At 61.0% G+C, this 44,544-nt stretch carries 38 protein-coding genes and 1 riboswitch (1 of these 39 cut by a window edge); of the genes, 28 read left to right on the forward strand and 10 right to left on the reverse strand.

Annotated elements, in window-relative coordinates; all coding sequences use genetic code 11:
• Both aceF and aceE read right to left on the reverse strand, forming a co-directional pair.
• Positions 1–238, reverse strand: the beginning of a protein-coding gene (gene aceF / locus FHK92_RS27215; RefSeq protein WP_181290924.1) for a dihydrolipoyllysine-residue acetyltransferase. The gene continues 1,406 nt to the left of window position 1, outside the view; the window shows 238 of its 1,644 coding nt (coding positions 1–238); its start codon is at positions 236–238; its stop codon lies off the left edge, out of view.
• 11 nt (positions 239–249) lie between these two features.
• Positions 250–2,895, reverse strand: a complete 2,646-nt coding sequence (gene aceE, locus FHK92_RS27220) for a pyruvate dehydrogenase (acetyl-transferring), homodimeric type (protein ID WP_181290926.1) — start codon at positions 2,893–2,895, stop codon at positions 250–252.
• Between the two features lie 382 nt (positions 2,896–3,277).
• Between aceE and glnE the strand changes: the two genes are divergently transcribed.
• From glnE to FHK92_RS27285, 13 genes are all read left to right on the forward strand, one after another.
• Entirely contained in the window at positions 3,278–6,217 is a 2,940-nt protein-coding gene (gene glnE / locus FHK92_RS27225) for a bifunctional [glutamate--ammonia ligase]-adenylyl-L-tyrosine phosphorylase/[glutamate--ammonia-ligase] adenylyltransferase (RefSeq protein ID WP_181290928.1), read from the forward strand.
• A 650-nt stretch (positions 6,218–6,867) separates the two neighbouring features.
• The gene (gene waaF / locus FHK92_RS27230; RefSeq protein ID WP_181290930.1) at positions 6,868–7,902 is read left to right on the forward strand and encodes a lipopolysaccharide heptosyltransferase II; all 1,035 of its coding nucleotides are present in this window, start codon (positions 6,868–6,870) and stop codon (positions 7,900–7,902) included.
• A 1-nt stretch (position 7,903) separates the two neighbouring features.
• On the forward strand, positions 7,904–8,962 hold the full coding sequence (waaC, locus tag FHK92_RS27235; RefSeq protein ID WP_181290932.1) for a lipopolysaccharide heptosyltransferase I: 1,059 nt from the start codon (positions 7,904–7,906) through the stop codon (positions 8,960–8,962).
• Complete coding sequence (locus tag FHK92_RS27240; protein WP_181290934.1) at positions 8,962–10,083, forward strand: glycosyltransferase family 4 protein; 1,122 nt, start codon at positions 8,962–8,964, stop codon at positions 10,081–10,083. Before waaC ends, FHK92_RS27240 begins: the two co-directional genes overlap by 1 nt.
• Complete coding sequence (gene rfaP, locus FHK92_RS27245; RefSeq protein ID WP_181290936.1) at positions 10,083–10,889, forward strand: lipopolysaccharide core heptose(I) kinase RfaP; 807 nt, start codon at positions 10,083–10,085, stop codon at positions 10,887–10,889. Before FHK92_RS27240 ends, rfaP begins: the two co-directional genes overlap by 1 nt.
• Positions 10,889–11,623, forward strand: coding sequence for a lipopolysaccharide kinase InaA family protein (locus tag FHK92_RS27250; RefSeq protein WP_181290938.1), 735 nt, complete (start codon positions 10,889–10,891; stop codon positions 11,621–11,623). The genes rfaP and FHK92_RS27250 overlap by 1 nt, the downstream gene beginning before the upstream one ends.
• Entirely contained in the window at positions 11,620–12,372 is a 753-nt protein-coding gene (locus FHK92_RS27255; RefSeq protein ID WP_181290940.1) for a lipopolysaccharide kinase InaA family protein, read from the forward strand. The genes FHK92_RS27250 and FHK92_RS27255 overlap by 4 nt, the downstream gene beginning before the upstream one ends.
• Positions 12,372–13,832: a lipopolysaccharide kinase InaA family protein gene (locus FHK92_RS27260; protein ID WP_181290942.1), complete on the forward strand. Its 1,461-nt coding sequence runs from the start codon at positions 12,372–12,374 to the stop codon at positions 13,830–13,832. Before FHK92_RS27255 ends, FHK92_RS27260 begins: the two co-directional genes overlap by 1 nt.
• Before the next feature lie 325 nt (positions 13,833–14,157).
• Positions 14,158–15,915, forward strand: a complete 1,758-nt coding sequence (locus tag FHK92_RS27265; protein ID WP_181290944.1) for a carbamoyltransferase family protein — start codon at positions 14,158–14,160, stop codon at positions 15,913–15,915.
• Complete coding sequence (locus FHK92_RS27270; RefSeq protein WP_181290946.1) at positions 15,899–17,029, forward strand: glycosyltransferase; 1,131 nt, start codon at positions 15,899–15,901, stop codon at positions 17,027–17,029. The genes FHK92_RS27265 and FHK92_RS27270 overlap by 17 nt, the downstream gene beginning before the upstream one ends.
• Positions 17,029–17,925, forward strand: a complete 897-nt coding sequence (locus FHK92_RS27275; protein WP_181290948.1) for an antimicrobial resistance protein Mig-14 — start codon at positions 17,029–17,031, stop codon at positions 17,923–17,925. Before FHK92_RS27270 ends, FHK92_RS27275 begins: the two co-directional genes overlap by 1 nt.
• 8 nt (positions 17,926–17,933) lie before the next feature.
• Entirely contained in the window at positions 17,934–19,337 is a 1,404-nt protein-coding gene (locus tag FHK92_RS27280; RefSeq protein WP_181291041.1) for a PIG-L deacetylase family protein, read from the forward strand.
• Between the two features lie 63 nt (positions 19,338–19,400).
• The gene (locus tag FHK92_RS27285; RefSeq protein WP_181290950.1) at positions 19,401–20,357 is read left to right on the forward strand and encodes a glycosyltransferase family protein; all 957 of its coding nucleotides are present in this window, start codon (positions 19,401–19,403) and stop codon (positions 20,355–20,357) included.
• Between the two features lie 38 nt (positions 20,358–20,395).
• Here FHK92_RS27285 and FHK92_RS27290 read toward each other — a convergent pair whose 3' ends face one another.
• Positions 20,396–20,656, reverse strand: coding sequence for a hypothetical protein (locus FHK92_RS27290; RefSeq protein ID WP_181291045.1), 261 nt, complete (start codon positions 20,654–20,656; stop codon positions 20,396–20,398).
• On the opposite strand from FHK92_RS27290, the gene FHK92_RS27295 reads away from it, so the two are divergent.
• Positions 20,594–21,697, forward strand: coding sequence for a glycosyltransferase (locus FHK92_RS27295; protein WP_181290952.1), 1,104 nt, complete (start codon positions 20,594–20,596; stop codon positions 21,695–21,697). The two genes, FHK92_RS27290 and FHK92_RS27295, sit on opposite strands and share 63 nt — an antisense overlap.
• Here the strand turns inward: FHK92_RS27295 and FHK92_RS27300 are convergent.
• Entirely contained in the window at positions 21,683–22,288 is a 606-nt protein-coding gene (locus tag FHK92_RS27300) for a toluene tolerance protein (protein ID WP_181290953.1), read from the reverse strand. The genes FHK92_RS27295 and FHK92_RS27300 overlap by 15 nt on opposite strands.
• Before the next feature lie 107 nt (positions 22,289–22,395).
• Between FHK92_RS27300 and FHK92_RS27305 the strand changes: the two genes are divergently transcribed.
• From FHK92_RS27305 to FHK92_RS27335, 7 genes are all read left to right on the forward strand, one after another.
• Positions 22,396–23,568 carry an O-antigen ligase family protein gene (locus tag FHK92_RS27305; protein ID WP_181290954.1) on the forward strand — a complete coding sequence of 391 codons (1,173 nt, stop codon included), beginning with the start codon at positions 22,396–22,398 and terminating at the stop codon, positions 23,566–23,568.
• Positions 23,569–23,583: 15 nt separating this feature from the next.
• On the forward strand, positions 23,584–25,389 hold the full coding sequence (gene msbA / locus FHK92_RS27310; protein WP_181290957.1) for a lipid A export permease/ATP-binding protein MsbA: 1,806 nt from the start codon (positions 23,584–23,586) through the stop codon (positions 25,387–25,389).
• A gap of 46 nt (positions 25,390–25,435) precedes the next feature.
• Entirely contained in the window at positions 25,436–26,044 is a 609-nt protein-coding gene (cysC, locus tag FHK92_RS27315) for an adenylyl-sulfate kinase (protein WP_181290959.1), read from the forward strand.
• 100 nt (positions 26,045–26,144) lie between these two features.
• A complete protein-coding gene (gene hldE, locus FHK92_RS27320; RefSeq protein WP_181290960.1) occupies positions 26,145–27,566 on the forward strand; it encodes a bifunctional D-glycero-beta-D-manno-heptose-7-phosphate kinase/D-glycero-beta-D-manno-heptose 1-phosphate adenylyltransferase HldE in 1,422 nt (473 codons plus the stop codon).
• Positions 27,567–27,669: 103 nt separating this feature from the next.
• Positions 27,670–28,644 (forward strand): glycosyltransferase, encoded by a 975-nt coding sequence (locus FHK92_RS27325; RefSeq protein ID WP_181290962.1) that lies wholly within the window; start codon positions 27,670–27,672, stop codon positions 28,642–28,644.
• Positions 28,645–28,649: 5 nt separating this feature from the next.
• A complete protein-coding gene (locus FHK92_RS27330; RefSeq protein ID WP_181290964.1) occupies positions 28,650–29,354 on the forward strand; it encodes a hypothetical protein in 705 nt (234 codons plus the stop codon).
• A gap of 69 nt (positions 29,355–29,423) precedes the next feature.
• Positions 29,424–30,227, forward strand: a complete 804-nt coding sequence (locus FHK92_RS27335; RefSeq protein WP_181290966.1) for a hypothetical protein — start codon at positions 29,424–29,426, stop codon at positions 30,225–30,227.
• A 2-nt stretch (positions 30,228–30,229) separates the two neighbouring features.
• Here the strand turns inward: FHK92_RS27335 and FHK92_RS27340 are convergent, their stop codons facing one another.
• From FHK92_RS27340 to FHK92_RS27355, 4 genes are all read right to left on the reverse strand, one after another.
• Positions 30,230–31,195, reverse strand: a complete 966-nt coding sequence (locus FHK92_RS27340; protein ID WP_181290968.1) for a metal ABC transporter ATPase — start codon at positions 31,193–31,195, stop codon at positions 30,230–30,232.
• Between the two features lie 33 nt (positions 31,196–31,228).
• The gene (locus tag FHK92_RS27345) at positions 31,229–32,041 is read right to left on the reverse strand and encodes an aldo/keto reductase (RefSeq protein WP_181290970.1); all 813 of its coding nucleotides are present in this window, start codon (positions 32,039–32,041) and stop codon (positions 31,229–31,231) included.
• Complete coding sequence (locus FHK92_RS27350) at positions 32,038–33,213, reverse strand: NAD(P)/FAD-dependent oxidoreductase (protein ID WP_181290972.1); 1,176 nt, start codon at positions 33,211–33,213, stop codon at positions 32,038–32,040. Before FHK92_RS27350 ends, FHK92_RS27345 begins: the two co-directional genes overlap by 4 nt.
• A 244-nt stretch (positions 33,214–33,457) precedes the next feature.
• Entirely contained in the window at positions 33,458–33,790 is a 333-nt protein-coding gene (locus FHK92_RS27355) for a DMT family transporter (protein ID WP_181290974.1), read from the reverse strand.
• Positions 33,791–33,894: 104 nt separating this feature from the next.
• Here FHK92_RS27355 and FHK92_RS27360 point away from each other — a divergent pair, with 104 nt between their 5' ends.
• Both FHK92_RS27360 and waaA read left to right on the forward strand, forming a co-directional pair.
• On the forward strand, positions 33,895–34,785 hold the full coding sequence (locus tag FHK92_RS27360) for a LysR family transcriptional regulator (RefSeq protein WP_181290976.1): 891 nt from the start codon (positions 33,895–33,897) through the stop codon (positions 34,783–34,785).
• A gap of 22 nt (positions 34,786–34,807) precedes the next feature.
• A complete protein-coding gene (waaA, locus tag FHK92_RS27365) occupies positions 34,808–36,088 on the forward strand; it encodes a lipid IV(A) 3-deoxy-D-manno-octulosonic acid transferase (RefSeq protein WP_181290978.1) in 1,281 nt (426 codons plus the stop codon).
• 178 nt (positions 36,089–36,266) lie between these two features.
• Here waaA and FHK92_RS27370 read toward each other — a convergent pair whose 3' ends face one another.
• On the reverse strand, positions 36,267–37,706 hold the full coding sequence (locus FHK92_RS27370; protein WP_181290980.1) for a TolC family outer membrane protein: 1,440 nt from the start codon (positions 37,704–37,706) through the stop codon (positions 36,267–36,269).
• Positions 37,707–37,862: 156 nt separating this feature from the next.
• Positions 37,863–37,968, forward strand: a riboswitch (TPP riboswitch).
• A gap of 162 nt (positions 37,969–38,130) precedes the next feature.
• Between FHK92_RS27370 and thiC the strand changes: the two genes are divergently transcribed.
• Together thiC and cytX are read left to right on the forward strand one after the other, a co-directional pair.
• The gene (gene thiC, locus FHK92_RS27375; RefSeq protein ID WP_181290982.1) at positions 38,131–40,020 is read left to right on the forward strand and encodes a phosphomethylpyrimidine synthase ThiC; all 1,890 of its coding nucleotides are present in this window, start codon (positions 38,131–38,133) and stop codon (positions 40,018–40,020) included.
• A 171-nt stretch (positions 40,021–40,191) separates the two neighbouring features.
• Positions 40,192–41,484 carry a putative hydroxymethylpyrimidine transporter CytX gene (gene cytX, locus FHK92_RS27380; RefSeq protein ID WP_181290983.1) on the forward strand — a complete coding sequence of 431 codons (1,293 nt, stop codon included), beginning with the start codon at positions 40,192–40,194 and terminating at the stop codon, positions 41,482–41,484.
• Here the strand turns inward: cytX and FHK92_RS27385 are convergent.
• Positions 41,453–42,196 carry a DUF3298 domain-containing protein gene (locus FHK92_RS27385; protein ID WP_181290985.1) on the reverse strand — a complete coding sequence of 248 codons (744 nt, stop codon included), beginning with the start codon at positions 42,194–42,196 and terminating at the stop codon, positions 41,453–41,455. The two genes, cytX and FHK92_RS27385, sit on opposite strands and share 32 nt — an antisense overlap.
• Before the next feature lie 214 nt (positions 42,197–42,410).
• Here FHK92_RS27385 and FHK92_RS27390 point away from each other — a divergent pair, with 214 nt between their 5' ends.
• From FHK92_RS27390 to cpdA, 3 genes are all read left to right on the forward strand, one after another.
• Complete coding sequence (locus FHK92_RS27390) at positions 42,411–43,028, forward strand: NUDIX domain-containing protein (protein WP_181290987.1); 618 nt, start codon at positions 42,411–42,413, stop codon at positions 43,026–43,028.
• The gene (locus tag FHK92_RS27395) at positions 43,019–43,471 is read left to right on the forward strand and encodes a DUF1249 domain-containing protein (RefSeq protein WP_024618006.1); all 453 of its coding nucleotides are present in this window, start codon (positions 43,019–43,021) and stop codon (positions 43,469–43,471) included. Before FHK92_RS27390 ends, FHK92_RS27395 begins: the two co-directional genes overlap by 10 nt.
• Positions 43,472–43,582: 111 nt before the next feature.
• A complete protein-coding gene (gene cpdA / locus FHK92_RS27400; protein WP_181290989.1) occupies positions 43,583–44,398 on the forward strand; it encodes a 3',5'-cyclic-AMP phosphodiesterase in 816 nt (271 codons plus the stop codon).
• The last annotated feature ends 146 nt before the right edge of the window (positions 44,399–44,544 follow it).

Below are 44,544 nucleotides of genomic sequence, written 5' to 3' on the forward strand. Positions count from 1 at the left end.
CGGCGCCCTCGACTTCCAGCTCCAGCAGTTCGTCGCCTTCTTTCAGGCGATCGCCCAGCTTCACTTTCAGGCTCTTGATCACACCGGCCTTCGGCGCAGGCACTTCCATGCTGGCCTTGTCCGATTCAAGCGTCAGGATGCTCTGGTCGGCTTCGATACGGTCGCCGACCTTCACAAACAGTTCAATTACTTCACCTTCACCGCTGCCGATGTCAGGTACGCGAATGAGTTCGCTCACGAAAATTCTCCTCAGCAGTCCAGTGGGTTGCGTTTTTCCGGATCGATGCCGAACTTGGCGATGGCTTCGGCCACCACTTTAGGTTCGATATCGCCACGGTCAGCCAGGGCTTCCAGGGCTGCCAACACAACGAACTTACGGTCGACTTCGAAGAAGTGACGCAGCTTCTTGCGGCTGTCGCTACGGCCGAAACCGTCGGTGCCCAGCACTTTGAATTCCTTGGACGGAACCCACTGGCGGATCTGCTCGGCGAACAGCTTCATGTAGTCGGTGGAGGCGATGACCGGACCTTTACGGCCGTTCAGGCACTCTTCGACGTAGCTCAGCTTTGGCTTCTGGCCAGGATGCAGGCGGTTGCTGCGCTCTACGGCCAGGCCGTCGCGACGCAATTCGTTGAAGCTGGTCACGCTCCAGACGTCAGCGCCAATGTTGAACTCTTCACGCAGGATCTTCGCTGCTTCACGCACTTCGCGCAGGATGGTGCCGGAGCCCATCAGTTGCACGTGGTGCGCCGCTTCGCGGGTGTCTTCTTCGAGCAGGTACATACCCTTGACGATGCCTGCTTCCACGCCGGCCGGCATGGCTGGCTGCTGGTAGGACTCGTTCATCACGGTGATGTAGTAGAAGACGTCCTGTTGCTCTTCGGTCATCTTCTTCATGCCGTCCTGGATGATCACCGCCAGCTCGTAGCCGTAGGTCGGATCATAGGTGCGGCAGTTCGGGATGGTCCCGGCCAGCATGTGGCTGTGGCCGTCTTCGTGCTGCAGGCCTTCACCGTTGAGGGTGGTGCGGCCGGCGGTGCCGCCGATCAGGAAGCCACGGGTACGGCTGTCGCCAGCGGCCCAGGCCAGGTCGCCGATACGCTGGAAGCCGAACATCGAGTAGAAGATGTAGAACGGCAGCATCGGCTGGTTGTGGCTGGAGTATGAGGTACCGGCGGCAATGAAGGAGCTCATGGCGCCCGCTTCGTTGATGCCTTCCTCGAGAATCTGACCCTTCTTGTCTTCCTTGTAGAACATCACCTGGTCTTTATCGACTGGCTCGTAGAGCTGACCGACGGACGAGTAGATGCCCAACTGGCGGAACATGCCTTCCATACCGAAGGTACGGGCTTCGTCCGGGATGATCGGGACGATGCGCGAGCCGATTTCCTTGTCCTTGACCAGTTGCGCGAGGATCCGCACGAAAGCCATGGTGGTGGAGATTTCACGGTCGCCCGAGCCGTCCAGGATGGCCTTGAGGGTATCGAGTGGCGGCGTCGGGATGCTGAAGCTCTTGGCGCGGCGCTGTGGCACGAAACCGCCCAGGGCTGCACGGCGCTCGGCCAGGTAACGGGCTTCGGCGCTGCCTTCTTCGGGCTTGAAGAACGGCAGGTTTTCCAACTCGCTGTCCTTGACCGGAATGTCGAAGCGGTCGCGGAACAGCTTCAGGCTCTCGACATCGACCTTCTTGGTGTTGTGCGCGGTGTTCTTCGCTTCACCGGCACCGGTGCCATAACCCTTGATGGTCTTGGCCAGGATAACGGTTGGCTGCTCTTTGTGATTGACCGCCTGGTGGTACGCCGCGTAGACCTTGTACGGGTCGTGGCCGCCACGGTTGAGTTTCCAGATCTCGTCGTCGGACAGATCGGCAACCATCGCCTTGAGTTCAGGCGAGTTGAAGAAGTGCTCACGGACGAACGCGCCGTCCTTGGCCTTGTAATTCTGGTATTCGCCGTCGATGACTTCGTCCATGCGACGCTGCAGGATGCCGTCGACGTCCTTGGCCAGCAGTGGGTCCCAGAAACGGCCCCAGATGACTTTGTTGACGTTCCACTGGGCACCACGGAACACGCCTTCGAGTTCCTGGATGATCTTGGCGTTGCCGCGAACCGGGCCGTCGAGGCGCTGCAGGTTGCAGTTGATGACGAAGATCAGGTTGTCCAGCTTCTCGCGGCCGGCCAGGGAGATTGCGCCCAGGGATTCCGGCTCGTCGCACTCGCCGTCGCCCATGAAGCACCAGACTTTCTGCTTGCCTGGCTGGATGAAGCCACGGGCTTCCAGGTACTTCATGAAGCGTGCCTGGTAGATCGCCTGGATCGGGCCAAGGCCCATGGAAACAGTCGGGAACTGCCAGAAATCAGGCATCAGCCAAGGGTGCGGGTACGAGGACAGGCCGTTGCCGTCCACTTCCTGGCGGAAGTTGTTCATCTGGTCTTCGGAAATACGGCCTTCCATGAACGCACGGGCGTAGACGCCTGGCGATGCGTGACCCTGGAAGTAGATCAGGTCGCCGCCGTGTTCGTCGGTCGGGGCCTGGAAGAAGTAGTTGAAGCCGATGTCATACAGCGTCGCGCTGGAGGCGAAGCTGGAGATGTGACCGCCCAGGTCAGAATCTTTCAGGTTGGTACGCATGACCATGGCCAACGCGTTCCAGCGCACCAGCGAGCGAATGCGGCGTTCCATGAACAGGTCGCCAGGCATGCGTGCTTCGTGGGTAACGGGGATCGTGTTGCGGTACGGCGTGGTGATGGCGTAGGGCAGTTGCGAACCGCTGCGGGTTGCGAGTTCACCCATGCGGGTCATCAGGTAATGAGCACGGTCTTCGCCTTCTTTGTCGAGAACCGATTCCAGGGCGTCCAGCCATTCCTGGGTTTCGACGGGATCGAGGTCTTGCATGGCTTGCTCCAGGGCGGAAAGGCTACCAGAATCGGTTGCCTGAGTTTGCGACTGGCCTTGTGGGCAGACGATATAAATTCTTGGATTGCCGAAGGTTGTTTCGGCGGCGTGTAGTTTTACTACAAATCGTCGGCCGTTTCAGCCTTTCGAATGTATAGACGAGTAGTAAAACTACACATGAGCGGCTGATGGCCCCTCGTTTCGTTGTGAGAATAATCGTTACTGTTGGTCATTTGCCAACTCGAACAGGTAAAAACTTGATGCCGGCTGCCAATAAAATCAGAAAATCAGCTATTTATCATCTTTGTTCGACAGTCGATCAGGTAGTGTCTTCTGTAAAAACACTACATCCAGCCCTTCCTGCGCCGATCAAGGATAGACCATGAGCCTGCCCTCGCTTGCCGAAATACCGGCAATTCTCCAGTCATTGGTCAGTCGCGCCGAGCAGTCGTTCCGCGCGGCGGTCGCGCTCCTGGATGACGATCATGGATTGTCAGCCTGGACGCCGCAGCGTTGGGCCGAGTTCAATCGTATTGCCGCTGCCAGTGACTTCGTCGTCGAGCAAAGTGTACGAGACCCTTTGATGCTGTTGGAGCTTGTGCGCAGCGGCGAACTGGACCGCAGCCTGGCGCCCGGTGAAATGTGCACGCAGATCGGCGCCGCGGTTCAAGCCGCCGAAACCGAAGACGAACTGGGCCGCGTCCTGCGCCGCCAGCGTACCCGCCAGCAAGTGCGGATCATCTGGCGTGACCTGACCCGCCAGGCCGATCTGGTCCAGACCTGTCGGGACCTCTCGGACATGGCCGACACCTGCATCGACCAAGCCTATCAATGGTTGTATCAGCGTCTCAGCCAACAGTTCGGCACGCCCACCGGTCGACGCAGCGGCGAGCCGCAGCAGATGGTCATCCTGGGCATGGGCAAGCTGGGCGCGGTGGAGCTGAACCTGTCGTCGGACATCGACCTGATCTTCGCCTACCCCGAAGGCGGCGAAACCGTTGGCGCCAAGCGACCATTGGATAACCAGGAGTTTTTCATCCGCGTCGGCCAGCGCCTGATCAAGGCCCTTGACCCGATGACCGTCGATGGCTTTGTGTTCCGCGTCGACATGCGCCTGCGCCCCTACGGCTCGGCCGGTGCGCTGGTGCTGAGCTTCAACGCCCTGGAGCAGTATTACCAGGACCAGGGGCGCGACTGGGAACGCTACGCGATGATCAAGGCTCGGGTGGTGGCGGGCGACCAGGTGGCCGGCGCGCAACTGCTCGACATGCTGCGCCCGTTCGTTTATCGCCGTTACCTGGATTTTTCCGCCATCGAAGCGCTGCGGACGATGAAGCAGTTGATCCAGCAGGAAGTGCGGCGCAAGGGCATGGCCGACAACATCAAGCTGGGTTCGGGTGGCATTCGCGAGGTGGAGTTCATTGCCCAGGCGTTCCAGCTGATCCATGGCGGGCGTGACTTGAGCTTGCAGCAGCGGCCGTTGTTGAAGGTGCTCGGCACGTTGGAAGGCCAAGGCTATCTGCCCTCCAAAGTGATCGACGAGTTGCGCCAGGGCTATGAGTTCCTGCGCTATACCGAGCATGCGATCCAGGCCATTGCCGACCGCCAGACCCAGATGCTGCCGGACAGTGCCCAGGATCAGGCGCGTATTGCGTTCATGCTGGGCTTCGCTGATTGGACAGCGTTCCACGAACAACTGATGTACTGGCGCGGGCGCGTGGCGTGGCATTTTGGCCAGGTGATTGCCGATCCCGATGAGGAAGCTGGTAGCGAAGGCGAAGTGGCGGTGGGCGGCGAATGGCTGCCGCTGTGGGAAGATAGCCAGGACGAGGAAGCGGCGTGTCGCCAGTTGGAAGAGGGCGGTTTTGCCGATGCGTCCAAGGCACTGAAGGCCTTGGCAGCGCTGCGCTCGAGTCCGCAGTTGCGCGCCATGCAGCGCTTGGGACGTGAGCGCCTGGACGCCTTCATTCCGCGCCTGCTGGCCCAGGCGGTGGAACATGCCGACCCAGACCTGGTGCTGGAGCGAGTATTGCCATTGGTGGAGGCCGTGGCTCGCCGTTCGGCCTACCTGGTGCTGCTGACAGAAAACCCGGGCGCACTGCGTCGCTTGCTGACGCTGTGCGCGGCGAGCCCGTGGATCGCTGAACAGATTACTCGTTTCCCCTTGTTGCTCGATGAATTGCTCAACGAAGGCCGCTTGTTCAAGCCGCCCTTGGCGCCAGAGTTGGCGGCGGAGCTTCGTGAACGCCTGACGCGTATTCCCGAGGATGATCTCGAGCAACAAATGGAGGCGTTGCGGCACTTCAAACTGGCCCACCGTCTGCGGGTGGCGGCTTCGGAAATCGCCGGCAGCCTGCCGTTGATGAAAGTCAGCGATTACCTGACCTGGCTGGCCGAGGCGATTCTCGAACAAGTGCTGGCGCTCGCCTGGCGCCAGACCGCAGCCAAGCATGGCGTGCCGTTGCGTACCGACGGCAGCTTGTGCGATCCGGGTTTCATTATTGTCGGTTATGGGAAGGTTGGCGGTCTCGAATTGGGGCATGGTTCCGACCTGGACCTGGTGTTCATCCACGATGGCGATCCGCAGGCGGAAACCGATGGCCCGAAACCCATCGACGGTGCCCAGTTCTTTACCCGGCTCGGCCAGCGGATCATCCATCTGCTGACGGCCCAGACCAACTCCGGGCAGTTATATGAAGTGGACATGCGTTTGCGACCGTCCGGCGCATCGGGTTTGCTGGTCAGTTCCTTGGGGGCGTTTGCCCGCTACCAGGAGAATGAAGCCTGGACCTGGGAGCATCAGGCGTTGGTGCGCGCGCGGGTCTTGGTGGGTAGCCCGGATGTGGGCCAGGCCTTCGAGAAGGTTCGCGTCCAGGTGTTGGGACGCAAGCGGGACTTGCCGACGCTGCGCCAGGAGGTGAGCGAGATGCGCGCCAAGATGCGTGACAACCTTGGTAGCAAGGCCACCGCCGCCGGGACCGCGCCGAATGCCTTCGAAGCCACGGCGCCCTTCGACCTCAAGCAAGATGCCGGAGGTATCGTCGATATTGAATTTATGGTGCAATACGCGGCTTTGGCGTGGTCCGAGGAGCATCCTTCGCTGGTGCGCTACACCGATAACATCCGCATCCTGGACGGGCTGCAGGAGGTCGGGTTGATGCCCGCCGAGGATGCCACGCTGTTGCGCGAGGCCTACAAGGCCTACCGCTCCGCCGCCCACCGCCAGGCTCTGCAGAAAGACGCCGGGGTGATCGCAGGCGACCAGTTCGCGGACGAGCGCCGGCAGGTGATGCGGATCTGGCGGGAGCTGGGGCTCAGCTGAAATGGATTTGCGGTGCTGCACGGTATTGAAGCTTGTGCAGGACCCTGTGGGAGCGAGCTTGCTCGCGAAAGCGGAGTGTCGGGCGCATTGATATTGGCTGTGCCGGCCCCTTCGCGAGCAAGCTCGCTCCCACAATGGATTTGCGGTGTGGCACGGTATTGCGAGCCTATGCAAAACCCCTGTGGGAGCGAGCTTGCTCGCGAAAGCGGTGGGTCAGGCGACATTGATGTTGGGATGCGCCGACCTCTTCGCGAGCAAGCTCGCTCCCACAATGGATTTGTGGTGTGGCACGGTATTGCGAGCCTATGCAAAACCCCTGTGGGAGCGAGCCTGCTCGCGAAAGCGGTGGGTCAGGCTACATTGATGTTGGATATGCCGGCCCCTTCGCGAGCAGGCTCGCTCCCACAATGGATTTGTGGTGTGGCACGGTATTGAAGCCTGTGCAGGACCCCTGTGGGAGCGAGCTTGCTCGCGAAAGCGGTGGGTCAGGCGACATTGATGTTGGGATGTGCCGGCCTCTTCGCGAGCAGGCTCACTCCCACAGTTTTGATTGGCGGTGTGTTGTAGATTAGGGCCACAGGCAACGACCTAAGCCACAGTGATTCTCGAGGCGGGGAGGCGTAGGCCTCCCCGTCGTTTTTGGAAAACACATGAATATTCTGATCGTTGGGCCCAGTTGGGTCGGTGACATGGTGATGGCGCAGACACTGTTCCAGTGCCTCAAGCAACGTCACCCACAGTGCGAAATCGATGTCCTGGCCCCGGAATGGAGCCGGCCGATCCTTGAGCGCATGCCCGAGGTGCGCAAGGCCTTGAGCTTTCCGCTCGGCCACGGCGTGCTGGAGCTGGCGACCCGGCGGCGCATCGGCAAATCCCTGGTCGGCCAGTACGACCAGGCGATCCTGTTGCCCAATTCATTGAAGTCGGCGCTGGTGCCGTTCTTTGCCGGCATCCCCAAGCGCACCGGCTGGCGCGGTGAGTTTCGCTATGGCCTGCTCAACGATGTGCGCGCGCTGGATAAAGACCGCTATCCGCTGATGATCGAGCGCTTCATGGCCCTGGCCTACGAGCCGGGCGCCGAATTGCCCAAGCCGTACCCTCGACCGAATCTGCAGATCGACCCGGTAACGCGCGAAGCGGCCCTGGCCAAGTTCGGCCTGACCCTGGATCGCCCGGTATTGGCCCTGTGCCCGGGCGCCGAGTTCGGCGAATCGAAGCGCTGGCCGGCGGAGCATTACGCCCAGGTTGCCGAGGCGAAGATCCGCGAAGGCTGGCAAGTCTGGCTGTTCGGATCGAAAAACGATCACTCGGTGGGTGAAGACATCCGCTCGCGGCTGATCCCCGGTCTGCGGGAAGAGTCGGTCAATCTCAGCGGTGACACGTCCCTGGCCGAGGCCATCGACTTGTTGTCCTGCGCCGACTCAGTGGTGTCCAACGACTCCGGCCTGATGCACGTGGCCGCCGCGCTGAACCGTCCGTTGGTGGCGGTCTACGGCTCCACTTCGCCGGGCTTCACCCCGCCGTTGGCGGACAAGGTCGAAGTCGTGCGCCTGGGGATCGAATGCAGTCCATGCTTCGATCGCACCTGCCGTTTCGGTCACTACAACTGCCTGCGCCAGCTCATGCCGCCGTCGGTGAACGAAGCCCTGGAGCGTTTGCAGGGCACTCCCGTGGAGGTCCGGTAACTTGCGGGTATTGCTGATCAAGACTTCTTCGCTGGGGGATGTGGTCCACACGTTGCCAGCGCTGAGCGATGCGGCGCGGGCTATTCCGGGCATCAAGTTCGATTGGGTGGTGGAAGAAGGTTTCGCCGAAATTCCCACCTGGCACCCGGCCGTCGGCAAAGTCATTCCAGTGGCGATACGGCGCTGGCGCAAGAACCTCTGGCAAACCATCAAGAGTGGCGAATGGCGGCGCTTCAAACAAAGCATGCGCGCCGAAAAATATGATCTGGTGATCGATGCCCAGGGCCTGTTGAAAAGCGCCTGGCTGACTCGCTACGTCAAGGCGCCGGTCGCCGGCCTGGATAAAGACTCGGCTCGCGAACCCTTGGCGGCGCGTTTTTATTCCCGGCGCCTGGCGGTGGCCCGTGGTCAGCATGCGGTGGAGCGCGTGCGTCAGTTATTCGCCCTGGCGCTGGGCTATGACTTGCCGCAAACCCAGGGTAACTATGGCCTCGACATCGACCGGCTGGTGGAATTGCCACGACCCTATCCCTACGTGGTATTCCTGCACGGCACGACGTGGGAGTCCAAGCACTGGCCCGAGCTTTACTGGCGCCAGCTCACCGAGCGCATGGGCCAATTCGGCGTTGTGGTGAAACTGCCTTGGGGCAATCCGGCCGAGAAGGCCAGGGCCGAGCGCATTGCCAATGGGCTGCGCAATGCCCTGGTATTGCCGAAGCTGAACCTCGGCGGCATGGGCAAGGTGCTTGCCGGCGCCCAGGCTTGCGTGGCGGTGGACACCGGTCTTGGTCATCTGGCTGCGGCCCTGGACGTGCCGACCATTTCGCTGCTCGGTCCGACCAATCCGGTGCTGACCGGCGCCTATGGCAAGGGTCAGATTCACCTCGCCAGTGATTTCCCTTGCGCGCCGTGCATGCAGAAACAATGCACTTATCCACCAACCGCCGAAGATGCCCGGCGGTTTGACCTGAAACGCGAGCAGCCCCTGTGCTTCACGCGTCTGAATCCCGAGCGTGTTGCCAGCCACCTGAGCACGTTATTGGCTGAGGAGCCGCGCTGATGCAATTGGCTTTTGTCCTTTACAAATATTTCCCTTTCGGCGGCCTGCAGCGTGACTTCATGCGCATCGCTCTGGAATGCCAGCGACGCGGTCACCAGATCCGCGTCTACACGCTGATCTGGGAAGGCGACGTGCCGCCCGGCTTCGAAGTGCTGGTGGCGCCCGTCAAGGCGCTGTTCAATCATCGCCGCAACGAGAAACTCAGCGCGTGGATGGAGGCCGACCTGGCCAAGCGCCCGGTGGACCGGTTGATCGGCTTCAACAAGATGCCCGGCCTGGACGTGTACTACGCCGCCGACGGCTGCTTCGAAGACAAGGCGCAAAACCTGCGTAATTCGCTGTACCGGCGCTGGGGCCGCTACCGGCATTTTGCCGAGTACGAGCGGGCGGTGTTCGCCAAGGATGCCAAGACCGACGTACTGATGATCTCCGAAGTCCAGCAGCCGCTGTTCATCAAGCACTACGGCACGCCGCTGGAACGCTTTCACTTGCTGCCGCCGGGCATCGCCCAAGACCGCCGTCGGCCTGCCGACGCTGACGAGATCCGTGCTGCGTTCCGCGCTGAATTCGATCTGGCCGACGATGACCTGTTGCTGGTGCAGATCGGTTCCGGATTCAAGACCAAAGGCGTGGATCGCAGCCTCAAGGCCCTGGCCGCGTTGCCGGCCGAGCTGAGAAAACGCACCCGGCTGTTTGTAATTGGCCAGGACGACCCCAAAGTATTCCAATTGCAGAGCGCCGCGCTGGGTCTGGGCGACAACGTGCGGTTCCTCAAGGGCCGCAGCGACATCCCGCGTTTCCTGTTGGGCGCCGACCTGTTGATCCATCCGGCGTACAACGAAAACACCGGCACTGTCTTGCTTGAAGCACTGGTGGCTGGGTTGCCGGTGCTGGTCAGCGCGGTGTGTGGGTACGCCCATTACATCGCCGAGGCCGACAGTGGCCTGGTGTTGGACGAGCCGTTCGAACAGGCGCAGCTCACCGAGTACCTGGGGCGGATGTTGAATGACGCCGATGCCAGGGCAGCCTGGAGCCGCAACGGTCTGGCCTTCGCCGAGACGGCGGACCTCTACAGCATGCCGCAGCACGCGGCCGACGTGATATTGGCGGAGCACGCTTGATGAAATTGATGCTGGCCGAACCGTTCAAGAGCCTTTGGGCCGGGCGCGATGCGTTCGCCGAAGTCGAAGCGCTTCAGGGCGAGGTCTATCGTGAGCTCGAAGCCCGGCGCACCCTGCGCACGGAGGTGGACGGTCGCGGCTTTTTCGTGAAGATTCATCGCGGCATTGGCTGGGGCGAGATCTTCAAGAACCTGCTGACCGCCAAGCTGCCGGTGCTCGGCGCGGGTCAGGAATGGAAGGCTATCCAGCGCCTGCAAGAGGTCGGCGTGCCGACCATGACGGCCGTGGCATACGGCGAAAAGGGCAGCAATCCGGCGGACCAGCATTCATTTATCGTCACCGAAGAGTTGGCGCCGACCATCAGCCTTGAAGACTTCAGCATCGACTGGGTCAAGCAAGCGCCGCCGCCCAAGCTCAAGCGCGCCCTGATCGCCGAAGTGGCGCGCATGACCGGCATGATGCACCGCGCCGGCGTCAACCATCGCGACTGCTACATCTGCCACTTTTTGCTGCACACCGACAAGCCGGTGACACCCGAGGACTTCAAGCTCTCGGTGATCGACCTGCACCGCGCCCAGACCCGCCCGGCCATTACCACCCGTTGGCGTAACAAGGACCTGGCGGCCCTGTATTTCTCGGCGTTGGACATTGGCCTGACTCGCCGCGACAAGCTGCGTTTCCTCAAGGGTTATTTCCAGCAGCCGCTGCGCCAGGTCCTGGCGCAAGAGGCTTCGTTGCTGGCGTGGCTCGAAGGCAAGGCCAACAAGCTGTATGAACGCAAACAGCGGTACGGGGATGCGCTCTGATGTCGGGTTGGAACCTGGAGCCGGCCTACGTTGAACTGGCGCAGGACTTCGGCAGCCTCGATGCGGTATTCGCCCTCCAGGGAGAGCGCCTGACCCGCGATCCGCTGTCGGAGGTGATCCGCATACAGCGCAACGGCGTGAACTACTACGTCAAGCGCTACGTCGGTGCCGGCAAAGGCTTGCGGCGCTACCTGGGCAAGCCACGGGTCAAGTCCGAGTGGCAGAATCTCAAGCGATTCGCCAAGTGGGGGATTCCCACGGCCGAGATTGTTGCCTGGGGCCTGGAGCGACGTGGCGCAGCGTACGATCGCGGGGCGATGATCACCCGTGAACTGCCTCGTACCGAAGACCTTTCAGCCCTGGCCGAGCGCCACGATCCGCGCCTGCGCGATCACGCCTGGGTCGATAGTGTCAGCCGTCAACTGGCCGGCTACACCCGAACCATGCACGATCACCGCTTCACCCATAACGACCTGAAGTGGCGCAATCTGCTGATCGACGACCAGGCGCGACTGTTTCTGATCGACTGCCCGAATGGCGATTTCTGGCGCGGCTTCTGGCTCAAGTATCGGATCACCAAGGACCTGGCCTGTCTGGACAAAGTTGCCAAGTATCATCTGTCGGCCACCCAGCGCCTGCGTTTTTACCTGCAATACAGCCAGCGCGACCGGCTCGATGCGTGTGACAAAAAACGCATCCGCCATGTAGTGAGATTTTTTGAGGGACGTGAATGACTGATTTCCTGGCCGCTGAAGACCGGGCGTTGCTTGCGCGTCATGGCCTGGACACTTTCGAGGCTCTTTGGTCGCGAGAACTGGACGCCGTCGATGAGCCCAATACCGCGGGCGGAGGCTGGAGCAGCGTGTTTCGGCTGGATCTCGAAGGGCAGGGCTATTACCTCAAGCGCCAGAGCAATTACCTGACCCGGACCTTGTCGCACCCTTTTGGCGAGCCCAGTTTTTCCAGGGAGTTTCGCAACATCAGCCGGTATCGCCAGTTGGGGATTCCTGCCCTGCAAGCTGTGTTCTATGGCCAGCGAAAGGTGGCCGGCGAAGTGCGGGCGATCTTGCTGACGCGTGCACTCGACGGCTGGGATGACCTGGATTCGCTTCTGCAGCGCTGGCCGAGCCTGACGGCAGCGCAGCGCACCACGATCCTCGACGCTTGCGGGCAGTTGGCTCGACGCCTTCATGCCATGCATCAAGTGCACGGCTGTTTCTATCCAAAGCACATCTTCCTGCAAGCCACTGCCGATGGTTATCAGGCGCAATTGATCGACCTGGAAAAAACCAGGCCGCTGTTGTTTGGCCAGCGGGATCGGGTCAAGGACCTGGAGCCTTTGCTGCGCCGGGCGCAAATCTGGAGCGAAGAAGATGTCCGCCAGTTGCTGTCTACCTATCTGGACCAGCCCCTTGGCGGAGCGCTGGTGGATCAATGGATGAGTCGGCTGAGCGCTCGACGCACCCATAAGGAGGCCCGCTGATGCATCTGTCGGAATTGAAACGCGCCGGCCGCAGCCCGAGCCTGCCCTTGAGCGTGGAGCTGGCCGATGCCGCCGGTCCGGCACAATTGCAGCTGCTTTCACTGTTGCGGGTGTTGCCGGGGCAGCGTTACGTCGGTGCCGGTATCTGGCGTGGCCGGCCGGTGCTGGCCAAGTTGCTGGTGGGCGGCAAGGCGCCTCGGCATTTTCAACGTGAGCTGCAAGGCGTTCGCCTCCTGGCGGAGCAGGGGCTGACGACGCCATTGTTGTTGGCCGATGGCTTGAAGGACGGCGAGGGTGGCTGGCTGCTGTTCGAACTGCTGGAAGAGGCGGAGAGTCTTGGCGACGCCTGGAAACAGGTTGAACGTCTGCCGATGTTGGCGGACGAACAAACGGCAGTCTTGGCCGAGGCCCTGGACGCGATTGCGCAACTGCACAGCAAGGGCCTGTGGCAGGAAGACTTGCATCTTGACAACCTGCTGCGCCACGGCGGCAAGCTCTATCTGATCGATGGTGCCGGTATTCGCGCCGAAAACCCGGGGCAGCCGTTGTCGCGGCAGAAGGTGTTGGAAAACCTCGGGGTATTCTTCGCCCAGCTTCCCAAGTCCATCGAGCCGTTCAATGAAGAGCTGCTGGTGCATTACCTGTTGGGCAACGCCGAACACGCCCTGCCGATGGAGGCGCTGCAAAAACAGATCGACAAGGTGCACGCCTGGCGGCTGAAAGATTTTCTCGAAAAGGTCGGGCGCGAGTGCAGCCTGTTCAGCGTGCAGCGCGGACCGTTCGGGCTGCGAGCGATCCGTCGTGATGAAGAGGCCGCGATGGTCCCAGTGCTGGAGCAGGCCGATGAGTTGCTCGACCAGGGGCACTTGTACAAGACAGGCGGCGCGGCCAGCGTCGGCAAGGTCGAGACGGCCGACCGGACCCTGGTGATCAAGCGCTACAACATCAAGAACTTCGCCCACTGGCTCAAGCGCTTCTGGCGCCCAAGCCGCGCCTGGCATTCCTGGCGCGAGGGGCATCGACTGGCTTTCCTCGGCATCGCCACGCCCAAGCCGCTGGCGCTGCTGGAAAAGCGTTTCCTCTGGCTGCGCCGAGGGGCTTACCTCGTGACCGAGCACCTATCGGGCCCGGACATCATCGAACGCTTCTCCCCTTACGTGGACAGCGGCGAAGCCCCCGAAACTGAGCTGCTGGCGCTGGATCGCTTATTCGCTGATCTGATCCGCGAGCGCATCAGTCACGGCGACTTCAAGGGGCACAATCTGTTCTGGCAAGACGATCGTTGGGCGTTGATCGACCTCGACTCGATGTGCCAACACCGCAGCCAGGCCAGCTTTGCCCAAGCCTATGCGCGGGATCGGGCGCGGTTCATGCGTAATTGGCCTGAGGGGAGTGCGTTGTATCGGATGATTGATGGGCGGTTGCCCAGACATGCTGAAAGTGCGCCAACTGCCTTGTAGCGGGTCCCTGTGGCGAGGGAGCTTGCTCCCGCTCGACTGCGTAGCAGTCGCAAGACCTGCCAATGTTCCATTCCTGGCGCACCGCATTGAATGGTTTTAGGGGGCTGCTACGCAGCCCAGCGGGAGCAAGCTCCCTCGCCACGAGTGCGCTGAGCTCGTCAATGGTGGCAGGCCAGCGCTCTAAACGCAGCCACTCATCGCTAGAGGCTTAAGGCCGCTTTTCAGCTATAATCCCGCCCTTTAGCTGCCCCGCACCCTTGGCGCGCGGCACATTCATTTTTCGTGGCGCTTGTCGCCCGTATGCAGACATAAGAGGCTAGACCCTGTGGCATTGACGATTCTTGGCCTGTCCGGCGCCCTTAGCCATGATCCTTCCGCAGCGCTGTACATTGACGGCAAGCTGATCGCGGCGGCCGAGGAAGAGCGCTTCGTACGCGATAAACATGCAAAGAACCGCATGCCCTACGAGTCGGCGAAGTTCTGTCTGGAACAGGCTGGCATCAAGCCTTCCGACGTCGATGTGGTGGCGATCCCATTCGCCCCGATCAGTCTGTTCGGCGAAGCTCGCTGGCACTACGCCAAGCGTTACTGGTACGCCCCGGACCGCGCCCTCGACGCGATCCTGATGGGCAACCGTCGCTACAAGCGTTATCGCCGCAAGATCGTCTGGTGCCTGGAACAGCTGGGCTTCGATCCGAAAAAGATCAAGATCGAGCCGGTCGAGCACCACCTGGCCCACGCCTCCAGTGCCTACCACTGCTCGGGCTTCCAGGAAAAAACCGCGATCCTGGGCATCGACGGCAAGGGCGAGTACGCCACGACTTTCTTCGGTTATGGCGAAAACGGCAAGATCCACAAAATCAAGGAATTCTTTGATCCGGACTCCCTGGGTGGCCTGTACGGCGCGATCACCGAGTTCCTCGGCTTTGAAATGCTCGACGGCGAATTCAAGGTCATGGGCATGGCGCCCTATGGCGATGCCACCAAGTACGATTTCTCGCGCCTGGCTTCGTTCGAAAACGGCGAGTTGGTGATCAACACCGACTACGCCAACGTGATCGGCCTGCGCCGCTATAAAGAGAAGGGCAAGGGTTTCTACTTCTCGCCGAAGCTGATCGAATGGCTCGGCCCGAAACGTGAAGGCGACATCGCCGACGAGCCGTACATCCACTACGCGGCAAGCATGCAGGCGCTGTTCGAGAAGCTTGCATTGCAGATGATCGACCACTACCTGGGCGACGTGCTCAAGGAAACCGGCAAGCTGGCCTTCGCCGGCGGCTGTGCGTTGAACGTCAAGCTGAACCAGAAAATCATCGCCCGTGACGACGTCAAGGAGCTGTTCGTGCAACCGGCTTCCGGCGACGCCGGTACGGCGGTGGGCGCGGCCGCTTATGTGTCCCACGCCCGTGGCGTGCCGGTGGAGAAGATGGAACACGTCTACCTCGGCCCGGCCTACAGCAACGAAGACGTGATCGCCGCGTGCGCCCGTCACCCGAGCAAGCCGGCGTGGCGCAAGATCGACAACACCCCAGAGCGCATCGCCAAGATCATGGTCGATGGCAACCCGGTGGCCTGGTTCCAGGGCCGCATGGAGTTTGGCCCGCGTGCGTTGGGCGGTCGTTCGATCATTGGTTGCCCGAGCGCCAGCGGCGTGGCCGATCGCATCAACGAGCAGATCAAGTTCCGCGAGCGCTGGAGGCCTTTCTGCCCGTCGATGCTCGACACCGTTGCGCCGCAGATGATCAAAGTCGATCACCCGGCACCGTTCATGACCTTCACCTTCGAAGTGGCCGAGGAATGGAAAACCCGCGTGCCGGAAGTCGTCCATGAAGACGGTACTTCCCGGGCCCAGGTGCTCAAGCGCGAATACAACCCGCGCTACTACGACATGATGAAAGCCCTGGAAGTCCTTACCGGCAACGGCGTGTCGCTGAACACTTCGCTCAACCGCCGTGGCGAACCGATGATCTGCTCGCCGACCGACGCGTTGAACATGTTCTACGGTTCCGACCTGCAGTACTTGATCATGGAAGACATCCTGGTGGTCAAAGACGGCGTGGACGCTTATGACACGCTCGGCTGAGCGACATGTGCTGCAGTTCTGCCACGGTTATGACGGGCCGTTCCTGGACTGCGCCCGTCAGTACGCCAGCCTGTTCGCGGGCACTGGCTATCGCGTGACTACGGTGTTTCTCACCGGCGCGGCGGACGCCGAAGTCGCCGCAGGCTGTGCCTCGGACGAGGTGTTGTTCATGGAATACAGCTCCAGTGCCATTTCCGGCCTGAAGCTGGGCGCCATCGGCGATCTGCGCAAGATCGCCGCCTCGCGCAATTTCAGTTTCTGCATTGCCCACCGATTCAAGCCGATCTACATCGCCTTGCTGAGTACTCGCCTGCCAGTGATCGGTGTGCATCATGCCTTTGGCGACTACCAACGGCGTACCCGCCGATTGTTCGCGCAGATTTTCCAGAAGCGCTTGAGCCTGCTCGGGGTGTCCGACGCCGTGCGCGACGACATGCGTCGCTGCTTGCCGAAATGGCCGGCCAGCCGGATCCAGACGCTCTACAACCGCATTGATCTGGAGAGTTTGCAAACCAGCCAGGTTTCCCGGGAGGCCGCGCGCAAAACCCTCGGGCTCGAAGCGAATGCCTGGATTGTCGGTAACGTCGGACGCCTGCATCCAGACAAGGACCAAGCCACGCTGCTGCGAGGTTTTGCTGCCGCGCTGGCGTACCTGCCGACCCAAAGCCAACTGGTGATCCTGGGCAAGGGGCGCCTGGAGCAGGACCTCAAGGAGCTCGCTCGAGAGCTGGGCATTGCCGATCGCGTGCTGTTTCTCGGCCAGGTGCCCGAAGCCCGCCGTTATTTCCGTGCCTTCGATGCGTTTGCCCTGAGCTCCGATCACGAACCCTTCGGCATGGTGCTGCTTGAGGCCATGGCAGCCGGCGTGCCGTTGCTGGTCACCGCTTGCGGCGGTGCGAAGGAGGTGGTCGAGGGCGTTGGCATCCTGTTTCCGCTCGGTGATGCCGAACACATGGCCCAAGGGCTTCAGCACCTTGCAGCCATGGACGATCTGCAGCGCCGGCAATGCGCCGAATTGATGGATGAGCGCTTGCGTGAGCGCTTTTCCGACCGTGCCGTACGCGAAGCATTCTGGCGTTTGCCCCAAGTGACTGAATTGGCTTCGAGGAACTGATGCTCAACCGATTCCAAGGCTGGCGCGAGCGCGGCTGGACAACCACTGACGCGGCTACCTACGCCACGGCATGGCAACGTTTTGGCGGCAGTGTCGCGACGCATCCGTTGGTGGTGGAACGCCTGGCCGCCCTGGCTGGCATTCCCGTGCGTTACCTCGCTTTCGAGCAGGGCGGCGAGCTCAAGGCCGCGATACCGACCTGGGGCCGCGACCTGGCGTTGTCCAAAGACGTGCTCAAGCGCAGTGGCAAGAAAGGCTTGTTCGACCTGGGCAATGCCGAGCTGATCCTGCCTGCGGCGCCAGATGCACAAGCACCGCTGCGTCATCGTGGACGTTACCTGTCGGCCCTCAACGAAGGTCGTTTCAGCGGCTTGAAACCGCAGAAAGAACAGCTGGCCATGGCCCGCTTGCCGGAAGAGCTGTCCAAGAAATTCCGCTACAACCAACGCCGCGAGTTACGCCTGCTGGAAGAGGCGGGCGGGCTGGTGCGACCGGTCAGCGAATTCTCCAGCAGCGAACTGGCGACGATCTACTGCGATTTGTTCCAGCGTCGCTGGGGGTTCGCGGCCACTGGCGCCGAACGCATGGGGGAAGTGATCGAACTGCTGCGTGAATTGCTGATCGGTTCGGTGATATTTCTCAACGATGCGCCAATTGCCATCCAACTGGTGTATCGCGTCGAAGCGCCGGAATGGATCAGTGTCGAATACATCAATGGTGGCGTGGACCCGCAGACACGCGAGTTCAGCCCAGGCAGTGTCTTGAGCTTCCTGAATACCCAAAGCGCCTGGGAGCATGCTCGGGCCGCTGGTAAGCCGTTGCGGTTTTCCTTCGGGCGCGCGGATCGTGAATACAAAGACCGTTGGTGCAACCCCGTGCCGGTGTTTACTGTATGAACCCACCCCTGAGTCGAAAACAACAATTGCTCAAGCGTCACCGCCGGAACAAGCGTATGGGGCTGCTGCTCGCCCTTGTCGTACTGGTATCGCTGGGTGTCGCGGTGGCCTGGTGGCTGCCCCTGATATTTGCGGTGCTGGGTTGGGTCGCCCACGAGGCATGGTTCGCCGACCACTTGTTCTATTCGCCCAGGGACGATTACCAGTACAGCTTCCCGCCGTTCACCCAGCAACCGAAGGTTCATCTGAATGCCGGGCGGCTACAGTTGGACGAAGGCGTGATTCTTGATGACGGCGCGACGCTTGTGTTGGCGTTGCGAGTCAAGAGCACCTGGCTGGGCCGCTTCATCGACCCGTGCGTCGAATTATTGGGCGGCGAATCGGCGGATCGGCAAACCTTCGAGCGCGCAGTCAACGGCCTGCGCTATCTGAATCTCAGCGAGCAGGGCGACGTATTGTCCCGGGGCGAACTGCGTCTGCGCGGGCGCTTTTGTCGTGTGTCGGGGGAACCGATGCTGTGGTCCTTCACGACGCCGCAAATAAAGCGCCAACGGGTGATGGTCATCGCGCCCCACGCGGATGACGCTGAACTGGCGGCTTACGGTTTGTACAGCCAGGCGGACGAAGCCTGGATCGTGACACTGACAGCCGGCGAGATCGAAGCCGAGCATTATCAGCGGATGGGTCTCGATCGCGTTGAGGCCGCCAGGCTCAAAGGCCGCTTGCGCGCCTGGGACAGCATTGCCGTGCCGCGTTGGGCCGGGGTGCCTGAAGCGAACTGTGTGCAGTTGGGCTACTTCTGCCTGCAATTGGCGGCCATGCAAGCCGCGCCGAACCAGCCCCAGGGGTCTCGCGAGGCGGACCTGAGCGATACCCGGCTGTTTCGCCAGTTGAACCCCTTCGTCCTGCCCGGCGATGCCGATGGCGCGCCGACCTGGAACAATCTGCTGGCGGACCTGCGTGAACTGCTGCTCAAGGCCCGCCCCGAGGTCATTGTGTTGCCGCATCCGACCCTTGATCCTCATCCCGATCATCTCTGTGCCCATCATGCCGTCCAGCAAGCCCTCGAAGGCCTGGAGTGGCAGCCGACCCTGCTGTTGGGCTACGCCAATCACCTGCACGACAATGACCGCTGGCCCATGGGCGATGCAGGGGCGGGTATCGCGTTGCCGCCCTGTTTTGACTCGGCTCAGCCAATGCACCCTGTCTCTCTGCCGCTGGCGCTGGCAAGTCAACGTGACAAAGCCATGGCCTTGGGAATGATGCATGACCTTCAGCCGCCTGCGCCGTTCAAGCGTCGCCTGCGCCGTGGCATCCAGCGTTTATTGGCTGGGCGGCGGACGTCTCCCTATGGCGAGAATGAATTTTTTCGTAAGGCTGTGCGTCGTCATGAACTGCTCTGGCGACTTTAAGGGCCTATGGGGCCGCAAGGCTTCCGGTTATCCATCCAATCGTTCCGTGTCCCAAGGAAGACGATGAAAGTTCTATTTCTGGTGCAGAAAGAGCAACGGGCTATCCTGGATAGGCTCTACGAAGGCGTGGCCGCCCATTGCGAATGCGACCTGCGTTGGCTCGATGGCCAGGAGCAACGCAACCTGCGGGGATATTTCCGGCGCCATGTGGACGTGTCTCGCTATGACCGGATCGTATTTTTCCTGCGTTTCAAGCAGGAAATCCGCCAGGCCGGTTTCATCCGCACGATCCCCAACCTGGTCATCCTCGAACATGACGCCTACCAGAACTACATCCCGTGTAAATACACCGGTAAGTTCAGTGCTCATTATCGTCGACTGCCTTGGGTTCGGGTCATAAGTTCCGGTTTCATGGTGACCGAACGCCTGCGCGACGAAGGCTTCGACGCGGTTTTCGTTCCCAAGGGCTACGATCAATCGTTGCTGCAGGACCAGCGCCGTGAGCGGGATATCGAACTGGCGTTTGTCGGCAGTACCAACAGCGTTGCCTATAGCGGTCGCAAAGCACTGTTGGATGAACTGGCGCGCGTCGAGCCGCTGGTCATCACCCGTACCAAGTCTGGCGAAGAATATTGCGAGACGCTCAATCGGATTCGCTTCTTCGTCAGTGCCGACGTGGGCATGGGTGAATACATGATCAAGAATTTTGAAGCGATGGCGTGCGGCTGCGTGCTGCTGGCGTTTGATCAAGGCCCCGAGGAAGCGCGTGCGCGGGGTTTGCAGGATATGCAAAACGTGGTCTTGTATCAGGACATCCCGCAACTTCAGGAAAAACTTTCCCGGTTACGTGCGGAGCCTGAACTGGCGCAAGGTATCGCCCGCAACGGCCACCAGCTGGCTTTGGAGCAGTTCAGTTTCGCGCGTATTGGACAGAAAATCGTGGAAGCGCTGGAGCCTGCGCTGCGACCGCGCGAACCGTTGAGTCTGCTGGAGTCCTTGCGGCAGAAATTGGGCATTTAGAAAACCGTTCTGCCATCCATCGACCGGGTGGCATTTGACTAAATGGTATTTTGCACGCCGGATTCGCTGTGCATGTCGCAGTTCCAGTCGAACGCCAGCGCAACGCGCGTCGCAAGCGTCGCGAACAAATCAAACTTTTTCTGATCCTTTTGTTCGGAGTTTCCATTGGCTGGCTTATCCATTGTTGAGCTTCTCAAAATACGAATTGGGTCCGCGACTAAAAGGTTTGCTGTTCGATGAGCATTATCAATGTTATGTGGGCAGGCGGTTCGGCCTTCGCTTCGGTGCATAAGGTTCACTGCCAGATCCTTTCACAAATGGACCCTGCCATGCCCGTCAAGACATGGCTCTTGCAAGGTTCGGTAGCGGCATGCCAGGACAACATGGGCCCGGTGAGGGAGTGGAATCTGACTTCGGCCCGTCTCAAGGGGCGACACTTCTGGCGCCTGTTGATGCCCTTGATGCGCGGCCGCTTCCGACAGGCCCTGCTCGACAGCGATGCTCAAGTGGTAATGCTCGATGGTATCGGTGTAGCCCGCACCTTGTTGCCTGTCTTGAAAGATATGCCGCAGATCCGGGTGGTGGTGATATTCCACGGCGCGACACGGATAAACGCTGCGTGCCGGGACCTGCTGCGCAGCTTCCCCCCCTCTCGCCTGGCTTTGGCGGCGGTGTCCGAGACGTTGGCGGCGTCGTTGCAGGATGAATTGGATATCCAGGCCACTGTATTGCGCAGTGCGTTCGATCCCGTTGCATTTAAATCCTGTCTTCTGTCTCGTGAAGAGGCTCGATCCCGGCTGGGCTTGCCTCTGGCGGGCACTCGAGTATTTGGTGCCGTGGGACGGCTGGTGGATAAGAAAGGCTTTGCCACCCTGCTGGATGCTTTTGCGCGGATAGCTGTCGAACAGTCCGATTGGCGGTTGGTGATAGTCGGCGAGGGGCCGGCTCGCCAGGCGTTGCAGGCGCGGATCGCCCTGCCAGATCTGGCCGGCCGGGTATTGCTGACGGGACACCTGGAGGACGTGGCGCAACTCTATAAAGCGTTCGATTGGGTGCTGATACCCTCTTTCGAAGAGGGCCTTGGCCTGATTCTCCAGGAAGCGATCCTGGCGGGTGTGCCGGTACTGGCCAGTGATCTGGCGGTGTTTCGGGAGCAGCTGGCCGATGCCGGCTGGTACGCGCCGGCGGGAGAGGCGGTCAGCTGGAGCGAAGCGATCATACGGGCTAAACAGGCCCCAGCCGAGGCGATCGCGGCGGCGCAGTATCAGGTGTTGGGGCCGGACGAAGCGTGGGCGAATTTCTGCCGGACCGCTCGCCAATTGATCTCAGGCAGGCAATAAGGCACTTTCCAGCGCCTGCATCGGAAAGCTCTCGTTCAGGTTCTCCCGCGCAATATAACGTGCAAAATGTTGCAAATTGCGACGCGCCAGGTAATGCGGCAGTGGAGAGCGCAAGAAGCGCATATCGGCTACGTCGATCAGCCCCAGCTTGTTTTCAGGCGTGACGACGATATTGCCCAGGTGCAACGAGCGAAAGTAAATACCACAGGCATGCAGGCTACGGATCAATTCGACCAGCGCCGGAAGGCGTTGCTGCCAGCTGAAATTTTCCTGATTCGATAATTGGCGCAGGGTTTTTCCGGGAAGCGGCCGATACAGTACGGCGGTCATGCGCGGCTGTTGCAATTTGTAATGCGCCAGCACTTCGAGAGTCGGTACGCCGAGCTCTTTCAAACGGGTCGCATTATTGATGAATCGCGCCGAATAGGGCTTCAGGAGAGCCGAGGAAAAAAGCCGCTTGCGGCGAAACAGTTTGAGGATATTTCCATCCTCCAACAGATAGACTTTTGGGCCGTAGCTGTCGGCCTCCAGAATGCTGGCGCCTTCAATCAGATGATTTAAAGCGGCTTGGGGAAGCCGTGAGGATTGCATCGTAGGGAAACCTTGTTGGAAGAACCGGTGCCGTGGCGGGCCATGATGCCCAAAAGTTTTTGTTTTAACCATGCCGGTTTGGCTGGTAGACCGTTTAGGAGCGTTGGATGCAAGCAACACGTTGGTCGCAGGTTTGGATGGCTTTTGGCTTGTTATGGTTTTTGCTGGCGATTGCCCTGGCACCCACCAATAAAGTCTATCAGCAAGGATTGATCGTTTTCGTCTGGCTGCCGGCGATCCTGTTCGCCTGGCCCGCGCGGCATAGGCTGGTGGAGTTGTGGCAGGCCCAGCGCTTGATCTATGTGGCTTTGCTGGCGTTGATGGCATGGGCATTGGTGACCCTGTTCTGGGCCGAGGCTCCGGAGCCTGCCCGCGAAGCCAAGCGGTTACTCTATATCCTGGTCTTCCTGTTGTTCTTTCCGGTTTTTGCCGACGGTCGGCCCGAGCGCGTGATTCGTATCATGCAGTGGGGCGGGGTAGGGCTTTCGCTGACGGCATTGATGGCTATCATCCATTTCTACGGCGTTCAAGATAAACCTTGGGTGGCACGCCTCGAAGGGCTGGGCGAACTGTCCCATCCAATCCTGGGCGGTTATGTGATCGGCCTGGCAGCGATCTGGATGCTGCACTGGGTTCCACGTCGTATCGGCCTGCAGGTTGTTTGGGCGTTGGCATTGGCTCTGTTGGGGGTATTCGTCGTGATGAGCCAGAGCCGCGGCGCGGCATTGGCCTTGCTGCTCAGCGTTCTGGCCATGCCGCTTTACTGTCGGGACCAACGTACCCGTGTGATTGCTGCCACTGCGCTGGTTCTGGCGATGCTGACCTTCTGGCTGCTGGAGCCCTTGGTGATGGCCCGCGGTGCGTCCTACCGCCCCGAGATCTTTACATCCAGCCTGCATATGATCGCCGAGCATCCATGGGGTGGCCTTGGGGTAGCAGCCGATTATCGAGTCCCTGTAAACGATCTTTTCTTCGACCATGCGCATAATCTGTTCAGTCACGTTGCCATCCAACTGGGCCTGCCAGGGCTGCTGCTGTGGTGCGTCGTCTGGTTCGCCGTGCTGCGCGAAGCCTGGCGTGCCCGGGACACCTTGCTGGGTCGGGGGGTGCTGGGCATCTGGGTGTTTTCATTCCTGGCGATGCAGTTCGACGCCGCGAGCCTGACCGGAACCCCCCGCGCTGAGTGGTTCATAAGCTGGTTGCCGATTGGCCTGGCCAGTGTTTTGGCCTGGGCGCGGGCCAAGTCCGGTGGGTGTGATAAAATCCCGCGCTCTTCCTAACCAGTGAGCTCGACGATGAGTGACGCACCGCCTAAAGCGGAACAGGATTCCAGCCTGAAAATCTATTTCCGGCTGCTGGGATACGTCAAACCCTACTTGGGCATTTTCCTGCTGAGTATCGTGGGCTTCGTGATATTCGCTTCCACCCAGCCCATGTTGGCCGGGATTCTCAAGTATTTTGTCGACGGCCTGAGCAATCCCGATGCGGTGCTTTTCCCGAATGTGCCGTATCTCAAGGATTTGAAACTGCTGATGGCCGTGCCGCTGCTGATCGTTTTGATCGCCGCCTGGCAGGGCCTCGGGTCGTTCCTGGGCAACTATTACCTGGCCCGGGTCTCACTCGGGTTGGTTCATGACTTGCGGGTCGAGTTGTTCAACAAGCTGCTGGTGCTGCCCAACCGCTATTTCGATACGCATAACTCCGGGCACCTGATCTCGCGGATCACCTTTAACGTGACCATGGTCACGGGGGCGGCCACCGACGCCATCAAGGTTGTGATACGCGAAGGCCTCACGGTGGTGTTTCTCTTCGCTTACCTGGTGTGGATGAACTGGCAGTTGACGTTGGTCATGCTGGCAGTCCTTCCGCTGATCGCGATGATGGTCAGCAATACCAGCAAGAAATTTCGCAAGCAAAGCAAGAAGATCCAGGTGGCCATGGGCGACGTTACCCATGTGGCGTCCGAAACGATCCAGGGTTATCGCGTGGTACGCAGTTTCGGCGGCGAGACCTACGAAGAAGAGCGCTTTGCCCGCGCCAGTCAAGGCAATACCGATAAACAATTGCGCATGACGCGTACCGGGGCGGTTTATACCCCGATGCTGCAATTGGTGATCTACACGGCCATGGCTGCATTGATGTTCCTTGTGCTGTTCCTGCGCGGCGATGCGACGGCCGGTGATCTGGTCGCCTACATCACGGCGGCGGGTTTGTTGCCCAAGCCGATTCGCCAGCTCTCGGAAGTCAGTTCGACCATCCAGAAAGGCGTGGCCGGTGCGGAAAGTATCTTCGAGCAGCTGGACGTCGAACCGGAAATCGACAACGGCACGTTCGAGCAAGAACGCGTCAGCGGCCGCCTCGATGTACGCAACCTGAGCTTTACCTATCCTGGCGCCGACCGCGAGGTACTCAAGGACATCAGCTTCACGGCTGCCCCTGGGCAGATGATTGCACTGGTGGGGCGTTCGGGCAGCGGCAAGTCGACCCTGGCGAGCCTCATCCCGCGTTTTTATCACCACGAAGTGGGTCAGATCCTGCTCGACGACGTGGAAATCGAAGACTACCGCTTGCGCAATTTGCGTCGCCATGTAGCCCAGGTGACCCAGCACGTCACGCTGTTCAATGACACGGTGGCGAATAATATCGCTTATGGCGACCTGGCCGGAGCCCCGCGCGCCGACATTGAAAAGGCCGCCCAGGACGCCTATGCCATGGACTTCATTGCGCAATTGCCCAAGGGACTGGACACCGAAGTGGGGGAAAACGGCGTCCTTCTATCAGGCGGCCAACGTCAACGCCTGGCTATTGCCCGGGCGCTGCTGAAGAACGCGCCGTTGTTGATTCTTGATGAAGCGACGTCAGCGCTGGACACCGAGTCCGAACGGCATATTCAGGCTGCGCTGGACCAAGTGATGAAAGGCCGTACTACACTGGTTATCGCCCACCGTCTGTCGACCATTGAAAAAGCCGACCTGATCCTGGTGATGGATCAAGGCCGTATCGTCGAACGGGGGAACCATGGTGAGCTCCTGGCGAAGAATGGCTATTACGCCCGTCTTCATGCCTTGGGGTTGGATGCTCCCGCGCAGGACATTGCCTGAGTTCTGACGCCAGGCTTTGATGGCCGGCCTTATGAGATGCTCGGTTATGAACGAAATATCGAAGGAATCGATGCCGCGGACACAGACCAGCCCCCATGTGCAGACGCTTGCACCCGAGGACCGGGCTGCCATCAAGGCCCAGCGACCACGCTGCATCTGGCTGACCGGCCTGTCGGGAGCGGGCAAGTCGACGCTGGCCAATGCCTTGGAGGTGCAGCTTCACGAGCAGGGCTTGCACACGTCCCTGCTGGACGGCGATAACCTGCGCCAAGGGCTGTGTCGGGGATTGGGTATGGACGCCGAAGCGCGAACGGAGAATATCCGGCGGATTGCCGAGGTGGCGCGGTTGATGGTCGATGCCGGTCTTATCGTGATTGTCGCGGCCATTTCACCGTTTCGCGCGGACCGTGAAGCGGCACGGCAACTGTTCCCCCAGGGCACCTTCCTGGAGGTCTATGTCAGCACACCTTTCGAGGTCTGCGCCCAGCGCGATCCCAAAGGCTTGTACCGCGAAGCCCGCGCCGGACGGATCAAGAATTTCACCGGGCTCGACAGCCCGTACGAAGCCCCCCTTGCACCGGACTGCGAGATCAATACCGACGAGGTTGAAACGGACCTGGCCTGTGCCTGGTTGGCAGCGTTGCTGCAAAAGTGATCGGGCGTACGTGCTGTCGTCCCGTTGCAGCCATGGACGAGCCCTGCGCCAACCCTGTGCTAATATCCCCGCCCTGTTCATTTTGTATGTGGGATGCTCCATGAAGTTGTCCATGCCGCGATTCGATCAAGCCCCTGTATTGGTGGTCGGCGATGTCATGCTCGACCGCTACTGGCATGGCGGTACATCACGGATTTCCCCCGAGGCCCCGGTGCCGGTGGTCAGGGTCGAGCACATCGAGGATCGCCCCGGCGGTGCCGCCAACGTTGCCCTGAACATCGCCGCACTCGGTGCGCCGGCCTCGCTGGTGGGCGTGACCGGCGACGACGAGGCCGCCGACAGCTTGGCCAACAGCCTCAAGGGCGCAGGCGTGCGGGCGATCTTCCAGCGCATTGCGCACCAGCCAACCATCGTCAAGCTGCGGGTCATCAGCCGCCACCAGCAACTGCTGCGCATCGATTTCGAAGAACCGTTCGCCACCGATCCGCTGTCCCTCGGCGCCGAGGTCGATAATCTGCTCGAAGGGATCAAGGTCCTGGTGTTGTCGGACTATGGCAAAGGCGCGTTGAAGAACCATCAGGTGTTGATCCAGGCTGCTCGTGCCCGTGGCATTCCGGTGCTGGCCGATCCCAAGGGCAAGGATTTTTCCATCTACCGCGGTGCGAGCCTGATCACGCCGAACCTCAGCGAGTTCGAGACCATCGTCGGCGGTTGCGCTGATGAACACGAGTTGGTGAGCAAGGGTGCACAGTTGATGCACGACCTTGAACTGGGTGCGTTGCTGGTCACCCGAGGCGAGCATGGCATGACGCTGCTGCGGCCTGATCACCCGGCTCTGCACTTGCCGGCCCGAGCCCGTGAAGTTTTCGACGTGACGGGCGCTGGCGATACCGTGATTTCCACGCTCGCGGCGGCCATCGCCGCTGGCGAAGAACTGCCTCACGCAGTAGCCCTGGCGAACCTGGCGGCCGGTATCGTTGTCGGAAAGCTCGGTACGGCTGCTATCAGCGCGCCTGAGTTGCGTCGCGCCATTCAACGTGAAGAAGGGTCCGAGCGGGGCGTGTTGGGTCTGGAGCAACTGCTGCTGGCCGTGGACGACGCTCGCGCCCATAACGAGAGAATCGTGTTCACCAACGGTTGCTTCGACATCCTGCACGCCGGCCACGTGACCTACCTTGAGCAAGCCAGGGCCCAGGGGGATCGCCTGATCGTCGCGGTCAATGACGATGCATCCGTAAGCCGTCTCAAAGGCCCAGGGCGTCCGATCAACAGCGTTGACCGGCGCATGGCGGTCCTGGCTGGCCTCGGCGCGGTGGACTGGGTGATCAGTTTCAGCGAAGGCACGCCGGAAAACCTACTGTCACAGGTCAAGCCGGATGTGCTGGTCAAGGGCGGTGACTATGGGATTGATCAGGTCGTGGGCGCGAATATCGTCACGGCCTACGGCGGTACAGTGAAGGTATTGGGGCTGGTGGAAAACAGCTCGACGACGGCCATCGTCGAGAAGATTCGCAGCCGCTGAACCTTGTTGCCTTTCGAGGGAAGTCCTACATGGCAAGCTCCTACCTTTGCGGGTCGAGCTTGCCTACCGGCTCTGGTTGTTTTGGTCTGTGGCTAATTAACTTATGAAAATCATGCTTCTGGTTATGGATGAACAGCGTGTGATTCTCGACCGCCTGTATCAGGTCGTGCAAGAAAACTGCGATGACTGCACCCTCTATCGCTTGACTAAGCCGCAGCAAAAGAAGCTTGGCCGATTCCTGGCCTCGGTCAATTACCAGGATTTCGACCGGGTGGTGATATTTTCGCGGGTTAAACGCCTGGCCCCGCAACTGAGCGTGTTGAAGTGCATTCCGGGACTGGTCTTCCTTGAGCACGACGCTTATCAGAACTACATGCGCGAAAGTAAATACTACGGTGTCTATTCGCGCCTGTACCGCCGCTTGCCCAGTTGCCGTGCCTTGGTGTCAGGGGCGCTGGTGGCTCGCCGGATGCAAGCTGAGAACATCGATGCTGTGTTCGTTTCCAAAGGTTATGACGAACAGATGCTGCACAACACCGGCAGCGTACGCGATATCCCCGTTGGCTTTCTCGGCAGTCTCAAAAGCAATGAATATGCTCGACGCCGAGCGCTGCTTGAATCCCTGGCTCAACGCACCGGTATGCTGGTAACGCGTACTCAGTCAGGTCGCGAGTATCTGGAAACGCTCAATCGCATCAAGATCTTTGTCAGCGCCGACCTGGGAATGGGGGAGTTCATGATCAAGAATTTCGAGGCCATGGCCTGCGGTTGCATGTTGTTGGCTTGGAGCCAGGGCGAGGAAGACAGACTGCTGGGCTTCGAGGACATGGAAAACACCGTGTTCTATCGCTCCGAAGAGGAGGCGGTGCAGAAGCTCGAGATGCTGCAGCGCGATCCGGAACTGGCCGCGCGAATCGCCCGCAATGGTCAGGCCTTCGCCGAAAGCCGCTATTCGTTTGCGCGCGTCGGGCAGGCCTTGGCCGAGGAAATCCAGCGTGACATGCGTCCCTGGCAAGCTCCGTCGGCGTGGACTCGCGGATGGGTCAAGCTGCGCTATGGCATGCAGGTGCCGGGGTAAGCGACATGGTGGATCGCGCTCCTCAAATCACTGACGAAATGGCGCTCGACAAATTGCCTGGCGGTCATCAATCACTGATGGAGGCCTTGCCCCAGCCGTTGAAGGATTGCTTGGAAAGGGCCTCGCGGGTGGTGCTGGTGGCGAATAACCCAGCCATCACCGCGGCCGACTTCCAGGCACTCGACATCGGCAGTGACGACGTGGTCGTGACCTTCAATACCTGCGTGAAGTCGGCACTGCTCAGTCCGCACAGCGTTAACGTGTTCGTCCATGGCTTCAACGCCCCCGATGCGTATTTCTTTGGCCTGCCCTACAACGCCGAAGTGCAGCGATTGTTCGGTCTGCCCGACGCACGCTGCTTCACGATGTTGGTGGGATGCACCGGGGCAATGTCACCGCTGCCGGGCGTGGCCTTGTATCGGGAGCGCATTCCGTTACCACCCTTGTGGAATTACCCGGTCGACAGACCCCATGGCAAGCGCTATGTCGGTCCTTCGACGGGCTTCAATGCGTTGGTATTGTTCGATTGGCTGCGCGGTCGTGCGGGTTATACCTACCAGATCATGACGCTGGGTTTTTCCAACGAGGCGGGAAAGTTCTGGAGCGGGCACGCTTGGGATTATGAGCGGCAATGGCTACTCCAGGCAGACGTAACCGTGGTGCCGCTGCAACGTAGGCGTTGGTGGCAAAAATGGTTTCGTCGCCCTTGAGCCGCATTGGCAGGCTGAGCTGCCTGATAGGCTGATGCCGGGGCAGTTTTTTACGAAAGGAAGAATGTTGTGAAAGTTGCGTTGGCTTTTTTTGGTATTCCGAGAAACTCGGGAATCTGTTTTCCTTCCATCCAAGAAAACGTCCTGGCACAAATTCCTGCCGGGAACGAAGTGCAGTGTTTTTACCATCTCTACAAGATCGTTGAAGTCAACAGTCCGCGCTCAGGGGAGCAAGGTGAACTGAAAGCGGACAATTACGCACCGTTCACCACCATGACCGGCCGCCTGGAGTCCACCGAAGGCGTCCTGGAGCGGTGGGACTTCGAGCGAGTCAAGGCCTTGGGCGATACCTGGGGAGATGAGCATGCATCGCTCAGGAACCTGATCTACCAGCTCAATTCCTTGAATACCGTGACGGCCATGATGGAGCCGTTCAATCCGGATTTCGTCGTGTTTGTGCGTCCCGATAATTTTTACCATACAGCGCTGCCTGCCTATATCTTTGCCCAACCCGACGCGCGCCGATTGAATGCCTACGTTCCGGATTGGCAATGGTGGGGAGGCTTGAATGACCGCTTTGCTGTGTGTGGGCGCGATGCCTACCGGGCCTATGGCAAGCGGATCGAACGCATTTTCGATTTTTGCGAGGCTACGGGCAGGAAACTGCATTCCGAACGGCTGCTCAAATACGCGTTGCAACAAGCACAGGTGAAAGTCTGCACACTTGCGACCACGGCTTCACGGGTACGAATCGATGGTACCTTCGCCGAAGAATCATTCTCGCCCAAGCGCAGCATGGGTAAACGAGAGAACCGTTATTTCCACCTGTTTGCGCAGTGGCGGACGTATTGGGATAAACGACGCTCCGCTTGACGTTATTTATGCAGCGTCCCGCGAACCATGCGCATCAGGCCCATGGCCTTTTTGTGCAAGTTGGTCAGGCCTTGGCGACGAGGCGTGTGCACTTCCAAACCCTGTTTCACGAGCCAATCCTTCCAGCGGATGCGTTCGTCGCGGACCACCCAGCCTTCTTGACTGGCGAAGCTTTCGGCCAAGTGCAGGCCCCGGGTGCTGGCCGCAACCAGACGATCACGTTTAAGGGTGTAGAGCTCACCGATCGGCTTGCCGTTTTCAAGTGGCATCAGGTACAGATCGGGCCGCTTGCGGTCCAGGCGGGCCACCAGTTGATCGCCCTCCAATCGTTCATCGACATGAAACAGGCTCAGGGATTTGGCTTCCTTGGGCACGTCCAGGCGCAAGTCATAAATCAATTGCAGCGATGCTGTCGGTAAATGCACATAGGCCCGTGGGCGTTCGATCAGTTGCAGGTTGGCGCAACGCACCGGGCGGGCCGAGCCGGATAGCGGAGCCAGGCGAAACGGCAAGGCTTCGCGATAATGCAGCGCACTCGAATAAGGGGCGGGGAGCCAGGTGTCGTTGAAGCGCCCGCCGAGCCAACCTTCCGGTGTTTCCAGCAGGCACTCTTCGGCTATTTCGTTGATGGCGGTGAGCAGCGGCAGGTTCAATTCATGGGCGGGGACGTAACCGGAGATCAGCTTGAGTACCACGTCGCCGCGATCCTGGCGACGCTGACGCACCAGTACCCAATATTCGCGGTTCTGCCAATGCAAGGTCAGGCGCACCGAGACGCCCAGGTTCGCCAGTTCCAGGGAGAAACGTTCGGCATCGGCCACCGTTACGGGGCGGCGGCGCTGTAAGGTCTGAGCGAAATTCAGCGGCATCCCGATGCTCTGGTAGGTCAGGCCTTCGGGTGTCGCTTCGACGAACAGGGGCAGGGTCTTGAAGTTGCTTGGATTCTTCCTGATGAGCGTACGCGGCATGTCAGCTCCTGCTTGATGCCGCGCAGGGCGGCTTCAGTTTTGACGTAGGACGTTGGCTACGGTCGCAACGTTATGGGCGAGGTGCAGCGGATCAATGGTGCCGACAATAGCACTGGCAACCCCTGGATGCTCAAACAACAGTTCGAAGCTGGCACGGACCGGGTCCTCTCCGGGGCTCAGGCAGACGTGGCCGCTGGCCAGGGCTTTTTTCACCAGGATCGCCTTGCCGTGCTCGCTAGCGTAGTCAATGACAGCCTTTTCGCTTCGTTCGTTCAGATTGTAGGTGACCATCGCGCAGTCGCCTTGCTCCAGGGCTTTCAAGCCGCCGTCGACGGTTTTGCCGGAAAAACCGAAACCACCGATCTTGCCTTCACGCTTGAGCGCCGCCAGGGTCGGGTAGACCTCGCTGTCGTTGAGGATCGAAAGATCATTGCCGTCCGAATGCACCAGCACCAGGTCGATATAGTCCGTTTCCAGGCGCTTGAGGCTGCGTTCCACCGAGAGCCGCGTATGGCTGGCGCTGAAGTCATGGCGCGATTGGCCGTCGCTGAATTCCTCGCCGACCTTGCTGACAATCACCCAATCCTGACGCTGGCCGCGCAGCAGCGGGCCGAGGCGTTCTTCGCTGCGGCCATAGGCCGGCGCGGTGTCGATCAGGTTGATGCCCAGGTCGCGCGCCAACTTGAGCAACATGCGCGCTTCATTGTCATCAGGAATGCGAAAGCCGTTGGGGTATTTGACGCCTTGGTCGCGGCCGAGCTTGACCGTGCCCAGGCCCAGCGGCGACACCATCGGGCCGTTGTGGCCGAGCGGGCGATGCAAGTCATGCAGGGTCGGTTGGCTCATGGCAGCAATTGCTCCCAGGCCGGTATGCCCATCGGCGGTTTCGGCAGGTCCGGCAGCGGGGCTGCTTGGCTTGGCTGAATGCCGTCGCGTTGCAGTGCTGCGATCACCCGATCGGAAAAATCCGGAGCCAGTGCCAACTTGGTCGGCCAGCCCACCAAGAGGCGATCCTGTTCGGCGACGAAGGCATTGTCGGGGCGGGTCAGGCCCGATTGCAGTGGTTCGGCGCGAGCAACTCGCAACGTGGCCCATTGCGCGGTGCTGAGGTCGATCCACGGCAGCAGTTGGCCGAGTTCTTTCTGGGCGACGGCAATCTGCGCGGCAGGTTCACGGGCGACGGCGTCGCCTTCGGCGAGGTCGCCGCCCAGGTACCAGACCCATTGGCCGTCAGCGGCGGGATGGGTAGTCACGGTGACGCGCGGCTTCGGTCCGCCGCCCAGGCAATGGGCATACAGCGGCTTGAGGCCCGGTCCCTTGGCCAGGACCATGTGCAGCGGTCGGGTCTGCATGGCCGGCTGGTCCAGGCCCAGGGCCTTGAGGAGGTCAGCGGTGCCACCGCCGGCACTGAGGACGATGCGCTGGGCGCGGATTTCGCGACCGTCGACCTTCAGCCCGATCAATGCGCCTGCTTCATGCAGCGGCTCGATTTGCTGGCCGGCCAGCAGGCTGTCGCCGGCCAGTTCCGCCAGGCGGACGATCAGGCTGGGCACATCCACAACCAATTCCGACAGGCGATAGACCTTGCCCTTGAAATGCTTGTCTTGCAGGGCGGGCGGCAGTTGTTCGCCCTTGACCTGGTCAACGCGTCCACGCACGGCCTTGCTGGCGAAGAAACTGGTGAGGTTGCCGGCCAGGGTGCCGGGGGACCAGAGGTAATGGGCGTCGGACAGCATGCGCACGCCTGACAGGTCCAGCTCGCCGTCGCCCTTCAGCGCTTCGCGCCAACGGCGCGGCATGTCGGCGATGGCTTCCGAAGCGCCGGTCAGGGCGCCATGCAAGGCGTACTTCGCGCCGCCATGGATGATGCCCTGGGATTTGACGCTCTGCCCGCCGCCGAGGCTGGCGCTTTCCACCAGCACGGTTGAAAACCCCTGGCGACGCAAGCGCGCATTCAGCCAGAGGCCGGCGACTCCGGCGCCGACAATCAGAATGTCGGTGGAAATAACGGATGGCATGCAGCGACCTCAGAATTCAAGACGAGGGCGCAGTATACAGACTCGACGAAGAGGGCATTTGTTGGCGATCAATGTCGGCACCTGGCGAGCAACGCTTTTGTGGCGAGGGAGCTTGCTCCCGTTGGATCGCGTAGCGGTCCCAAGCTTTTTGGGGCTGCTGCGCAACCCAGCGGGAGCAAGCTCCCTCGCCACAGATGCGTTCCAGCTCAGTGAAAAGGCATTCCAGTTTGATGAGCAGTGGTTTTCAGTGTCCGGCAGTTTTGGAGAAAAGCTGGATCACCACCACCCCCAACACAATCAACGCCATCCCCAGCATCGCCGGCACGTCCAGTTTCTGCCCGTAGATGAACAGCGCCGCGACGCTGACCATGACGATCCCCAGGCCGGCCCAGACCGCATAGGCCACGCCCACCGGAACGGTGCGCACCACCAGCGTCAGCATCCAGAACGCAGTGCCGTAGCCGACGATGACCAGCAGCAAGGGCAGTGGCGCGCTGAGGCCCTTGATCGCTTTCATCGACACGGTGGCGATGACTTCGGCGCAGATGGCAATGGCGAGGTAGTAGTAGGCGTTCATGGGGCGAATCCTCTGTGACTGTTGCGTCGTTCGATGGCCCCATTCTAGGGATTGGGCAGATGGGGTAAAGTCATTACCTATCTGCAATAGAGATAGGTCGCGCCATGAATACTCAGTGGAATCTGGAACAACTGCGGCTGTTCGTCGGTGTCGCCGAGAAGCGTTCGTTTTCCGCCGTGGCCCGGGACCAGCGCAAGGCCCAGTCAGCTATCAGCAGCGCGATTGCCATGTTGGAGGAGGACTTGGGGGTGAGCCTGTTCGAGCGCAGCAGCGGTCGTCAGCCCAAGCTCACCGATGCGGGCGTGACGCTGCTTGAGGAGGCCCGGGAAGTGTTGCGCCAATGCGAGCGCCTCAACGGCCGTGCCCTGGCCTTGATGCGCGGGCAGGAAGCCTCGTTGCGCCTGGCCCAGGACGAGGCCATGCCCTATCAACCGGTGATCGACAGCCTGGCGGCGCTGGCCGAACGATTTCCCACGCTTGAAGTACAGCTGGCCAGCGCCGCCCAAGGTGATGTGGCGCGCAAACTGGTGGAACGTCGCGCCGACCTCGGGTTGTTGTTCTATCACGACCAGATCCCCGAGGCGCTGGAGCGCCGGGTGCTGGGCAGCGTCGAGATGGTCACGGTGTGCGGCCGGGATCATCCTCTGGCGAACCATGAATATGTGTCATGCCTGGAAATGGCCCGGCACCGCCAGTTGCTGATGGCGACCCAATCCAGCGTCTATCCCGGCAGCGAACAGGCCAGCCCGCAGGTCTGGCGCGCTGACAGTTTCTACGTGCTGGCCGAGTGGTTGAGAAGTGGCCTGGGCTGGGCCTGGTTGCCGCGGCATGTCGTGCAGTACCCGGCGTACCTGGGGGATATGGTCGAGCTCAACAGCGAATGGACCCCGCCGGCCCTGGTGGTGGAACTGGTCTGGCGCCGCGACGAACCCTTGGGCCCTGCGGCCCGTTGGCTGGCGGAACGTTTTGCCGTGCAGTTGCAGGCGATTGGCTGAAAAACCGATAAACTCCGCCGCCATGAACAGAACTCTCTATAGCGCGTTGTTTTATCTGGGGCTGCCACTGGTAGCGATTCGGCTGTGGCTGCGGGCCCGCAAGGCGTCGGCGTATGCGCGGCGTATCGGCGAGCGGTTCTCGTGGGGCTTGCCGCCGATGGTGCCGGGCGGCATTTGGGTCCATGCGGTGTCGGTGGGCGAAAGCATCGCCGCCGCGCCGATGATTCGCGCGTTACTGCAACGTTATCCACAGCTGCCGATCACGGTGACGTGCATGACGCCCACCGGTTCGGAGCGGATCAAGGCGTTGTTTGCCGATGAACCGCGCATCCAGCATTGCTACCTGCCTTATGACTTGCCGTGCGCGGCCAAGCGTTTTCTCGACCGGGTCCGGCCGAAACTGGCGGTGATCATGGAAACCGAACTGTGGCCCAATCACATCCATCAATGCGCCCGGCGGGGCATTCCCGTGGCGTTGGCCAATGCACGGCTGTCGGAGCGCTCGGCGCGTGGTTATGCGCGCTTCCCCAAGCTGACCCGGCCGATGCTCGCCGAAATGAACCTGTTCGCGGTGCAGACCGAAGCCGAGGCCGAGCGTTTTCGCCAACTCGGTGCCCGGGCGCAGACCGTCGAAGTCACTGGTTCCATCAAGTTCGACCTGACCATCGATCCGCAACTGCTCGAAAGCGCCAGCGCCTTGCGTCGCCAATGGCAAGCGGTGGACCGTCCGGTGTGGATCGCCGCCAGCACCCACGAGGGTGAGGATGAGGTGGTATTGGCCGCTCACCGTCGGCTGCTCGACAGCTATCCCGATGCGTTGCTGATCCTGGTGCCGCGTCATCCGGAACGGTTCGATTCGGTGGCGCAATTGTGTGAGCGCGAGGGTTTTGCCACGGTCCGGCGTTCCAGTGCTCAACCGGTCGACGCCCAAACGTCGGTGCTGCTGGGCGACACCATGGGCGAGCTGCTGTTTCTCTATGCACTGGCTGACAGTGCGTTTGTCGGCGGCAGCCTGGTGCCCAACGGCGGACATAACCTGCTCGAACCGGCGGCGCTGGCAAAACCGGTGCTGAGCGGGCCGCATCTGTTCAACTTCCTCGAAATCGCCGCGCAACTGCGTGCGGACGGGGCCTTGGCGGAAGTGGAAGACGCTGAGAGCTTGGCCCTGGCGGTGCAGCGCCTGTTCGAGTTGCCTCGGGATGCCCAGCGTATGGCCGAGGCGGGATTGGCGGTGATGCGCCGCAACCAGGGTGCGTTGCAGCGATTGCTGGATGGGTTGGGGCGGTTGCTCGACAAACGTTAATCGCTGAACTTATGGCGGGCGCAGTTGTGGCGAGGGAGCTTGCTCCCGCTGGCCTGCGAAGCAGGCCCTCGTCAGTCACCGCGTTCTGGCAGACAGAATCGCGGTGTCCGGTTTTACGGCTGCTTCGCAGCCGAGCGGGAGCAAGCTCCCTCGCCACGGGCGATTCGTCGCGGATGAGTTATTGCGCCGGCCGTGAGCGCAACTGCTGTGCCGCAGCCTGTGCCAGGTCCGGCGGCAGGAAGTCCTTATCCGGGTTGTAATCAGGCTTGAGGTAGCGGGACAAGGCTTGCAAGTCTTCCGGACTCAAGGTCCCTGCCGCTTGCTTGAGGCGCAGGTTGTCGAGGATGTAGTCATACCGGGCGTTGTTGTAGTCGCGCACCGAGGTGTACAGCTGGCGCTGGGCGTCGAGCACGTCGACGATGTTGCGGGTGCCCACCTGATAGCCGATCTCCGTGGCGTCCACCGCGCTCTGGTTGGAGATGATCGATTGGCGCCGGGCCTGGACCTGCTCCACATCGGTGTTCACCGCGCGATGCAGGTTGCGGGTGTTTTCCACGACTTGCCTACGCAGGCCTTCGCGCTGCTGCTCGGTCTGGGTGAGTTGCGAGTAGGACTCGCGAACCTGCGAGCTGGTCAGCCCGCCGCTGTAGATCGGGATGCTCAATTGCAGGCCGATGGTGCGTTGCTCGGCGTCGCCGCCGTAGCGCTGGCCGGTCGGGCTCGGGTTGGTGAAGCCGAGGCCGTCGTTGTCACCTTTGCGGTACTGGGCGATTGCATCGAGGGTCGGCGCATGGCCGGCCTTGCGTTGGCGCAGGGTGTCTTCGGCGGCATCGACGGCGTAGTTGCTGGCCAGCAGATTGAGGTTCTGTTTGGCGGCGGTGTCGACCCAGGCCTTGGCGTCGTTCGGCGTCGGCGGCAGGATCGGCAGGGTGTGGACGACGCCCTGGATCGAGTTGAATTGGCGGTTGGTCAGGGTGATCAGTGCTTCGAAGGCGTCTTCGACCTGGCGCTGGGCGATGATCCGGTTGGCCCGGGCGGTGTCGTAGCTGGCCTGGGATTGCAGCACGTCGGTCTTGTCCGACAGGCCCACGTCGAAACGTTCGTTGGACTGGTCGAGCTGACGCTTGAAAGCGGCTTCCTCGGCCTTGGTCGAGGCCAGGTTGTCCTGGCTGCGCAGCACGTTGAAATAGGCTTCGGCGCTTTGCAGGATCAGGTTCTGCTCGGTGGCGGACAGTTGCAGCGATGCCTGCTCATTCACCGACTTGGCCGCCTGCAACTGGAACCAGCGGTCGGCGCGGAAGATCGGCTGGGACAAGGTGGCCTGGTAGACCGTGGAGCTGCGGGTGGCGGTCATTGCCGGTTGGTCGAGTTCGGTACGGGTGTTGTTCAGGTCGGCGCCGGCCGACAGGTTGGGCAGCAGCCCGGCGCGGGCCTGGGGCACCACTTCCTTCTGGGCGCCATATTGGGCGCGGGCGGCGGCCAGGTCGGCGTTGTTGTCCACCGCTTCCTGGTACACGCTGACCAGATCGGTCTTGGTGGACAAAGGGGCTTCAGCGGCCCAGGCCATTCCGTTGGACGCACAAGACACGGCAAGGGCCAGTGAGAGTTTGCGCAGCATGAGGCGATCCCTACGTTCAAATTGAGTGCGCAAAACAGGCGCGCGGCGTAGCGAGTGTAGTTGCGCCTACGCACGGCAACAATCCTGTATTTGCGCCATTCATCACGGCTTTTGCCCGGGCGATGGCGTTCTGCGCCGGTTGTGTCTAGACTGGCCGGGTTCTTGTCGGGGTGCCTTGCTATGAGGCTGAGATCGAATAATTTCGGATCCCGTTGAACCTGATCAGGTTAACGCCTGCGTAGGGAACAAGATTTCTCGTCACCCGGCGAGTCCTCTTGTGCTTCGTCCGGGATGTTGTTCGACAATCGAACACCTCCGAGCAGCAAGCACAGCGTCCGCACTTTCGTGCAAGGGCGCGTCCATTCGTTACAGGTTCGCTCCGACAAAAAATCCACTGCCTGGATGTGTGTCTGGAGAGCCCGTGATGACGACAAAATCAAAAAACGCGACCAACCTCAGTGAATCGGCCCAGGTCGATCAGCAATCGGTCCAGCCCTTTACCCGTTCGCAAAAAATCTACGTCCAGGGCAGTCGCCCGGATATCCGCGTGCCGATGCGCGAAATCAGCCTCGACGTGACCCCGACCGACTTCGGCGGCGAAATCAACGCGCCGGTGGTGGTCTACGACACCTCGGGCCCCTACACCGACCCGAACGTGATCATCGACGTGCGCAAAGGCCTCGCCGACGTGCGTTCGCCGTGGATCGAAGCCCGTGGCGACACTGAGCGCCTGGCGGGCCTGAGTTCCAACTTCGGCCAGGAGCGCCTGGCCGACCCCGAGCTGACCAAGCTGCGCTTTGCCCACGTGAACAATCCGCGTCGCGCCAAGCCAGGCGCCAACGTCAGCCAGATGCACTACGCGCGCAAAGGCATCATCACCGCCGAGATGGAGTACGTCGCCATCCGCGAAAACATGAAGCTGGAAGTCGCCCGTGCCGCCGGCCTGCTGGATCAGCAACATGCCGGCCACAGCTTCGGCGCCAGCGTGCCGAAAGTCATCACCCCGGAATTCGTGCGTGACGAAATCGCCCGTGGCCGCGCGATCATCCCGGCCAACATCAACCACACCGAACTGGAACCGATGATCATCGGCCGTAACTTCCTGGTGAAGATCAACGGCAACATCGGCAACAGCGCGCTGGGTTCGTCCATCGAAGAAGAAGTGGCGAAGCTGACCTGGGGCATTCGCTGGGGTTCGGATACGGTCATGGACCTGTCCACTGGCAAACACATCCATGAAACCCGCGAGTGGATCATCCGCAACTCGCCGGTGCCGATCGGTACCGTGCCGATCTACCAGGCCCTGGAAAAAGTCGGCGGCGTCGCCGAAGACCTGACCTGGGAGCTGTTCCGCGACACGCTGATCGAGCAGGCCGAGCAGGGCGTCGACTACTTCACCATCCACGCCGGCGTGTTGCTGCGCTATGTGCCGATGACCGCCAAGCGCGTCACCGGTATTGTCAGCCGTGGTGGTTCGATCATGGCCAAGTGGTGCCTGGCGCACCACAAGGAGAACTTCCTCTACACCCATTTCGAAGACATCTGCGAAATCATGAAGGCCTACGACGTCAGCTTCTCGCTGGGCGATGGCCTGCGTCCGGGTTCGATTGCCGACGCCAACGACGAAGCGCAGTTCGGTGAGCTGGAAACCCTCGGCGAGCTGACCAAGATCGCCTGGAAACACGACGTGCAATGCATGATCGAAGGCCCGGGCCACGTACCGATGCAGTTGATCAAGGAGAACATGGACAAGCAGCTCGAATGCTGCGACGAGGCGCCGTTCTACACCCTCGGCCCACTGACCACCGACATTGCGCCGGGCTACGACCACATTACCTCGGGCATTGGTGCGGCGATGATCGGCTGGTTCGGTTGCGCCATGCTCTGCTACGTCACGCCGAAGGAACACCTCGGTTTGCCGAACAAGGATGACGTCAAGACCGGGATCATCACCTACAAGATCGCCGCCCACGCAGCCGACCTTGCCAAGGGCCACCCGGGCGCGCAGATCCGCGACAACGCCTTGAGCAAGGCGCGTTTCGAGTTCCGCTGGGAAGACCAGTTCAACCTCGGCCTCGACCCGGACACCGCCCGCTCGTACCACGACGAAACCCTGCCGAAGGACTCGGCCAAGGTGGCGCATTTCTGCTCGATGTGCGGGCCGAAATTCTGCTCGATGAAAATCACCCAGGAAGTGCGCGAATACGCCGCCAACCAGCGCATCGAAGCGGTGGATGTGGATGTCGCCCAAGGCTTGGCGGAGCAGGCTGAGCGGTTCAAGAAGGAAGGCAGTCAGCTTTACAAGAAAATGTGATTTGAGCTGAGGAGGGCGGTGTTTTCACTGCCCTCATCGCGAGCAAGCTCGCTCCCACAAAGGATCTACTGTGGACACAAAATCTGTGCGCACCTGTGGTCCCTTGTGGGAGCGAGCTTGCTCGCGATAGCGGCCAAAAAAACAACAAATATTCCTCTGAGATAACAACCCTTGAACATCCAACCCAGCACGTACTCCCCCGACACCGCTGTCCCCCTGGACAAACGCGTCTTCGGCACCCGCGATCTGTTTTCCCTGTGGTTCTCCCTCGGCATCGGCCTGATGGTCTTGCAGGTCGGCGCCTTGCTCGCGCCGGGCCTGGGCCTGAGCGGTTCATTGCTGGCGATTTTTCTTGGCACGCTGGTGGGCGTCCTGCTGCTGGCCGCCGTCGGGGTGATCGGCAGCGACACCGGCCTGTCGGCCATGGCCGCCCTCAAGCTCAGCCTCGGCGGCAAGGGCGCGAGCGTGCCGGCGGTATTGAACCTGCTGCAGCTGATTGGTTGGGGCTCGTTTGAAATCATCGTCATGCGCGACGCCGCCAGCCTCCTTGGCGCCCGAGCCTTCAGTGAAGGCAGCCTGGGTGCGAACCCATTGCTGTGGACGCTGTTCTTCGGCGCCTTGGCAACCTTGCTCGCGGTGAGTGGGCCGTTGACGTTTGTGCGCAAGGTCCTGCGCAAATGGGGCATCTGGTTGCTGCTGGCGGCTTGCATCTGGTTGACCTGGAACCTCTTCGCCAAGGCCGACCTGGCGGCACTGTGGGCCCAGGCCGGTGACGGCTCGATGTCCCTGGCAGTGGGTTTTGATATCGCCATTGCCATGCCGTTGTCCTGGCTGCCGTTGATCGCCGACTACTCGCGTTTCGGCAAGCGCGCCAAAAATGTTTTCGGCGGCACTGCCGTGGGCTTCTTTATTGGCAATTTCTGGCTGATGAGCCTGGGCGTGGCCTACACCCTGGCGTTCGCGCCAAGCGGCGAAGTCAACGCGTTGCTGCTGGCCCTGGCCGGCGCCGGGTTGGGCATCCCGCTGTTGCTGATCCTGCTGGACGAGTCGGAAAACGCCTTCGCCGACATCCACTCGGCAGCGGTATCGACGGGGATGTTGTCGGGGTTGAAAGTCGAGCACCTGGCCTTGGCGATTGGTTTCATCTGCACCGTGATCGCCTGCCTCGCGCCGTTGGCGCAATACCAGAACTTCCTGTTGCTGATCGGCTCGGTGTTCGCGCCGCTGTTCGGCGTGGTGCTGGTGGACCACTTCATCCTGCGCAAGCGCAGCAGCCAAGTGCAGTCGGCCGCGTTGCGCTGGCCGGCATTGTTGGCCTGGCTGGGTGGGGTAAGCACTTACCACCTGCTGGCCAATTTCTATCCGGACATCGGCGCAACCCTGCCGTCGCTGATCCTGGCAGGGCTGCTGCAACTGCTGTTGGGCCGGGCCTTCAGCTACGGCCGGGAAACAGCTCGGGCTTGAGGATGCCGTTGAGGCGTGGGTAGGCGATCTTCAATTCGATGTGGCCCAGGGCGTACGGCGCGATGGTGCTCACTTCGTACTTGAGGATCACCCCGCCGTAGGTCAGCGCGATGTGCGGGGTTTTCTGGAACGACCACTGTTTCAGGAAGTCCGGTTCCTGATCCAGCTTCGTGCTGATCAGCCAACTGTTGTGGGCGACCTGGGCGGCTTTCCAGAACGCTTCTTCCTGGCCCGGCAACAGCATGTCCGACAGTTCCAACACCTTGTGTTGCTGGCGCGAGTAGTTGATGAAGCCGCGACCCGGCGTGCCGTGGGCACCGCCGGTGTCCAAATAGCTCGACAACTCGATGATCACCAAGCCGTCATGCTGCTCGCGTACCTTGGCTTGCAAATAGCTGCTGTTGCGCGGCGCGGCGGTGCGCAGGAATTGCTCGCGGTAGGCCGCCAGCGTCGGCGCCACCGGGGCGCCCGGGGTGCGGGTCAGTTGCAGCAAGCGTTTCTCGACGATGCCGTCCAGCGCAGGCTCGGTGGGAAAGTGCAGGGTGTCGATGTTCACCAGGGGGCAGTCGGCACTGGCGCAGCCGGGTTGCAATTGCTCCGAGGCATCGCGAGTGGTCTCCAGCGGCGCTCGGTAATTGGGTTGGAACAGGCTTTGGCACGCACCCAGGGTCAGGGCAATGGCGGCCAGGGAAGCAATTTTGTAAAGCGACATGGGCGTCCTTCGTGAAACAGGGAAAGGCGAAAAGTTACCCGCTTCGACTGTCGGCAGGGCAATCAGTTCGCCACTAAGCTCATTAGAGTAATTTTAAGGGCAGCCGTCCATCCCGATCGCCGGAAAGGGGCTGCATCAAACGGTACGGGCGCGTTAGGATGGCGCGAAGTCGAGGTTGGAACCTCGTATTGATCCATTGCACACGAGGATTGTCATGACTGATTTCGCCAACGCCACACCGAGCACCGTGGAGATCGTCGAGCGCGAGAGCTGCTACAAGGGCTTCTACAAACTTGATCGCGTGCGCCTGCGCCACGAACTGTTCGCCGGTGGCATGAGCCGTGAAATTAGCCGTGAGCTGTTCGTTCGCCACGACGCGGTGTGCGTGTTGCCCTACGACCCGCAGCGCGATGAAGTGGTGCTCATCGAACAGTTTCGCGTCGGTGCCATGGGCAAGAGCGCCAATCCTTGGCTGGTGGAATTGGTGGCCGGCCTGATCGACAAGGATGAGCAGCCGGAAGAAGTTGCTCATCGCGAAGCGCAGGAGGAAGCTGGGCTTGTCTTCGCCGCGCTCTGGCCGATGACCAAGTATTTTCCATCGCCGGGCGGCAGCGATGAATTCGTGCATCTTTTCCTGGGGCGTTGCGACAGCACGGGGGCGGGCGGCCTGCATGGCCTGCTGGAAGAAGCTGAAGATATCCGCGTAAAGACCTGGGCTTTCGAAGACGCGCTGCAAGCAGTGCGCGACGGGCGTATCTGCAACGCGGCCAGCATCATTGCCTTGCAATGGCTGGCCTTGAACCGTGATGAAGTGAGGGGGCTATGGTCCTGAACAAGCTGCGCGATCGTTATCGCGTCGATCTGGTGGGGTTGCAGGCTGCCTGCGAGGCCAATTACGCCCGCCTGATGCGCTTGTTGCCGGACATGCGCAACGACCCGTTGCCGCGTCGCATCGCCGTGACCCACGGCGACCAGATGCTCGGCGTGCTGGCCCTCGAAGTGCTGCAGACTTGCCCCTACACCACCACGTTGCAGGTCCGCCAGGAACATAGCCTGCCCTGGCTGCCGGTGCCGCAGTTGGAAGTTCAGGTCTATCACGATGCGCGCATGGCCGAGGTTGTCAGCGCCGAACATGCACGACGCTTTCGTGGCATCTATCCTTACCCCAATGCGTCAATGCACCAGCCGGATGAAAAAGCCCAGTTGAACCTGTTCCTGGGCGAGTGGCTGAGTCATTGCCTGGCGCTGGGCCACGAGTTCGAAGTTGTTCGGTAGCCGTGAACGCTGGTTGTGAACCGGTTCCGGTTCGCGGGTTTCCCCTTTCGATCTTCCCCAGCATAATTGCCGCTTCATGCAACGGCGTGATTGCGCCTGGGAGAAAGCGATTTGCCGAGCGTATCCAGCTTGACCACGGCCGATGCGGCGCTGTTGGTCCAACTGTCCGACAGCCATTTGTTCGCCGAGGCCGATGCCTCGTTGCTGGGCATGAACACCCGTGACAGCTTGCGAGCGGTCATTGATCTGGTGCTCGAACAACAGCCGAATATCGACTTGATGCTTGCCACTGGCGACCTGTCCCAGGACGGCACGTTGGAATCCTACGCGGCGTTTCGGCAATTGACTGCGGGTATCGATGCGCCTGCGCGGTGGATTCCGGGTAACCATGATGAGCCGCGGGTGATGCTTGAGGCGGCGGTCAAAAGTACGTTGCTCGATCCGGTGGTGGATATTGGCAATTGGCGGGTGACGATGCTCGATTCCGCCGTGCCGGGTTCGGTGCCGGGATTCTTGGCCGAGGAACAGTTGATTCTGTTGGCCAATGCACTGAGCGAGGCGCCGGAGCGGCATCATCTGGTGTGTCTGCATCATCATCCGGTGTCGATTGGGTGTGCGTGGATGGAGCCGATCGGGTTGCGTAATCCTGAGGCGTTGTTTGCTGTTTTGGATCGGTTTCCGCAGGTGCGGGCGGTGTTGTGGGGGCATGTGCATCAGGAGATTGATCGGGTGCGCGAGGGGGTTCGTTTGTTGGCTTCGCCTTCGACGTGTATTCAGTTTGAGCCGGGGAGTGAGGATTTTGCGGTGGGCTCGCAGGCGCCGGGGTATCGGTGGTTGCGGTTGTTGCCGGATGGGCGATTGGAGACGGGGGTTGAGCGGGTGGTTGGGTTTGCGTTTACTCCGGACTATGGCTCTAACGGGTACTGAGTTCGGTCCTATTGTGGGAGCGAGCCTGCTCGCGAAGACGGCCTAGCTGAGTACATATCCATTCCTGCGGTAACGGCCGCTGGCGGTTTCGCCCTTACGGCGACTCACTTTTTTTCAGACGCCAAAAAAAGTAAGCAAAAAAGGCT

The sequence above is a fragment of the Pseudomonas brassicacearum subsp. neoaurantiaca genome (assembly GCF_013608025.1).
Taxonomy (GTDB): domain Bacteria; phylum Pseudomonadota; class Gammaproteobacteria; order Pseudomonadales; family Pseudomonadaceae; genus Aquipseudomonas.

Excerpts from the sequence above, each read along its gene's own strand:
- FHK92_RS27340 (WP_181290968.1), bottom strand. The coding sequence starts at position 31,195 with ATGCCGCGTACGCTCATCAGGAAGAATCCAAGCAACTTCAAGACCCTG.
- FHK92_RS27300 (WP_181290953.1), bottom strand. The coding sequence starts at position 22,288 with ATGCAATCCTCACGGCTTCCCCAAGCCGCTTTAAATCATCTGATTGAA.
- glnE (WP_181290928.1), top strand. The coding sequence starts at position 3,278 with ATGAGCCTGCCCTCGCTTGCCGAAATACCGGCAATTCTCCAGTCATTG.
- msbA (WP_181290957.1), top strand. The coding sequence starts at position 23,584 with ATGAGTGACGCACCGCCTAAAGCGGAACAGGATTCCAGCCTGAAAATC.
- FHK92_RS27355 (WP_181290974.1), bottom strand. The coding sequence starts at position 33,790 with ATGAACGCCTACTACTACCTCGCCATTGCCATCTGCGCCGAAGTCATC.
- FHK92_RS27250 (WP_181290938.1), top strand. The coding sequence starts at position 10,889 with ATGTCGGGTTGGAACCTGGAGCCGGCCTACGTTGAACTGGCGCAGGAC.
- FHK92_RS27270 (WP_181290946.1), top strand. The coding sequence starts at position 15,899 with ATGACACGCTCGGCTGAGCGACATGTGCTGCAGTTCTGCCACGGTTAT.
- FHK92_RS27395 (WP_024618006.1), top strand. The coding sequence starts at position 43,019 with ATGGTCCTGAACAAGCTGCGCGATCGTTATCGCGTCGATCTGGTGGGG.
- cysC (WP_181290959.1), top strand. The coding sequence starts at position 25,436 with ATGAACGAAATATCGAAGGAATCGATGCCGCGGACACAGACCAGCCCC.
- FHK92_RS27295 (WP_181290952.1), top strand. The coding sequence starts at position 20,594 with ATGAGCATTATCAATGTTATGTGGGCAGGCGGTTCGGCCTTCGCTTCG.
- FHK92_RS27345 (WP_181290970.1), bottom strand. The coding sequence starts at position 32,041 with ATGAGCCAACCGACCCTGCATGACTTGCATCGCCCGCTCGGCCACAAC.
- waaA (WP_181290978.1), top strand. The coding sequence starts at position 34,808 with ATGAACAGAACTCTCTATAGCGCGTTGTTTTATCTGGGGCTGCCACTG.
- FHK92_RS27325 (WP_181290962.1), top strand. The coding sequence starts at position 27,670 with ATGAAAATCATGCTTCTGGTTATGGATGAACAGCGTGTGATTCTCGAC.
- FHK92_RS27385 (WP_181290985.1), bottom strand. The coding sequence starts at position 42,196 with ATGTCGCTTTACAAAATTGCTTCCCTGGCCGCCATTGCCCTGACCCTG.
- FHK92_RS27330 (WP_181290964.1), top strand. The coding sequence starts at position 28,650 with ATGGTGGATCGCGCTCCTCAAATCACTGACGAAATGGCGCTCGACAAA.
- waaF (WP_181290930.1), top strand. The coding sequence starts at position 6,868 with ATGAATATTCTGATCGTTGGGCCCAGTTGGGTCGGTGACATGGTGATG.
- FHK92_RS27240 (WP_181290934.1), top strand. The coding sequence starts at position 8,962 with ATGCAATTGGCTTTTGTCCTTTACAAATATTTCCCTTTCGGCGGCCTG.
- FHK92_RS27285 (WP_181290950.1), top strand. The coding sequence starts at position 19,401 with ATGAAAGTTCTATTTCTGGTGCAGAAAGAGCAACGGGCTATCCTGGAT.
- thiC (WP_181290982.1), top strand. The coding sequence starts at position 38,131 with ATGACGACAAAATCAAAAAACGCGACCAACCTCAGTGAATCGGCCCAG.
- FHK92_RS27360 (WP_181290976.1), top strand. The coding sequence starts at position 33,895 with ATGAATACTCAGTGGAATCTGGAACAACTGCGGCTGTTCGTCGGTGTC.
- FHK92_RS27390 (WP_181290987.1), top strand. The coding sequence starts at position 42,411 with ATGACTGATTTCGCCAACGCCACACCGAGCACCGTGGAGATCGTCGAG.
- FHK92_RS27370 (WP_181290980.1), bottom strand. The coding sequence starts at position 37,706 with ATGCTGCGCAAACTCTCACTGGCCCTTGCCGTGTCTTGTGCGTCCAAC.
- hldE (WP_181290960.1), top strand. The coding sequence starts at position 26,145 with ATGAAGTTGTCCATGCCGCGATTCGATCAAGCCCCTGTATTGGTGGTC.
- FHK92_RS27305 (WP_181290954.1), top strand. The coding sequence starts at position 22,396 with ATGCAAGCAACACGTTGGTCGCAGGTTTGGATGGCTTTTGGCTTGTTA.
- aceE (WP_181290926.1), bottom strand. The coding sequence starts at position 2,895 with ATGCAAGACCTCGATCCCGTCGAAACCCAGGAATGGCTGGACGCCCTG.
- FHK92_RS27260 (WP_181290942.1), top strand. The coding sequence starts at position 12,372 with ATGCATCTGTCGGAATTGAAACGCGCCGGCCGCAGCCCGAGCCTGCCC.
- FHK92_RS27350 (WP_181290972.1), bottom strand. The coding sequence starts at position 33,213 with ATGCCATCCGTTATTTCCACCGACATTCTGATTGTCGGCGCCGGAGTC.
- FHK92_RS27255 (WP_181290940.1), top strand. The coding sequence starts at position 11,620 with ATGACTGATTTCCTGGCCGCTGAAGACCGGGCGTTGCTTGCGCGTCAT.
- rfaP (WP_181290936.1), top strand. The coding sequence starts at position 10,083 with ATGAAATTGATGCTGGCCGAACCGTTCAAGAGCCTTTGGGCCGGGCGC.
- FHK92_RS27275 (WP_181290948.1), top strand. The coding sequence starts at position 17,029 with ATGCTCAACCGATTCCAAGGCTGGCGCGAGCGCGGCTGGACAACCACT.